48 protein-coding genes and 1 pseudogene (1 of these 49 only partly in view) are annotated in these 47,865 nt (G+C 66.4%); 28 read left to right on the plus strand and 21 right to left on the minus strand.

Features of this window, described 5'->3' with window-relative positions:
• Both HNO81_RS10620 and HNO81_RS10625 read right to left on the minus strand, forming a co-directional pair.
• Nucleotides 1–686, minus strand: partial view of a carbon-nitrogen hydrolase family protein gene (locus HNO81_RS10620; protein WP_175318097.1) — the 5' portion only. 109 nt of this gene lie to the left of the window's left edge; the window shows 686 of its 795 coding nt (coding positions 1–686); it begins with the start codon at nucleotides 684–686; its stop codon lies beyond the left edge, outside the window.
• On the minus strand, nucleotides 686–922 hold the full coding sequence (locus HNO81_RS10625) for a DUF2630 family protein (RefSeq protein WP_175318098.1): 237 nt from the start codon (nucleotides 920–922) through the stop codon (nucleotides 686–688). The genes HNO81_RS10620 and HNO81_RS10625 overlap by 1 nt, the downstream gene beginning before the upstream one ends.
• A gap of 85 nt (nucleotides 923–1,007) precedes the next feature.
• Between HNO81_RS10625 and HNO81_RS10630 the strand changes: the two genes are divergently transcribed.
• Complete coding sequence (locus tag HNO81_RS10630; protein WP_175318099.1) at nucleotides 1,008–1,406, plus strand: hypothetical protein; 399 nt, start codon at nucleotides 1,008–1,010, stop codon at nucleotides 1,404–1,406.
• 15 nt (nucleotides 1,407–1,421) lie between these two features.
• On the opposite strand, the gene HNO81_RS10635 is transcribed toward HNO81_RS10630, so the two are convergent.
• From HNO81_RS10635 to HNO81_RS10650, 4 genes are all read right to left on the minus strand, one after another.
• Nucleotides 1,422–1,754, minus strand: coding sequence for a DUF202 domain-containing protein (locus HNO81_RS10635; RefSeq protein ID WP_175318100.1), 333 nt, complete (start codon nucleotides 1,752–1,754; stop codon nucleotides 1,422–1,424).
• A 4-nt stretch (nucleotides 1,755–1,758) separates the two neighbouring features.
• The gene (locus tag HNO81_RS10640) at nucleotides 1,759–2,109 is read right to left on the minus strand and encodes a YidH family protein (protein WP_175318143.1); all 351 of its coding nucleotides are present in this window, start codon (nucleotides 2,107–2,109) and stop codon (nucleotides 1,759–1,761) included.
• A 91-nt stretch (nucleotides 2,110–2,200) separates the two neighbouring features.
• The gene (gene lhgO, locus HNO81_RS10645; RefSeq protein ID WP_175318101.1) at nucleotides 2,201–3,403 is read right to left on the minus strand and encodes an L-2-hydroxyglutarate oxidase; all 1,203 of its coding nucleotides are present in this window, start codon (nucleotides 3,401–3,403) and stop codon (nucleotides 2,201–2,203) included.
• A 46-nt stretch (nucleotides 3,404–3,449) separates the two neighbouring features.
• Nucleotides 3,450–3,788 carry a YnfA family protein gene (locus HNO81_RS10650; protein WP_175318102.1) on the minus strand — a complete coding sequence of 113 codons (339 nt, stop codon included), beginning with the start codon at nucleotides 3,786–3,788 and terminating at the stop codon, nucleotides 3,450–3,452.
• 75 nt (nucleotides 3,789–3,863) lie between these two features.
• Here HNO81_RS10650 and HNO81_RS10655 point away from each other — a divergent pair, with 75 nt between their 5' ends.
• From HNO81_RS10655 to HNO81_RS10665, 3 genes are all read left to right on the plus strand, one after another.
• The gene (locus HNO81_RS10655) at nucleotides 3,864–4,889 is read left to right on the plus strand and encodes an LLM class flavin-dependent oxidoreductase (RefSeq protein ID WP_175318103.1); all 1,026 of its coding nucleotides are present in this window, start codon (nucleotides 3,864–3,866) and stop codon (nucleotides 4,887–4,889) included.
• A 143-nt stretch (nucleotides 4,890–5,032) separates the two neighbouring features.
• Complete coding sequence (locus tag HNO81_RS10660) at nucleotides 5,033–6,130, plus strand: ferredoxin reductase (protein ID WP_175318104.1); 1,098 nt, start codon at nucleotides 5,033–5,035, stop codon at nucleotides 6,128–6,130.
• A 13-nt stretch (nucleotides 6,131–6,143) separates the two neighbouring features.
• Nucleotides 6,144–7,328 carry an acyl-CoA desaturase gene (locus HNO81_RS10665; protein WP_175318105.1) on the plus strand — a complete coding sequence of 395 codons (1,185 nt, stop codon included), beginning with the start codon at nucleotides 6,144–6,146 and terminating at the stop codon, nucleotides 7,326–7,328.
• 57 nt (nucleotides 7,329–7,385) lie between these two features.
• On the opposite strand, the gene HNO81_RS10670 is transcribed toward HNO81_RS10665, so the two are convergent.
• Nucleotides 7,386–8,441, minus strand: a complete 1,056-nt coding sequence (locus tag HNO81_RS10670) for a cation diffusion facilitator family transporter (RefSeq protein WP_371818224.1) — start codon at nucleotides 8,439–8,441, stop codon at nucleotides 7,386–7,388.
• Nucleotides 8,438–8,815: a metalloregulator ArsR/SmtB family transcription factor gene (locus HNO81_RS10675; RefSeq protein ID WP_175318106.1), complete on the minus strand. Its 378-nt coding sequence runs from the start codon at nucleotides 8,813–8,815 to the stop codon at nucleotides 8,438–8,440. The genes HNO81_RS10670 and HNO81_RS10675 overlap by 4 nt, the downstream gene beginning before the upstream one ends.
• A 157-nt stretch (nucleotides 8,816–8,972) precedes the next feature.
• Here HNO81_RS10675 and HNO81_RS10680 point away from each other — a divergent pair, with 157 nt between their 5' ends.
• Entirely contained in the window at nucleotides 8,973–9,809 is an 837-nt protein-coding gene (locus HNO81_RS10680; RefSeq protein WP_175318107.1) for an alpha/beta fold hydrolase, read from the plus strand.
• 78 nt (nucleotides 9,810–9,887) lie between these two features.
• Here HNO81_RS10680 and HNO81_RS10685 read toward each other — a convergent pair whose 3' ends face one another.
• Nucleotides 9,888–10,301, minus strand: coding sequence for a response regulator transcription factor (locus HNO81_RS10685; RefSeq protein WP_175318108.1), 414 nt, complete (start codon nucleotides 10,299–10,301; stop codon nucleotides 9,888–9,890).
• Nucleotides 10,302–10,368: 67 nt separating this feature from the next.
• A complete protein-coding gene (locus HNO81_RS10690) occupies nucleotides 10,369–11,112 on the minus strand; it encodes a GAF and ANTAR domain-containing protein (protein ID WP_175318145.1) in 744 nt (247 codons plus the stop codon).
• A gap of 288 nt (nucleotides 11,113–11,400) precedes the next feature.
• Between HNO81_RS10690 and HNO81_RS10695 the strand changes: the two genes are divergently transcribed.
• The 3 genes from HNO81_RS10695 to HNO81_RS10705 all read left to right on the plus strand — a co-directional run bounded on the left by HNO81_RS10695 (nucleotide 11,401) and on the right by HNO81_RS10705 (nucleotide 13,910).
• Nucleotides 11,401–11,994 (plus strand): adenylate kinase, encoded by a 594-nt coding sequence (locus tag HNO81_RS10695; protein WP_175318109.1) that lies wholly within the window; start codon nucleotides 11,401–11,403, stop codon nucleotides 11,992–11,994.
• Between the two features lie 45 nt (nucleotides 11,995–12,039).
• On the plus strand, nucleotides 12,040–12,909 hold the full coding sequence (locus HNO81_RS10700; protein ID WP_175318110.1) for an NAD(P)-dependent oxidoreductase: 870 nt from the start codon (nucleotides 12,040–12,042) through the stop codon (nucleotides 12,907–12,909).
• A 251-nt stretch (nucleotides 12,910–13,160) separates the two neighbouring features.
• Nucleotides 13,161–13,910 (plus strand): phosphatase PAP2 family protein, encoded by a 750-nt coding sequence (locus tag HNO81_RS10705; protein WP_254703414.1) that lies wholly within the window; start codon nucleotides 13,161–13,163, stop codon nucleotides 13,908–13,910.
• A 29-nt stretch (nucleotides 13,911–13,939) separates the two neighbouring features.
• Here HNO81_RS10705 and HNO81_RS10710 read toward each other — a convergent pair whose 3' ends face one another.
• The gene (locus HNO81_RS10710) at nucleotides 13,940–14,257 is read right to left on the minus strand and encodes a MerR family transcriptional regulator (protein ID WP_175318112.1); all 318 of its coding nucleotides are present in this window, start codon (nucleotides 14,255–14,257) and stop codon (nucleotides 13,940–13,942) included.
• Between the two features lie 139 nt (nucleotides 14,258–14,396).
• Here HNO81_RS10710 and HNO81_RS10715 point away from each other — a divergent pair, with 139 nt between their 5' ends.
• The 4 genes from HNO81_RS10715 to HNO81_RS10730 all read left to right on the plus strand — a co-directional run bounded on the left by HNO81_RS10715 (nucleotide 14,397) and on the right by HNO81_RS10730 (nucleotide 17,366).
• Nucleotides 14,397–14,822: an Hsp20/alpha crystallin family protein gene (locus HNO81_RS10715; protein ID WP_175318146.1), complete on the plus strand. Its 426-nt coding sequence runs from the start codon at nucleotides 14,397–14,399 to the stop codon at nucleotides 14,820–14,822.
• 59 nt (nucleotides 14,823–14,881) lie between these two features.
• Entirely contained in the window at nucleotides 14,882–15,259 is a 378-nt protein-coding gene (locus HNO81_RS10720) for a J domain-containing protein (RefSeq protein WP_175318113.1), read from the plus strand.
• Between the two features lie 54 nt (nucleotides 15,260–15,313).
• Nucleotides 15,314–15,691 (plus strand): hypothetical protein, encoded by a 378-nt coding sequence (locus HNO81_RS10725; protein WP_175318114.1) that lies wholly within the window; start codon nucleotides 15,314–15,316, stop codon nucleotides 15,689–15,691.
• A 97-nt stretch (nucleotides 15,692–15,788) separates the two neighbouring features.
• Nucleotides 15,789–17,366 carry a glycoside hydrolase family 1 protein gene (locus tag HNO81_RS10730; protein ID WP_175318115.1) on the plus strand — a complete coding sequence of 526 codons (1,578 nt, stop codon included), beginning with the start codon at nucleotides 15,789–15,791 and terminating at the stop codon, nucleotides 17,364–17,366.
• On the opposite strand, the gene HNO81_RS10735 is transcribed toward HNO81_RS10730, so the two are convergent.
• Nucleotides 17,355–18,467 (minus strand): App1 family protein, encoded by a 1,113-nt coding sequence (locus HNO81_RS10735; protein ID WP_254703415.1) that lies wholly within the window; start codon nucleotides 18,465–18,467, stop codon nucleotides 17,355–17,357. The two genes, HNO81_RS10730 and HNO81_RS10735, sit on opposite strands and share 12 nt — an antisense overlap.
• Nucleotides 18,468–18,499: 32 nt before the next feature.
• On the minus strand, nucleotides 18,500–19,231 hold the full coding sequence (locus HNO81_RS10740) for a DUF72 domain-containing protein (RefSeq protein WP_175318116.1): 732 nt from the start codon (nucleotides 19,229–19,231) through the stop codon (nucleotides 18,500–18,502).
• Nucleotides 19,232–19,294: 63 nt separating this feature from the next.
• Here HNO81_RS10740 and HNO81_RS10745 point away from each other — a divergent pair, with 63 nt between their 5' ends.
• The 4 genes from HNO81_RS10745 to HNO81_RS10760 all read left to right on the plus strand — a co-directional run bounded on the left by HNO81_RS10745 (nucleotide 19,295) and on the right by HNO81_RS10760 (nucleotide 23,557).
• Entirely contained in the window at nucleotides 19,295–21,103 is a 1,809-nt protein-coding gene (locus HNO81_RS10745; RefSeq protein ID WP_175318117.1) for a glycoside hydrolase family 15 protein, read from the plus strand.
• 110 nt (nucleotides 21,104–21,213) lie between these two features.
• Complete coding sequence (locus tag HNO81_RS10750; RefSeq protein WP_175318147.1) at nucleotides 21,214–21,504, plus strand: hypothetical protein; 291 nt, start codon at nucleotides 21,214–21,216, stop codon at nucleotides 21,502–21,504.
• Nucleotides 21,504–22,217, plus strand: coding sequence for an HAD family hydrolase (locus HNO81_RS10755; RefSeq protein WP_175318118.1), 714 nt, complete (start codon nucleotides 21,504–21,506; stop codon nucleotides 22,215–22,217). Before HNO81_RS10750 ends, HNO81_RS10755 begins: the two co-directional genes overlap by 1 nt.
• 158 nt (nucleotides 22,218–22,375) lie before the next feature.
• Nucleotides 22,376–23,557, plus strand: coding sequence for a zinc-dependent alcohol dehydrogenase (locus tag HNO81_RS10760; protein WP_175318119.1), 1,182 nt, complete (start codon nucleotides 22,376–22,378; stop codon nucleotides 23,555–23,557).
• A gap of 81 nt (nucleotides 23,558–23,638) precedes the next feature.
• On the opposite strand, the gene HNO81_RS10765 is transcribed toward HNO81_RS10760, so the two are convergent.
• Genes HNO81_RS10765 through HNO81_RS10780 form a run of 4 tightly spaced genes read right to left on the minus strand, consistent with a single transcriptional unit; the run spans nucleotide 23,639 to nucleotide 28,824 of the window.
• Nucleotides 23,639–24,451, minus strand: a complete 813-nt coding sequence (locus tag HNO81_RS10765) for a bifunctional allantoicase/(S)-ureidoglycine aminohydrolase (protein WP_175318120.1) — start codon at nucleotides 24,449–24,451, stop codon at nucleotides 23,639–23,641.
• Nucleotides 24,444–25,742, minus strand: coding sequence for an aldolase (locus HNO81_RS10770; protein WP_175318121.1), 1,299 nt, complete (start codon nucleotides 25,740–25,742; stop codon nucleotides 24,444–24,446). The genes HNO81_RS10765 and HNO81_RS10770 overlap by 8 nt, the downstream gene beginning before the upstream one ends.
• A gap of 1 nt (nucleotide 25,743) precedes the next feature.
• Entirely contained in the window at nucleotides 25,744–27,342 is a 1,599-nt protein-coding gene (aceB, locus tag HNO81_RS10775; protein WP_175318122.1) for a malate synthase A, read from the minus strand.
• A 36-nt stretch (nucleotides 27,343–27,378) separates the two neighbouring features.
• Nucleotides 27,379–28,824 carry an NAD-dependent malic enzyme gene (locus tag HNO81_RS10780; protein ID WP_175318123.1) on the minus strand — a complete coding sequence of 482 codons (1,446 nt, stop codon included), beginning with the start codon at nucleotides 28,822–28,824 and terminating at the stop codon, nucleotides 27,379–27,381.
• A gap of 220 nt (nucleotides 28,825–29,044) precedes the next feature.
• On the opposite strand from HNO81_RS10780, the gene HNO81_RS10785 reads away from it, so the two are divergent.
• On the plus strand, nucleotides 29,045–29,800 hold the full coding sequence (locus HNO81_RS10785) for an IclR family transcriptional regulator (RefSeq protein ID WP_175318124.1): 756 nt from the start codon (nucleotides 29,045–29,047) through the stop codon (nucleotides 29,798–29,800).
• Between the two features lie 181 nt (nucleotides 29,801–29,981).
• On the opposite strand, the gene HNO81_RS10790 is transcribed toward HNO81_RS10785, so the two are convergent.
• On the minus strand, nucleotides 29,982–31,487 hold the full coding sequence (locus HNO81_RS10790) for a nucleobase:cation symporter-2 family protein (protein WP_175318125.1): 1,506 nt from the start codon (nucleotides 31,485–31,487) through the stop codon (nucleotides 29,982–29,984).
• A 155-nt stretch (nucleotides 31,488–31,642) separates the two neighbouring features.
• Nucleotides 31,643–32,551 (minus strand): factor-independent urate hydroxylase, encoded by a 909-nt coding sequence (gene pucL, locus HNO81_RS10795; protein ID WP_175318126.1) that lies wholly within the window; start codon nucleotides 32,549–32,551, stop codon nucleotides 31,643–31,645.
• A gap of 348 nt (nucleotides 32,552–32,899) precedes the next feature.
• Here pucL and HNO81_RS10800 point away from each other — a divergent pair, with 348 nt between their 5' ends.
• The gene (locus HNO81_RS10800; RefSeq protein ID WP_175318127.1) at nucleotides 32,900–33,106 is read left to right on the plus strand and encodes a hypothetical protein; all 207 of its coding nucleotides are present in this window, start codon (nucleotides 32,900–32,902) and stop codon (nucleotides 33,104–33,106) included.
• A 125-nt stretch (nucleotides 33,107–33,231) separates the two neighbouring features.
• Nucleotides 33,232–34,230 carry a family 16 glycosylhydrolase gene (locus HNO81_RS10805; RefSeq protein WP_175318128.1) on the plus strand — a complete coding sequence of 333 codons (999 nt, stop codon included), beginning with the start codon at nucleotides 33,232–33,234 and terminating at the stop codon, nucleotides 34,228–34,230.
• A gap of 12 nt (nucleotides 34,231–34,242) precedes the next feature.
• Here HNO81_RS10805 and ligD read toward each other — a convergent pair whose 3' ends face one another.
• Nucleotides 34,243–35,487 carry a non-homologous end-joining DNA ligase gene (ligD, locus tag HNO81_RS10810; RefSeq protein WP_175318129.1) on the minus strand — a complete coding sequence of 415 codons (1,245 nt, stop codon included), beginning with the start codon at nucleotides 35,485–35,487 and terminating at the stop codon, nucleotides 34,243–34,245.
• 39 nt (nucleotides 35,488–35,526) lie between these two features.
• On the minus strand, nucleotides 35,527–36,918 hold the full coding sequence (locus HNO81_RS10815) for an 8-oxoguanine deaminase (protein WP_175318130.1): 1,392 nt from the start codon (nucleotides 36,916–36,918) through the stop codon (nucleotides 35,527–35,529).
• Nucleotides 36,919–37,323: 405 nt separating this feature from the next.
• Here HNO81_RS10815 and HNO81_RS10820 point away from each other — a divergent pair, with 405 nt between their 5' ends.
• The 9 genes and pseudogenes from HNO81_RS10820 to HNO81_RS10860 form a co-directional block, all read left to right on the plus strand.
• Entirely contained in the window at nucleotides 37,324–37,818 is a 495-nt protein-coding gene (locus HNO81_RS10820; RefSeq protein WP_175318131.1) for a nucleoside deaminase, read from the plus strand.
• A 14-nt stretch (nucleotides 37,819–37,832) separates the two neighbouring features.
• Nucleotides 37,833–39,374, plus strand: coding sequence for an NCS2 family permease (locus HNO81_RS10825; protein ID WP_175318132.1), 1,542 nt, complete (start codon nucleotides 37,833–37,835; stop codon nucleotides 39,372–39,374).
• Nucleotides 39,375–39,470: 96 nt separating this feature from the next.
• Nucleotides 39,471–40,688 carry an XdhC family protein gene (locus HNO81_RS10830; RefSeq protein ID WP_175318133.1) on the plus strand — a complete coding sequence of 406 codons (1,218 nt, stop codon included), beginning with the start codon at nucleotides 39,471–39,473 and terminating at the stop codon, nucleotides 40,686–40,688.
• Nucleotides 40,679–41,614 (plus strand): xanthine dehydrogenase family protein subunit M, encoded by a 936-nt coding sequence (locus HNO81_RS10835; protein WP_175318134.1) that lies wholly within the window; start codon nucleotides 40,679–40,681, stop codon nucleotides 41,612–41,614. Before HNO81_RS10830 ends, HNO81_RS10835 begins: the two co-directional genes overlap by 10 nt.
• Nucleotides 41,615–41,616: 2 nt before the next feature.
• Nucleotides 41,617–44,451 carry a molybdopterin-dependent oxidoreductase gene (locus HNO81_RS10840; RefSeq protein ID WP_175318135.1) on the plus strand — a complete coding sequence of 945 codons (2,835 nt, stop codon included), beginning with the start codon at nucleotides 41,617–41,619 and terminating at the stop codon, nucleotides 44,449–44,451.
• Nucleotides 44,452–44,472: 21 nt separating this feature from the next.
• Nucleotides 44,473–45,834 (plus strand): LssY C-terminal domain-containing protein, encoded by a 1,362-nt coding sequence (locus tag HNO81_RS10845; protein ID WP_175318136.1) that lies wholly within the window; start codon nucleotides 44,473–44,475, stop codon nucleotides 45,832–45,834.
• Nucleotides 45,835–45,898: 64 nt separating this feature from the next.
• Nucleotides 45,899–46,879 carry an aldo/keto reductase gene (locus HNO81_RS10850; protein WP_175318137.1) on the plus strand — a complete coding sequence of 327 codons (981 nt, stop codon included), beginning with the start codon at nucleotides 45,899–45,901 and terminating at the stop codon, nucleotides 46,877–46,879.
• 23 nt (nucleotides 46,880–46,902) lie between these two features.
• Nucleotides 46,903–47,550 (plus strand): uracil-DNA glycosylase, encoded by a 648-nt coding sequence (locus HNO81_RS10855; RefSeq protein ID WP_175318138.1) that lies wholly within the window; start codon nucleotides 46,903–46,905, stop codon nucleotides 47,548–47,550.
• A 50-nt stretch (nucleotides 47,551–47,600) separates the two neighbouring features.
• Nucleotides 47,601–47,865, plus strand: a pseudogene (locus HNO81_RS10860) (endonuclease); the annotation flags it as partial.

Genomic DNA, 47,865 nt, shown 5'->3' on the forward strand with positions numbered 1-47,865 from the left:
ACCGCCTTTCCCAGGGGGGTGATCACGGCGCTGTGTCCGATGCCGGTGGGTGCCGTCCCCGCCGGGCCCGCGCCCGTTGTTTCGGGGTCGCCCTGCCCGCAGGCAACCACGAACGTTGTGCTGTCCAGGGCCCGGGCGCGCACCAGCAGGTCCCACTGTTCCGCCTTGCCCTCACCGGCACCCCAGGACGCGCACAGGATGTTCACCTGTGCGCCCGCATTGGCGTTTGCCGTGAACAGGCCCGGAAAGCGCACGTCGTAACACGTGGCCAGGCCAAACACGGTCCCCTCCAGTTCGAAGGTCACCGGCGCTTCCCCGGCGTCCACCGTCCGGGACTCCAGGAAACCAAAGGCATCGAAGAGATGGATCTTGTCGTAGGACGCCTCCACCCCGGGCCCGGTGACCAGGAGGGTGTTGCGGACGCGGCCGTCTGTTCCCGGCGTGAACATGCCGGCCACAACGGCGATCCCCAGCTCCTTGGCGATCCTTCGGACCTCGCTGGCCCACGGGCCGTCAAGGGGCTCGGCGATGTCCGTCAGGGAATGGCCGAAGGCGCGCATGGTCGCCTCGGGAAAGACCACCAGCTGCGCCCCGGCGTTCCTGGCCTGGGCGGCATAGTCCCACACCAGTTCAAGGTTGGCGGCGGTGTCGGCGCTGCTGATGATCTGCGCTACTGCAATACGCATTACTGCCGGTAGCCCTCCACCTCGCTGATGGGGCGGGCCTCGGCGTCGTTCGGGTCCTCACCCGAGTCCTTCTTGGCACGCCGTTGCCGCAACAGGTCCCAGCACTGGTCCAGGCTTTCCTCCACGTACTTGAGCCGCGCCTGGTCCGGTGCCTGGCCGTCCCCAGGGCCCTCGCGCAACGAGTGTTCCTCCTCCACCAAGGCCTGAATGCGCGTCAAAATGTCCTGGTCGTTCATGGTTTCCCCTTACTTTGGTCCGGTCTCCTTCAGCGTACGTACCAGGTGCTGAAGGAGCCAGCCCCCGCGCTGTACCATCAACTTCATGCCCACTGCGCTTGATATGGCAGGTCCCATCCTGGAAGTGCTCACCTGGTTGTGCCTGCCCGCCGGGCTGGGACTGCTTTTCTATACCGGTTTCCTCCGCCGCTTCGTGCATCCCTGGGATGTGGCCGAAGCGGTGGTCTATTCCGATTCCTCTGGCGTGGGGTTCCGCTGGTTCGACCGCAAACACCAGGTGCACAACGCTCCGATGTCCCCCTACGACATCAGGGACCTGGCGCCCGGAGACACGCTGGCTGTTTACTACCACCCCAAACGCCCCACGCAGTGGCAGACCACCATGCCGGAGGAAGCCGGCAGGACGGCCTCGGTCTTGGGCCGCTGCCTGACGGCCGTGGGCTCCGTGGCGCTGCTGGCCGGCTTCGTCCTGCCCATGTTCTAGCCCGCCGGAGCGGTTCTAGCCGGCCAGTACCACCACGATGCCGACGCACCCCAGGGCAACCCCCGCAAACGCGGTCCACAGCACGGCCGGCAGGTCAGCTTCAATGCTTTCGCCTGCCAACCCATGGGACCTGGCCTGGTACCGGCGCCGCTGCGTGAGGTAGATGGCAAGGGCGGCGCCGCCTGAGATCACCGGCAGCATAAGGATGGGCGGACCATAGGTGGGAAGCCAGCGAAGGAAGAAGGCGCTCGCCGTCACCAGCGACAGCATGGTCCGGCCCCAGGCTAGGGCCGTCCGCTCAGGCTGGAGGCCGGGATCGCCGTGGTGGCTGGGGCCGCTGGCTGCCACGGGATCAGCGCCAGAGGATGAAGACCAGGACGACGGCGGCAGCCAGCGCCCCTGCCCCGGCCAGCAGGGGAACGAAGAACGGCAGAGGCAGCGGCGCCTTGGTGCGCATGCTCCGTTCCACCCGAAGCCACCGCATGGCGGCCCCGCCACTGAGCATCATGCCCAGCAGGAGCAGCAGGACGGCCAGGCCCTTCCGGACAGGATCAATGAAAAGGCCGGACGTGAACGCCTCGATGGCAATGCCACCGGCCAGCAGGGCAAGCGACGTCCGGATCCAGGCGAGGAAAGTGCGTTCGTTCGCCAGCGTGAAGCGCGGATCGGGTTCCTCGCCCCCGGGCAGCAGCCGCTCGGCCATTTTGCCCCGCGACGGCGGGACCGTTTGCCTGGGGGGCTGCTCACTGTTGATCACGGGGCCAGTTTAGCCGCGGCCGGTGCGGGCTTGCCCTTCAGGCAGCGTGGCGGAGCGCGGCCTTGGCTGCCAGGTGCTCCCCGATCGGCAGGGCAGCAGTTGCGGCAGGGGAGGGGGCATTCAGGACGTGGACCATTCTGTCTGTCTCAGCCAGCAGGAAATCGTGGAGAAGCGTTCCGTCGCGGCGCACGGCCTGTGCCCGGATGCCCGCCTCATGTGGCAAGAGGTCCGCTGTGGACAGTCCCGGGGCATATTTGCGGCATTCCTGCAGGTAGCTTCCCTTGAACAGTGAGTTGCGGATTTCGCGCACCGCGGTGGCGGCATTGGCCCTGGCCACATGCCACAGTCCGGGGAAGCGCACGTAGCGGGCCACGTCCTTGATGTTCACCGAGAACTTGGGGTAGCCCTCCCGTGCCAGGCCCAGGACGGCATTGGGGCCCACGGTAATGGTGCCGCTGATGGTGGGCGTGAGGTGGACCCCCAGGAAGGGCAGGTCCGGGTCCGGTACGGGGTAGATCAGGTGGGAGACGTAATCCCGCTTGCTGTCCGGCAGCTCGAAATACTCTCCGCGGAAAGGAATGATCTGGACGTCCAGCTTCATCCCGGCCAGTTCCGCCAGGCGGTCCGACTGGAGGCCGGCACACGCCACCAGCCGCCGGCAGGAGTAGGCGGCCTGTCCCGTGGCAACTTCCACCCGGTCTGAATGTTCCACAATGGAACCCACGTGCGCCCCGGTGACCACCCTGCCGCCGGCAGCGGAAATGAGCTCTGCCAGCTTCCGCGCCACTTCCCCGTAGTCCACGATGCCGGTGCTTGGAATGAACAGTGCACCCAGGCCGGAAACGTTGGGCTCCCGCCGGTGGAGCTCCGCCTGGTCCACCCGCTCGCTGTCCAGCCCGTGGATCGCCGCGCGTTCCTCAAGCCGGTCCAGCCGGTCCAGTTCCAGCGCTGAGGTGGCCACCAGGAGCTTGCCCGGCTCTGCGTACCGGATGCCGTGCTCCCGGCAGAACTCCTTGGTCTGTTGCGCCCCGGCCTTGCTGAAGCGGGCCTTGAGGCTATCCGGGGCGTAATAGATCCCGGAATGGATGACGCCGCTGTTGTGGCCGGTCTGGTGTGCGGCCAGCGAGGCCGCGGCCTCCAGCAGGACCAGGGAAGCTCCCGGCTGCTTCAGCAGCAGTTGATAGGCCGTTGCCAGCCCCACAATTCCGCCGCCGATAACGCAGTAGTCCACCCGCTCCACAGGTCCGCCTTTCGTCGTGGCTAGATTCTAGCCACCGCTGCCCGGCTTATCCGCCGCTGCGGGGCGCAAACATGATCACGGCGACACCCACAAGGCACACCAGGGATCCGGTGATGTCCCACCGGTCCGGCCGGAAGCCGTCAAACGCCATGCCCCACGCGAGGGAACCGGCAACGAACACGCCGCCATAGGCCGCCAGGATCCGTCCGAAGTGGGCGTCCGGCTGGAGCGTTGCCACGAAGCCGTAGGCACCCAGTGCGATGACACCCAGCCCGGCCCACCACCAGTCCCGGCCCTCGCGGACTGCCTGCCACACCAGCCACGCGCCCCCGATTTCGGCGGCGGCGGCGAGGACGAACAGCACGATGGTCTTGAAAACAGCCACAGTTTCACCTGGAGTACCCACAGGGCCATCATCGCAGCCGGGAATGAGGCTTGCGGCAGCGGAGTTGGGGAAGGTATGGAGTGCATCGGATTCCTTTCATTCGGCCACTGGGGACCCGGCCAGGGTTCCCGCACCCGGACCGCGGGCGATGCCCTGCTCCAGGGCATCGACCTGGCCGTTGCCGCCGAGGAACTTGGAGTGGACGGCGCCTTCTTCCGCGTGCATCACTTCGCCCGGCAGCAGGCCTCGCCCTTCCCCCTTCTGTCTGCCATCGCTGCCCGCACGAGCCGCATCGAAATAGGTACGGGCGTCATTGACATGCGGTACGAAAACCCGCTCTACATGGCAGAGGAAGCGGCAGCGGCAGACCTGATCAGCGGCGGCAGGCTGCAGCTGGGCATCAGCCGTGGTTCACCCGAGCCGGCGCGGCAGGGTGCCTCCGCTTTCGGCTACGTGCCGGAGGAAGGGGAGACGGATGCCGACATGGCCCGCCGGCACACAGGCGTCTTCCGCCGGGCCATTACCGGTGCGGGCGTCGCCCAGGCAGACCCCCGGTACGCCGGCGGCGCTACGGGACTCCTGCCCGTCCAACCCCAGTCGCCGGGTCTGGCGGACCGGATCTGGTGGGGCGCGGGGACCCGCAAAACCGCTATATGGGCCGCGGAATCAGGGATGAACCTGATGAGTTCCACCCTGCTGACGGAGGACACCGGCGTTCCGTTCCACGAACTCCAAGCGGAACAGATCCAGCTGTTTCGGGAGGCGTGGGCGGCGGCAGGACATGCACGTACCCCGCGGGTGTCGGTCAGCCGCAGCGTCCTTCCCATCGTGGACGAGGAGGACACCTACTACTTCGCCGGGAGCGCTCTCCGGGACAGTCGCGACCAGGTGGGTGTCATCGATGGCCTTACCTCACGGTTCGGCAAGAGCTACGTGGGCGCACCTGACCTCCTGGCGGAGCAGCTTGCAGCCGATACCGCTGTGCAGGCGGCCGACACCCTGCTGTTGACCGTTCCCAACCAGCTGGGCGTGGACTTCAACGCCAAGCTCCTGGGCAATATTGTGCAGTTCGTGGCCCCGGCCCTGGGATGGAGCCGATAGGAGGCTGGGAACCTTTTGCGATACCGAACCGTTATCCTTTAAGTGCGGTGTGGGGGCTTCGCGCCCCAACTACACTGTGACTGCTGAACGGTCATATGACGGAGAGAGAGAAATATGGCTCGCGCCGCCCTAGGCTTTAACGCATGATCCGGCTACGACAGCTGGCCCAAGCGGCTTCGGTACTCACCACCCCCCTAACGCCAGAGGACGTCCTCTCGCTGTTCAACCCTGTCTACTCCGCGAGGCAGCTCAGGGGCGTTGTCACCAAGGTGGTCCAGGAGACCGCCCAGTCGGCAACCATCTTCTTCCGTCCCGGCCGCGGCTGGAAGGCGCACCTTGCCGGCCAGTGGGCCCGCATCGGCGTCGAACTCGATGGCGTGCGCCACTGGCGCTCCTATTCACTGAGTGCCCCTGCCGGCAAGGATCCGGCCATCACGGTCACGGACGTCGGCGCCGTTTCCGGCACCTTGGTGCGCACCACCAAGCCCGGTGACGTCCTGTTCCTGGCTCCGCCGCAGGGTGACTTCGTGCTTCCGGAACATCCCCGCCCCCTGCTCATGGTCACCGCCGGCAGCGGCATCACTCCGGTGATGTCCATGATCCGCACCCTTGTTCCGCGGCGCCCGGATGCCGACGTCGTCCTGGTCCATTCGGCCCGCACGCCCGGCGACAGCCTCTTCCGCGAAGAGCTGGCCGAACTCGCTGACCAGTTCCCCAACTTCCGGCTGGCGCACTGGTACACCGGCGAGCAGGGCCGCATGGACTTCTCCAGCACCCGCGAGCTTGACGAGATCTGCCCCGACTGGAAGGAACGGTCCGCCTACGCCTGCGGCCCGGACAGCTTCCTGGACGACGCCGAGGCGCTGTGGAAGCGCACGGCGCTGACCACCCGCGCCCCCGGGACCGACGTAGCCGTTGCCGGCGACGCCGGCAACCTTATGATCGAACGCTTCAACACCACCTTCAACGCCGGCGTGGGGCACGACGGCGGCCTGGTCACCTTCGAGGCTTCCGACCGGGAGGTGGAAGCCGACGGCGACACCCCCATCCTGGACATCGGCGAAGACGCCGGGGTGCTGATGCCCAGCGGCTGCCGCATGGGCATCTGCCACAGCTGCCTTACGCCACTGCTCGCGGGGCAGGTCCGCGACCTCCGCACCGGGGAAATCCATGGCGAACCCGGCCAACTGATCCAAACGTGTGTTTCGGCAGCCGCCGGACCCGTCAACCTCGAACTCTGAGGAGCAGCACCGTATGACTGTCATCTCACCCACGAAAACCACCACCCCCGCAGGTGCCAACGCCGGCACCTCCCGGACGCGCCCCGGAAAGCTGGCCGAGTCGGGAAGCCCCAGCGTCAGGCCGCCGGCTGCCGCCCACCTCACCGATGAACAGGTGGCGGAGTTGGGCCGTGAGCTCGACGCCATCCGGGACGAGATCCTGGGCAAGCGCGGCGCGGAAGACGCCGCCTACATCCGCCGCATGATCAAGATCCAGCGCGGACTGGAGCTCTCCGGCCGCGCCGCCCTGCTGGTGGGCAAGAACAAGGCTGCCTGGGTCACGGGCACCACGCTTCTGAGCCTGGCCAAGATCCTGGAAAACATGGAACTGGGCCACAACATCCTCCACGGCCAGTGGGACTGGATGCGGGACCCGGACATCCACTCCACCACCTGGGAATGGGACTTCGTGACGCCCTCGCGGTCCTGGCAGCACACTCACAACGACCTCCACCACCGCTGGACCAACGTGGTGGGCAAGGACAACGACGTCGGATACAACCTGCTGCGCATGGACGAGCAGCAGCCGTGGAAGCCCATCAACCTGGCCAACCCGCTGTTCAACGCCATCCTGGCGCCGGTCTTTGAGTGGGGCATCGCCATCTACGACCTTGAGCTCACCGAGTTTAAAGAAGGCACCAAGTCCAAGGAAGCCCTGAACAAGGACCTCAAGGCGCTGGGCAAAAAGGTCGTTACCCAGTTCACCAAGGACTATGCGGCCACGCCCGCACTTGCCATGTTGACCGGATCCGCCAAGCAGGCCCTGTTCGGTACCATCGCAGCCAACGCCATCCGCAACGTCTGGGCCCACGCCGTCATCTTCTGCGGCCACTTCCCGGAAGGCACCGACACCTTCACGGAGGAAATGGTGGAAGGCGAAACCCGCGGCGACTGGTATGTGCGCCAGATGATCGGTTCCGCCAACATCTCCGGTTCCAGGTTCATGCACCTGATGACCGGCAACCTTTCACACCAGATCGAGCACCACCTCTTCCCGGACCTGCCCTCCAACCGCTACGCGGAAGTGGCGCCCAGGGTCCGCGAGATCTGCCAGCGCTACGGCCTGAAGTACACCACGGGCCCGCTGCTGAAGCAGGTCGGTTCATCGTGGGCCAAGGTCTTCAAGCTTGCCCTGCCTGGGAAGACTGCCCAGGCCTAGCCCGCAAATAAACAGAAGTGACCCGGCATTGCCGGGTCACTTCTGCGTTGGCGCCCGCTACCGCCGGGTGCCGGGAGCCAGGAGCATGTGGTCCAGCTTGGGCAGTGCGTGCCGGAGGCGGTGCCTGGCGCGGTCAAGGATCTCTTCCGCATGCGACAACTCCGTGTCCGCCACTTCGATCCGTGCCGATCCCTGGAGCCGGTGGCCGGACCACCGCAGCTGCAGGTTTGCTACCGCGAGGACCCCCGGGGTCTCCTCCAGCGCCGTCTGTGCGCGCGACACCAGGGCTGGTTCGATGCCGTCCATGAGCCGCCGGCCGATGCTCCGCACAGTGCCCCAGAGCAGCACCATGATGGCTGCGGAGATGACCAGGCCAATGATCGGGTCCGCGAGCGGAAAACCGAGCATGACGCCGACGGCGCCAATCACCACGGCCAAGGAGGTGAAACCGTCCGTCCGGGCGTGCACGCCGTCCGCCACCAACGCGGCGGAACCGATCCTGCGTCCCACACGGATGCGGTAGATGGCCACGGCCTCGTTTCCTGCAAATCCGATCAGACCCGCGGCCATGACCCAGCCAAGGTTCTGCAGCGGCTTGGGGTGGATCAGCCGGTCCACGGACTGCCAGCCGGCCACCACGGCGGAAAGGGCCACCACGGCCACGATGAAGAGCCCGGCCAGGTCCTCTGCCCGTCCATAGCCGTAGGTATACCGGCGGTTGGCGGCCCTGCGCCCCAGGATGAAGGCTACCCATAGGGGCACCGCCGTCAAGGCATCGGAGAAGTTGTGGATGGTGTCGGCGAGAAGCGCCACCGAGCCGCTGGACAGGACCACCAGAAACTGAAGCACGGTGGTGGCCAGCAGCACGAACATGCTGATCTTCAGCGCCCGGATGCCCTCGGCGCTGGCCTCCATGGCGTCGTCAATGGAATCGGCCGCATCGTGCGTATGCGGAACAAACAGCTCCGTCAGCCAGCCCTTGAAGCCGGCCTGGTGGTGGTCATGTCCCTCGTGCCCGTGGCTGTGGCCAGAATCGTGCGTGTGCGCTCCGTGCTGTTGCTCTTCGTGGGGCTGGCTGTGCGTATGCGTTGACTCCTGGTGCCGCCCGCTCACGAGGCAGTTCCCTGCGCAGGATGGTTGGTGACGCGGTGATGGGCCGGCTCCCCGCCGAGGGCATGCTCGGCCTGGAAGATGGCATCGGCCACCAGTTGCCGGGCGTGCTCGTTCTCCAGCCGGTAGAGCACCCGGGTCCCGTCCTGCCTCGTGGAGACCATCCGGGCCAGCCGCATTTTTGCGAGGTGCTGGGACACGGCTGCGGGGGACTTGCCTACGACATCGGCCAGGGCGCCCACCGCCATCTCGCCGTCGCGGAGTGCCAGGATGATCCGCACCCTGGTGGCGTCGGCCAGCATGGCGAAGACTTCCACAGCCAATTCCACGTACTGGCTGTCGACGCCCAGCGCGCAAGCATTCGTATCTGCATTCATGCGCATATAGTGTCACAGTTGCAGCGCCTGCGCACTGTGGCGCGTCCCGCCGTCGTCCCCGAAAGAGGCCCGGTCCGGAGCGGACCGCCCTAGAGTGGGGAGCGTTGCATGGCACTCTGCCTGCCGCCTGACCAGTCCCGAAAGGAATTAGTCCCCGATGGCTTTACTCACCGTTGGCACTGAGAACAGCACTGATATCGAGCTTTACTACGAGGACCACGGCTCCGGGCAGCCCGTGGTGCTGATCCACGGCTACCCCCTGGACGGGTCGTCCTGGGAAAAGCAGACGGCGGCCCTCCTGGCCGCCGGCTACCGCGTCATCACGTATGACCGCCGCGGTTTTGGCAAATCCAGCAAGCCCACGGAGGGCTACGATTACGACACCTTCGCCGCGGACCTCAACACCCTGCTGACCGCCCTGGACCTGGACAACGTGGTGCTGGTGGGCTTCTCCATGGGCACCGGTGAGGTGGGCCGCTACCTGGGCACCTACGGTTCCGCGCGCGTGGCCAAGGCGGCGTTCCTCGGATCCCTTGAGCCCTACCTGCTGAAGACCGACGACAATCCCGGCGGCGTCCCGCAGGACGTGTTTGACGGCCTCCTGAAAGCGGTGACCGCTGACCGCTACGCCTTCTTCACCGACTTCTTCAAGAACTTCTACAACTCCGATACCTTCCTGGGTACCCCGCGCCTGAGCCAGGAAGTCATGGACGCGGGCTGGAACCTGGCCGCCGGTGCGGGCGCCACGGCCTCCGTTGCCGCCCAGCCCAGCTGGCTGACCGACTTCCGCCAGGACATCCCCAAGATCGATGTTCCGGCCCTGATCGTGCACGGAACGGCGGACAACATCCTGCCCATCGACTCCACCGGACGCTTGTTCGCAAAGGCACTGCCCAGCGCTGAGTACGTGGAAATCGAGGGTGCCCCGCACGGCCTGCTGTGGACGCACGCGGCAGAAGTCAACGAGGCGCTTCTCGGCTTCCTTTCGAAGTAGGAAGCAAACGCGTCCGACGGCGGCATGGGCCGCCGTCGGACACCCCGCCGGGCTTGGTCCGATGCCCCGCCGGAGGCCCTAGCAGTTGGATTTGCCCGGTATCTGAGGCTCCTGGGGCACGGCATCCGCAGGACACAACTGGGCGGCCAGCGCTTTCAGTTCCTTCGGGTGGAAAGGCTTGGTGAGGTAGGCGGCGGCGCCGGACGCCATCCCGGCCAGGACGTCGTCCTCTTCCGACCGGGCCGTCAGGAACAGCAGCGGCGCGGACGTGAGGGCACGGATGGCGCGGGCCACCACATGCCCGTCCATATCGGGAAGCCCAAGGTCCAGGGTGACCAAGGCAATGGCGGGATCGGCTGCCGCGGCGATGCCCTCCGTGCCCGTGCCCACCGCCTTGACCAGGAACCCGGAACGGGACAGGACCACCGAGACCAGGCCCCTGATATCGTCGTCATCCTCCACGACAAGGCAAACACGCTGTTGCTGATTCATTTAGCCCCCCGGCGAAAAGTTGGCACCAGTCTACTGGTGGGATGGCCCGTTGCTGCAGACCGCCTGCCTACCCGTCGTAATGGGTGCGCGCAGGCCCCTGGCCCAGGGCATTCACCACCGCGGCAGCGACGTCGTGGAGCTTGGTGTTCCGGGTACTGGACGCCGTCTTCAGGATGGCGAAGGCGTCCTGCTGGCTGCACCGGTTCTGGGCCATGATGATGCCCACGGCCATATCGATGACCGTGCGGGATTCCAGTGTGGCGCGAAGGTTTGCCGCCGTTTCGCTGTAATGCGCAAACCGCACTGCCAGGCGGAGCGCCAGCGACGTCTGGCTGACAAAATCCTCGGCGAACTTGAGGATGCGGCCCTCGAACCGGTGGGGCCTGCCGGAGTACAGCAGCAGCGCGGCCTTCGTCTCGCCTTCCAGCCGGAAGGGGAGGGCCGCAACCGACCTGATCCCCTGTGCCACCACCGCCGGGGAGTAATCGGGCCAGCGGCCGTCGCCGGAAAGGTCCGGGGCGTGGACAGTTTCCTGGGCCGTGAATGCCGTCAGGCTGGGAGTCTCGGCGAACGTATGCTCGAGGCGTCCGATCGACTTCGCTTCCCGGCTGCTGCTGGCGATCGTGGCTGTTTTCCGTTGCCGGAGCAGCGTGATGGCGCAGAGCATCTCGTCGCCGGGTTCGGAGAGGTTTCGTGCGGACACCTGCGCCAGTTCATTAAGGAAATCTTCAACGTCGGAACTGTTGAGGACCAGTTCATGCAGGTGCTCGGTGATGGATGTATCGGTTTTTGCTGTTGACTCGCCGGCCACGGTTCTTGGTGCCATTCATTCAGGTCAAAACGAGCCTGCAACACAGCGGCACCCCGCCACGTGGGGGGAAACCGGTGATGGTCGCTGGATCGACGAACTTTCCAACGGCCTGCTGCTAAACCGATAACCAGAGTATATACATCCCGGAACAGGGCTAAACCGCCAACGCTCCAGGGCCGCAATCCGGGTTGCTGGCGCCGGGCAACGTCCACCCGGCACAATGAAGCAGGATCCGGTACCGTCTCCGCCGGCCCGTTGACTGCGGTCCCGCCGCGGAAGGACAGGAACATGACCAGGCTTCTTATCATTGGGCCGCCGGGCTCCGGCAAGGGAACGCAGGCCGAGCACCTGGCGCGCCATTTCAAGGTCCCTGCCGTGTCCACCGGCGAGATCTTCCGGAGCAACGTCAGCCGGAAGACAGACCTGGGAAACCAGGCCGCGCAGTACCTGGACGACGGCCATTTCGTCCCGGACCACCTCACCAATGCGCTGGTGAAAGACCGGCTCCTGGAGGGCGACGTGATGCACGGCTTCCTGCTGGACGGCTACCCGCGCACGGCGCCGCAGGCAACCGAACTCGATGCCATGCTCGCAGCCAGTGGCCATGCTTTGGACGCCGTCATCGAACTGCAGGCGCCGGACGCGGAACTGGAGGAGCGGATGCAGCGCCGCGCCGCGGAACAGGGCCGGACCGACGACACTATCGACGTCTTCCGCCGCCGGCTGGACCTCTACCACCGTCAGACGCATGAAGTAGTCTCGGTGTACGCGGGCCGGGGCATCCTGGTGACCGTCAACGGCAGCGGCGATCCGGGCGGGATCACCGCAGCGGCAATCGCCGCCGTCGAACAGTTCCTCGCAGCCCCGCAACCCCCGTCCTGACCGAAGCAACGCACGGTGAACGCACTCCAACAGAAGGAAACACTGATGAGAATTGCCGTTACAGGCGGAAATGGAAAACTGGGACGGCACGTGGTGCGCCGGCTCACCGGCGACGGCCACCAGGTCCTCACCCTGGACCGCGCGGGCGAGCGAAGCCCGGGGCTGTTGATGGTGGACCTGCGCAACTACGGCCAGGTCGTGGATGCGCTCCTGGGCGTTGATGACCGGCATGACGGGTTCGACGCCGTGGTGCACCTGGGTGCCATTCCCGCCCCGGGCATCCTTCCGGACGCGGCCACGTTCGAAAACAACATGCTCTCCACCTACAACGTCTTCCAGGCCGCACGGCGTGCCGGCATCAAGAACGTGGTGTACGCATCCAGCGAGACCGTGCTGGGGCTGCCGTTCGACACGGACCCGCCCTACATCCCGGTGGACGAGGAATACCCGCCGCGGCCGGAAAGCACTTACTCCCTGGTGAAGACCCTGGAGGAGCAGATGGCCGTGGAAATGACGCGGTGGGACCCGGAGCTGAGCATTACGGGCCTGCGGTTCTCCAACGTCATGGACGAATCCGACTACGCGAAGTTCCCTTCCTTCGATGCCGACGCGACGCTGCGGAAGTGGAACCTGTGGGGCTACATCGACGGCAGGGACGGCGCACAGGCTGTGGTGCGGGCGCTCGAAAATGCACGTCCCGGATTCGAAGCCTTCATCATCGCCAACGCGGACACCGTCATGAGCAGGTCCAGCGCCAGCCTCGCAGCCGAGGTGTTCCCGGGCGTCAAGGTCACCAAGGAACTGGGCGAGCACGAAACGATGCTCTCCATCGACAAGGCGCGCCGGCTCCTGGGCTACGAACCTGAGCACAGCTGGCGGAACCACGCAGCTGCCGGCACCGGTGGCAAGGCGTAATTCCCACCTGCAGTAAACGGGTCCGTACCGGCCGCCGAGACCGGTGCGGACCCGGCCAGGGCACCCCGTTCCCGGCCCCTGCGCTGTGGCGGTTGGCCGGGTGATGGAGGGAATGGCCTGTCATGGGGATAATCTTCAGCCTAGGCATTTTCACGGCACGCGCATGAGCCGTGCATCAACAGGGCGCAGGGACGGGCAGCACATTGGCACAAAAATCAGCAGGGTCCGCAGTCACTCAGGGGAAGTCCGGCATGTGGCGCACGTTCCATGAAAAGTTCGTGGTGGAGGAGCGCTACATCGATCCTTCCGACCGGCGCCGCCTTTACCGCGCGTCGGCCATCCTGGCCGTGGTGGGGCTGGCACTCTTCATCGCCACGCTGATCAGCGTGGTCCAGTCCGGCGGCCTTGCCGCTGCAGACCATCCCGTGCACGACTGGCTGCTGACGACGCGTTCAGCAGCCGCCACCGCCATCATGATTTTCCTCGCCATTTTCTTCGGACCCATCGCCCTGCCCATCATCGTGCTGGTGGTCATCCTGGTGTGGGGATTCGCCGCCAAGCACGCCTGGCGGCCCATCCTGCTGGCATCAGCAATGCTGACGGGTGTGATCGTCTCGCAGATTATCCTCCACATCGTCCAGCGTTCCCGGCCCCCCGTTGACCAGATGCTGTTCGGGGCCGACCAGACTTTTTCCTTCCCTTCCGGGCACGTCCTGGGAGCCTGTGACTTCCTGTTGGTGGGCGCCTACCTGATCTTCTCCCGGCGCCGGAACCCGCGGGCGGCCGTCTTCGGATTCATTGGGGCCGGCATCGGAATCGTCCTCGCCATCGCCAGCCGCCTTTATCTCGGCTACCACTGGCCCACGGACACGATCGCCTCGTTCTCACTGTCACTGCTCATCCTGGGCGGCGTGATCGCGCTGGATACCTGGCGGACGGCAAGAATTCCGGGGGAACGGGTCACGGGCGAGCTGTCCAAGGAAGAGTCCGGCGGGAAGTAGGGCCCCCTACCCCTGCGCATGCGGGGGTGTTACCGGGGCCGTGACCTGGCGCGTTTCAGCGCCTGGTGCAGTTCCACGTTTGCCGCCTCGAGTTCCAGGACCTTGGCAACGCCTGCCAGGTTCAGCCCTTCGTCAAGCAGCTCCCCGATTCTCTGCAGAACCGCGATGTCGTCATCGCTGTACTGGCGGGTGCCGCCGGCAGTACGCGACGGCGTCAGGAGCCCTTTGGTTTCATACATCCTGATGTTCTGCTGCCCGGTTCCCGTCAACTCCGAGGCCACCGAAATGGCATAGAGGGCCCGTGATCCGGAGGGGCGCGCGCCGCGGACCGCACCAGATGCTGCCATGAATACTCCCAAAAACGCTCCGGCGGTGTCTTGCTTCAGTTTCCCACGAGTGCTATAAAAAATCTACATTCACCACCATAGATCAGGTGATGGTTGACAGGCGCAGATCAACACGTGGAAGCCGAAGGAGAGGGAAATGATGTTGATGCGTACGGACCCGTTCCGTGAGCTCGACCGGCTCACGCAGCAGGTCTTTGGAACAACCGCCCGTCCGGCCGTCATGCCCATGGACGCCTGGCAGGAGGACGGCGAGTTCGTGGTGGCGTTCGACCTTCCCGGCGTGAAGGTGGATGCGCTGGACCTGAACGTCGAGCGGAACGTCCTGACGGTGCGGGCAGAGCGGAAGGATCCCGCGCAGCCCACTGTGGAGCTCGTGGCCGCCGAGCGTCCCCGCGGCGTATTCAGCCGCCAGTTGATCCTGGGCGACACCCTGGACACGGCGAAGATCAAAGCCAGCTACGACCAGGGTGTCCTGACCCTGCGGATCCCGGTTGCCGGGCAGGCCAAGCCGCGGAAGATCGAGATCCAGGCCCGGCAGGGCGGCGGGCAGCAGACCAACACCTAGGGTGCTCTTTCACATGCCGCCCATCAGGGGCGGAGGAGTGGGCGGAACAGGAGGCTGCGATGGCAGGCGCCCCAGATTTCTACGCTGTCCTGGGCGTTGGCCGGAAGGCCACCCGGCAGGAAATCAGGCATGCGTACCGGGCCCTGATGCGCAGCCACCATCCGGACATGGACGCAGGCAGGATGGACGGCGGCAACCACGATGGTGGGAGCCGGACCGCCGCGACGGCCCATCCCGGCCGGCGGGAGGACCTCCTGGGCATCATGCAGGCGTTCAACGTGCTGGGCGATCCAGTGCGGCGCGCCGAGTACGACCGGGGGCTGGCCGCCGGATCACCCACCATCGTTCCGGTCCGGCATGGACGCCGCGCCGGAACGGCGGCCGGGCCTGCCCTCCGCGTCACCCCGGTGCGATGGGAAAGCGGGCCCTGGGCCTGAAACAGGGAAAACAAACCACAGCAGTGCCATTCATCCAAGGAGGCGGAGAGCTGCATGAGCGACTGGCGGCGCTACGATTCACACCTTATTCCCGCATTCCATGAGCGCTTCGAGCAGCGCTGGGGTCCGGGAACCGCACCCTTCCTGGACCCCGAGGCGCACGAGCAGCCCCTCCCGCGGGCGCAGTGGCTGAACCCGGACACCGGTGCCGCCCTGGCGGTGGTCCCGGTCTGGACGGCCGACGAAAGCCAGCAGCGGTCTTTCGGGGTGTTCTACCTGCCGCCGGCGGGGGACATCTGGGTCCTGCGCCCGGGCTACACGGGGTATTTGGAACCGTCGGACGGCGACTCGGAACACCTGGTGACCCTGCGCAATGATGCCTTCCGCAAGGCAGTGGCGCATGCCAAGGAATTCCTGTTCGGTTCCCAATAGACGCCGGCGTCCGCTGCGGGGTTGCTGCTCGTCACCGGTCACGTGCTGTGACATTCTGGGACGTACCCAAACACCGTGATCAAAAGGCTGGACCCCAATGCACATCACCGCCAAGGACCTCGCAGCGCTCATCCCTCCGGGGTTCACGCTTGGCGTCGCAACCGCAGCATTCCAGATCGAGGGCGCCCTTGACGAAGACGGCCGGGGACCTTCGGGGTGGGACAGGTTCGCCGCCAAGCCCGGCGCCATCGTTGAGGACCACAGCCCGGTGGTGGCCACGGACCACTACCACCGGATGCCGCAGGACGTGGCACTGCTGAAGCAGCTCGGCGTCGATTCCTACCGGTTCTCCTTCTCCTGGCCGCGCATCCAGCCCAGCGGTTCCGGGCCGGCCAACCCCGCAGGACTGGCGTTCTACGACCGGCTCCTGGATGAGTTGCTGGCCAACGGAATCTCGCCCATGGCCACCATCTACCACTGGGACACGCCCCTGGAGCTGGACGAAGCAGGCGGGTGGATGAACCGGGACACGGCCTACCGGCTGGGGGAGTATGCCGCCATCGTGGCTGAGGCCTTTGGGGACCGGGTGGCCCGGTGGGTCACCGTCAACGAGCCGGCAACCGTGAGCGCCAATGGCTACGCCTTTGGCGTCCACTCGCCGGGTAAGGAGCTCGCACTGGGTGCCTTCCCCACCGTCCACCACCAGTTGCTGGGCCATGGCCTGGCCGTCCAGGCCCTCCGCGCCGCCAAGGTGCCCGGTGAAATCGGAATGACCAACGTCTACTCACCCATGGTGCCCAACTCGATCAACCCGCTGGACAAGATCAGCGCCGGGATCATGGACCTGGGCCAGAACCGGCTCTACGCGGACCCAGTCCTCACGGGCAAGTACCCTGACCTGATCCGTGCCGCCAAGTTCTTCAGCTCCTTTGAGCACCCTGAAGAAGACATGACGATCATTTCCCAGCCCCTGGATTTCTACGGACTCAACTACTACATGCCCACCAAGGTGGCGGCCGGGCCCGGCGGCGGCACCGTGCCCACAAGCATGGCGGAGGCCATGGGCAGCGACCTCAGCGCCACGGGCGGCGGCCCTACGCCCTTCCACGTGGAAGCCTGGCCGGAAGCGGACATCACCGCCTACGGCTGGCCGGTCAAGCCCGAGTACATGGCGGTGGCGCTGAAGGAGATGGCGGACAGGTACCCCAACCTGCCGCCGGTGATCATCACCGAGGGTGGAGCAAGCTTCGAGGACATCATGGTCCGGGACAAGTCGACCAACACGCGGTTCATCCCGGACGAGCGCCGGTTGAAGTACATCTCCGACCACCTTGAATCCGCCCTGCGGGCCACGGCGCCAGGCGGCGTGGCGGAGTCCGTGGACCTGCGCGGCTACTACGTGTGGTCTTTCCTCGACAACTTCGAATGGTCCGCCGGCTACAAGCAGCCTTTCGGCCTGCTGCACGTGGACTTCGAAACGCTGGAGCGCACGCCCAAGGCATCCTACTTCTGGTACCAGGAGCTCATTGAGGAACGGGACCTGGCTGCCGCGGCCGGGGCCACGATCGCCCAGGCCGTGGTTCCGGACCTTCTGGGCGATGACGACCTTTCCGGCAGTGACGAGCTCCCCGGAAGTGATGACGTGTTGGCCGGCCCTGAGCAGTCAGCCCCTTAGCAGGTCCAGCATGGCGAGCTGCCTGGCAATGCCGGCGCCGTCGGGGGCGTAGATCCACGGCACCCGGGACGCGGTGTGGTCGCCGTCCTCCGAGTGGCCGCCGGCGAACACCGACTCGCTGACGGACAGCTGGCGGATGGCGATGGCGGCAACCTTGTCCGGGTTCTCTGCGGCGAAAGCGGAGTAAATGGCCTCGTCATGCTGGCCGTTGTCACCGATCAGCAGCCACCGCATCCCGGGGAATTCCTTGGCCAGCCGCTCGAGGTTGCGGTGCTTGTGGTCCTGGCCGCTGCGGAACCAGCGGTCCTGGGTAAGGCCCCAGTCCGTCAACAGCAGCGGGCCCTGCGGGTACATGTTGCGGGTGAGGAAACGCCCCAGTGTCGGGGCAGCGTTCCAAGGGCCCGTGGAGAGGTAGATGACCGGTGCCTCCGGGTGCTCAACGGTCAGCCGGTCCAGCAGCACGGCCATTCCCGGGGTGGCCGTGCGGGCCCGTTCGCTGAGGACGAAGGTGTTCCACAGCGCCAGGAAGGGCCGGGGCAGGGCAGTCACCATGACGGTGTCGTCGATGTCGGAAACGATGCCGAATTCCACGCCCGGGGCAATCACCTGGATCAGCGCCTCAGCCGGTTCCGTGCCTTCGGCGCGCAGGACCGCCGTGTGCAAGCCAGGGGACAGCTGGACGTCCACCTCGGTGTCGATGAGTCCACCCCGGTCTGCGGTGACGTGGGTGACCACATCGCCGATGGTGATTTCGACGTCGCTGAACTGCAGTGGCACCCCGGTGAAGGCACGCCACCCCCGAATGTTCTGGTTGCCGTTTTTCACTTCGCGTTCGGCTTTGCTCCCCGGCAGCGGTTTCTGGGTCAGCAGGACCCGTCCCAGCACGCGCACCCGGGTGGTGGAGCCGTACCCCTGGTAGGCGATGGTCTGGGGCACGAAGTTCCACCTTTTGGCGAGAACGATCCGGACGTCGTTGACGGCATCGGAGAGCCTGTGTGCCAGGCGGAAGAACTGGCTTCCCGACAGCGCGAACTGGCCGATCTTCTTCTGGCAGGGTGCGTTTGCGGTGTCCTGGGCTGGATTCTGCGGAGCCGTGTCCATGCCCTAACTCTGCCACAGCACGGAAACCGGCATCAGCTGACGCCCAGGATCGCGCGCAGGGTGTCGGCGTTCCGCACGGCGTTCCCGCCGCCGTCGTTGTTGAAGTAGGCGTAGACGTCGATGCCTGCGCCGTCCCACTCACGGATCCGCCCGGCCCACCAGTGCATGTCAGCGTCCGGGTAGGAGCCGCCGTACAGGTGTTCATGGTCCGGCCCGTGGAGCCGCACGTAGGCGAAAGGTGCCGTGGTCCGCAGGATGCAGGGGAGGTTGGCGCCGCTCATGACGCAGTAGGCCGCCTGGTGCCGCTCCAGCAGGGCGAAGACGTCGGGGCTGTCCCAGCTGGAGTGCCTGAACTCCACGGCCATCCTGATCCAGGAGGGAAGTCCTGCCAGGAAGTAGTCCAGCCGTGCGTCGTCGCGCTCGAACTGCGGGGGTAGCTGCACCAGGAGCACGGCACGTTTATCCCCCAGCTCATGCCAGCACCTGGTGATGCGCTCGATCCAGACTTCCGGTGCATAGAGCTTGCGGGCATGGGTCAGCCCGCGGGGCGCCTTCACGGACATGGTGAAACCGGGAGGGAGGCGCCTGTTCCAGCCCGCAAAGGTGGTGTCCCTGGGCCAGCGGTAGAAGCTGGCGTTCAATTCAACCGTCGTAAACCTGGCGACGTAGCACTGGAGCCTGTCCCGGGCGGGCAGCCCGGGCGGGTACAGGACGTTCTCCCAGTGGTCGTAGCTCCAGCCGGAGGTGCCGATGTGGATGGCCATTTCCCTCAGGCTACACCTGCACGTTTCCCTTCCCTTCGGGGCCCTGTGTGGCAGGGTAATGACATGGCGCGAATCGAAGACTATGCGGTAGTTGGCGACCTTCAAACAGGGGCGCTGGTCAGTAAAGAGGGCTCGATCGACTGGCTCTGCCTGCCGCGGTTCGACTCCCCGGCGTGCTTCAACGCGCTGCTGGACACGCCGGATGCCGGGCGCTGGCTGCTGGCGCCGGAGGGCGGAGGGGCATGCACGCGCCGCAGCTACCGCGACGGCACCTTGGTGCTGGACACAGAATGGGAGACGCCGGACGGAACAGTGCGGGTCACCGATTTCATGCCGCCCCGGGACTCCGTGGCGGACATTGTCCGGATCGTGGAGGGCGTGAGCGGAACCGTCAGGATGCGCGGGGAACTGATCCTGCGGTTCGATTACGGGCACATTGTGCCGTGGGTCCGGAAGGACAAGCACGGGCTGCATGCCATCGCAGGCCCGGACGCCGTCTACCTGGTCACACCGGCGCCCCTGCATGGCGAGAACATGCACACCGTCAGCGAATTCACGGTAAGCGCCGGCGAGAAGGTGCCGTTCGTGCTGACCTGGGCCCCAAGCCACGTGGGGCGGCCAGTCAGTGTCGATGCCCAGGACGTCCTTGAGAGCACCTGCGCGTTCTGGCGGGGCTGGTCCTCGCAGTGCACGGTAGAGGGCAAGTACCAGGACGCGGTGGTCCGGTCCCTGGTGACACTTAAGGCGCTGACCTACGCCCCCACGGGCGGCATCGTCGCCGCCGTCACGACGTCCCTGCCGGAGCAGCCGGGAGGCCAGCGGAACTGGGACTACCGCTACTGCTGGCTGCGGGACGCCGCGATGACCCTGCAGGCCCTGCTGGCCGCCGGCTACACGGCAGAGGCAGCCGCCTGGAGGGACTGGCTGCTCCGGGCCGTTGCCGGAGATCCCGCGGACCTGCAGATCATGTACGGGATCCACGGCGAGCGGCGGCTGCCGGAGCTGGAGCTGCCATGGCTGAAAGGCTATGAAAATTCAACGCCGGTCCGGATCGGCAATGCTGCGGCGGAGCAGTTCCAGCTGGACGTCTGGGGTGAGGTCCTCGACTGCCTCGCGCTCACCCGCAATTCGCTGCTGAAGCATACCGATGAGGCATGGGACGTCCAGATTGCCCTGATGGAACACTTGGAGACCATCTGGGACCAGCCGGATAACGGGTTGTGGGAGATGCGCGGCCCGCGCCGCCATTTCACTCACTCCAAACTCATGGCCTGGGTGGCGGCGGACCGGATGGTCAAGGGGGTGCGGGAATCAGGCCTTCCCGGTCCGGTGGAGCGGTGGGAAGCGCTGCGGGAGCAGATCCGCGGCGACATCATGGCCAACGGATTCGACGCCAAGCGCAATACGTTTGTCCAGTCCTACGGGCGGCCGGAGCTGGACGCCAGCCTGCTGCTGATTCCCCGGGTGGGGTTCCTGCCCAACGATGATCCCAAGGTCATCGGCACCATCGAAGCCATCCAGCGGGAGCTGACCCAGGACGGATTCGTGCTCCGCTACAAACCGTCAGAGAGCGACGACGGCCTGCCCGGTGACGAGGGCGTCTTCCTGGCCTGTTCATTCTGGATGGTGGAGGCGCTCCTGGGAGCCGGGCGCCATGAGGAGTCGCGTGAACTTTTCGAGCGGCTGCTGGAACTGCGCAACGACGTGGGACTGCTGAGCGAGGAGTGGGCCGTGAAAGCCGGGCGCCAGTTGGGCAATACGCCGCAGGCATTCAGCCATTTCGCCTTGGTGACCAGCGCCCTGGAGCTCCATCAGGATACGGTTCGGCGCACTGACACCCCGCTGCCGGCTGCTCAGGCTGATACGCGCTGAGGCCCGCCCAAGGTTGGAACTTCTCCTTCAAGTGATAGATAAGTATACTTACTAACACCTCATGGAGTGCTCCCAAGCACAGTGCCGTGATTGATGGAGGAGTGATACCTATGGCCGGATTTTTTGAACTCGTTGATGCCCCTGACGGTGGTTACCGGATCAGGATGATGGATGGGAGCGGAAACCTTATGGCCATCTCCGTCACCTTCCCCACGAAGCGCGCGGCTGTTGCTGGCGTTGCCATGGCGCGGGAAATCGCCGGCACTGGACTGATCCGGGACAAAAGCCTGGATGGTGCCGGGTCTGTGATCCGCGAGCGCGTGCGCCCCGTAGACTCCCCGAAAGAGGAGGCTGTCAGGTTGAAAAAGGCCCCGGGCGTTCGACGGGCGGCAGTAGGCTGATGGCTCTCTCCAGCGCACCCCCTGGCGGACTCCGCCGGGGGGTTCTGTTTGACGTCGACGGAACACTGATCGACTCTTCGTATCTTCACACTGTCTCCTGGTGGAGCGCCTTCCGCCAATACGGCCACGACGTGCCCATGGCGGCCATCCACCAGCTGGTGGGTATGGGCGGGGCCCGGTTGCTGGACAACCTCCTGCCGTCCGGGCGGGACCGTGACGAGGACCAGGACATCATGGCCAGCCACGGTGCGCTGTACGCCTCGCACTGGCCTTCACTCCGTACGCTCAACGGCGCAAGGGACCTGCTGGGCCGGTGCCATGCCGGCGGCCTGGCTGTTGCGTTGGCCTCCTCGGCGCGGGAGCGGGACCTGCAGGTCATGCGCTCGGTGCTGGATGCCGATGCCTTCATTGACGCAGCCACCAGCGCCAATGATGCGAAGGAGAGCAAGCCTGCCCCGGACATCCTGGAGGCGGCCCTGGCTGCCGTGGGTGTCGATGCTGCCGATGCCGTCTACGTGGGTGATGCGGTGTGGGACATGAAGGCTGCCGGTGCGCTGGGTATCCCCGCCATCGGGCTGACCTGCGGCGGTATCCATGAGGCCAAACTCCGCGAAGCTGGTGCTGCGGAGGTCTATGACGATCCTCGCCACCTCCTGGACAATCTGGGCTCCAGTGCCATCGGGCGGCTGCTGGAGTTGCAGCAGAACCCGTAAATCCTGCCGGTGGGTGACATCCTCCGGCGTCGGTTTCCAGATTTAGTCAGTATGCTTACTTTTTACGCTGAAAACAGATAGCGTCGAAGAAAGGGCGTCCCCGGACGTCCTGCCCGCCCCGGGAGAACCCCGGGCAAAACCACAGCGAAAGGGAGACTGTGAAAGCACTGACGTGGCAAGGAAAACGGTCGGTTAGCGTTGAAGAAGTGCCCGATCCCGTCATCCAGGAGCCCACGGACGCGATCGTCCGGATCACCTCCACCGCCATCTGCGGCTCGGACCTGCACCTTTACGAGGTCCTGGGCCCGTACATGCACAAGGGCGACGTCATCGGGCACGAACCCATGGGCATCGTGGAGGAAGTGGGCAGCGGAGTCACCAACCTCCGCAAGGGGGACCGCGTGGTGGTCCCCTTCAACATCTCCTGCGGTTCCTGCTTCATGTGCAAGCAGGGCCTGCAGTCCCAGTGCGAAACCACCCAGGTCAAGGAAAAAGGCTCCGGTGCCGCCCTCTTCGGCTACTCGGAGCTCTACGGTTCCGTTCCCGGTGGCCAGGCCGAGTACCTGCGCGTGCCGCACGCCGACTACGGGCCGGTAAAAGTGGGCAGCGAACTTCCGGACGAGCGCTACCTGTTCCTGTCCGACATCCTCCCCACCGCCTGGCAGGCCGTGGAATATGCGGACGTCCCGCCCGGCGGCACGCTCGCGGTCTTTGGACTGGGGCCGGTGGGCCAGTTCGCCGGACGCATCGGCGTGCACCGCGGTTTCCGGGTGATCGGGATCGACCCCGTCGCTGAACGGCGCGCCATGGCGGAACGGCACGGCGTGGAAACGCTCGATTACAGCAAAACCATCGCGGACGAACTCCGGGAGATGACCGGCGGGCGCGGCCCTGACGCGGTGGTTGACGCCGTCGGCATGGAAGCCCACGGCTCGCCGGTGGCAGGGTTCGCCCACCAGGCCCTGGGCCTGCTGCCGGACAAGCTGGCCCAGAAGGCAATGGAGACCGGCGGCGTTGACCGGCTGGCGGCTCTGCACGCCTCGATTGATGCGGTCCGCCGCGGCGGCACGCTGTCGCTGGGCGGCGTGTACGGCGGCACGGCCAGCCCGATGCCACTGCTCACCATGTTCGACAAGCAGCTCCAGGTGCGCATGGGCCAGTGCAACGTCCGGCGCTGGACCGACGACATCCTTCCCTTCGTGGAGGACGACGCCGATCCGCTGGGCGTGATGGACCTGGTCACCCACCGGTCGGGCCTGGATGGAGCCCCGGCCCTGTACGAGAAGTTCCAGAAAAAGGAAGACGGCTGCATCAAGGTGGTCCTGAACCCGGGCGCCTAAGCTCCACCAACGGCAAAAAGCAGGGGTCGTCACGGATATCCGTAACGGCCCCTGCTGCTGCCCGGACAGGCCGGGGAACTCCTAGGTGAGCTTCACCTGGCGGTTCATGTCCTTGTAGAGCAGGTAGCGGAATTCTCCGGGGCCGCCGGCGTAGCAGGCCTGCGGGCAGAAGGCGCGGAGCCACATGAAGTCACCGGCCTCCACCTCCACCCAGTCGTTGTTCAGCAGGTACATGGCCTTGCCTTCCAGGACGTACAGGCCGTGTTCCATGACGTGCGTCTCGGGGAACGGAATCACGCCGCCCGGCTGGAACGTGACGATGTTGACCTGCATGTCGTGCGCCAGGTCGCTGGAGTCCGTGAAGCGGGTGGTCTTCCACACGTCATTGGTGTCCGGCATGGACGTAGGCTCGACGTCCTTCTCGTTGGTGACGAAGGACTTGGCCTCATACCCCTCCAGCCGCTCGTAGGCCTTGCGGATCCAGTGGTAGGAGACGACGTCGTCCGAGACGTTCTCAACGCCCCATTCCGATCCCGCTGCGAGGTAGGCGTAGCCGCCCTCTTCGAGGTGGTGCAGTTCGCCGTCGAGGGTGAGGTTCAGCTTGCCCTTGGTCACGAAGACCACGCCTTCGACGCCGGACTCGAACTCGGCCTTCGGGGCGCCGCCGCCCGGAGCGATCTCGACGATCAGCTGCGAGAACGTGGTGGCGAAGCCCGAGATGGGGCGGGCAATGATCCAGGAACGGGTGTTCGAAAAGCCCGGCAGGTTGGAGGTGACGATGTCCGTCATCACGCCCTTCGGGATCACCGTGTACGCCTCGGTGACGATGGCGCGCTCGGTGGTGAGGTGCGTCTGGGGCGGCAGTCCGCCGCTGGGGGAGTAGTACTTACCCATGGAACGAATCCTTTGCTGAGGAATTGGAAGTGGTGGCGAGCCGCGGGTGGGCCAGTGCGGTGAGCTGCGGAATCCCGACGCCGGCCAGCGCCAGGACTTCCTCCGCACCCACTGCGCCGCACTGGACGCCTCGAAGGACGAAGGCGGCAAGGGCGCGGGCGGTGGCGGGCTCGTCCATGACGCCGCCCTCGGTCTGTTCGACGTAGTTGCGCAGGCGCGCGGACGCTGCCGGCAGGCCTTGGCGGTAGAAGGCGTAGGTGGCAGCGAACCGGCTGGGCAGCTGGGCCGGGTGCAGGTCCCAGCCCTGGTAGTAGCCGCGTTCCAGGGACCGCCGGACCAGCCGTCCGTGCAGTTGCCAGGCGTTCTCCACGTTGTCGCCCACCGGGATGATGTTGGTGGACCCGTCGGAGAGCCGGATGCCGGTACCGGCGACTGCCAGCTGCATGACCTCCTTGGCGAAGTCGGCCACCGGGTGCTCCATGGACTGGTACTCGGCCGAGATCTGCAGGGAAGCCGAGTAGTCGTAGGTGCCGTAGTGCAGGCCGCTGATCCGGCCGGGGACGGCATGCGGCAGTTGCGCCACCGGGGACGTGCCGTCCGGGCCCAGGATGAGTTGGGGCGTTTCCACCTGGACCTCGAAACGGAGGCGGCCGGCAGGCAGCCCGTGGACTTCCTCGAGCCGGGATACGGCGTAGTCCATGGCCTGGACCTGGGCCACGGTGGTGACCTTGGGCAGCGTCAGGACCAGGCCGTCCGGCAGTTCGCCGGCAGTGGCGAGGCCCGAGACGAACAGGTCCAGGGTCCGCAGCCCGCGGCTCCGGGTGGCTGCCTCGAAGCATTTGAAGCGGATGCCGATGAACGGGGGAGCGGACCCGGCAGCGACTGCCTGGGCTACCGCTGACGCTGCGGCTACCGCGGCGGCGTCCTCGGCGTCGTCGCCCCTGTCCCCGAAGCCGTCCTCGAAGTCCAGGCGCAGGTCCTCAACGGGCTCGGTTTGGAGCTTGGCCTGGACGCGGCCTGCCACGGCGTCGGCCAGCCCGGCGTCCTGGCCCAGCAGCCGTCCCACGTTCCCGAAGCCGCCGTGGGCTTCCGCCGCCGCGGTCGCCTGGGCGCCCCAGTCGGCCGCGAACGACGGCGTGAACCGGTCCGCCGGGACGTACACCGTGTGCACGGGCTGGCGGGAGCCGTCGTCGCCCGGGTAGTTCTGCTCCAGCAGCCGGTCCGTGGCGGCAAGCTGTCCGTCGATGCGTGCCAGGTCCCCCGCGGTCAGCGAAGACTTGGGTGCTCCCATCTCAGCCCACCAGCTCGTAGGCGGGCGTGGTGAGGAAGTCCGTGTAGTCGTCGGAGAGGCAGATGTCCGCGATCAGTTCGCTGGCCGGCTGGTAGTAGCGGCGGAATGCCTCGTCGCCGAATTCGGTGCGGAGCCGCTCGGTTTCCTCGCCAAGCACCCGCTCCACCAGTTCCTTGGTAACGGTGTTGCCCGTGTCCGCCAGGATGGACTTGTTGCGGATCTGCTGCCACACCTGCGAACGGGAGATCTCGGCGGTGGCGGCGTCCTCCATCAGGTTGTGGATGGCCACGGCGCCGTTCCCGGACAGCCAGACGGCCGTGTAGGCAACAGCCACGTAGAGGTTGAGCCGCAGGCCGGCTTCGGTGACCTGGCCGTCGGCGGACTGCACGTCCAGCAACTGCCCGGCGGTGACCGAAACGTCGGGGCGCTGCTTGTCCACCTGGTTGGGCTTGTCGCCGAGCACGGAGTCGAACACTTCGCGGCAGGTGGGGACCAGGTCCGGGTGGGCAACCCAGGAGCCATCGAAGCCGTCGTTTGCCTCGCGGGTCTTGTCCGCGCGGACCTTCTCGAAAGCTGCCTCGGTCACTTCGGGGTGCCTGCGGTTGGGAATAACGGCCGCCATCCCGCCCATGGCGAAGGCGCCGCGCTTGTGGCAGGTCTTGACCAGGAGCTCGGTGTAGGCGCGCATGAAGGGGGCGGTCATCGCCACGGAGGCGCGGTCCGGCAGGACAAATTCCTCGCCGGCATCCCGGAAGTACTTGATGATGCTGAACAGGTAGTCCCAGCGTCCGGCGTTGAGGCCGGACGCGTGGTCGCGCAGTTCGTAAAGGATCTCGTCCATCTCAAAAGCGGCCGGGATGGTCTCGATCAGCACCGTGGCCCGGATGGTGCCTTGGTTCAGGCCCAGGAAGTCCTGCGCGAAAACGAAGACATCGTTCCATAGGCGTGCCTCAAGGTGGCTTTCCATCTTGGGCAGGTAGTAGTACGGGCCCTGGCCGTTGAGGACCAGCTGCTTGGCGATGTGGAAGAAGTGCAGCCCGAAGTCCACCAGGGCGCCCACGGCCGGTTCGCCGTTGACCAGCAGGTGCTTCTCCTGCATGTGCCAGCCGCGGGGGCGGGCCACCACGACGGCGAGCGGCGCGTCGGTGCGCAGGCGGTATTCCTTGCCTTCCTCCGAAGTGAAGCTGAGGGTCCCCTGGGCGGCGTCCCGGAGGTTGAGGATGGCGTCGATGACGTTGGCCCAGGTGGGTGTGCTGGCGTCCTCAAGGTCCGCCAGCCACACCTTGGCGCCGGAGTTCAGGGCATTAATGGCCATCTTCGCCGGCGATGCGGGGCCGGTCATTTCCACCCGGCGGTCCAGCAGGGCCGCCGGTGCCGGCGCAACCTTCCAGTCGCCGCCGCGCACGTCCTTGGTCTCCGGCAGGAAGTCCAGCTTGCCGGTCTCGGCGACGCGCTGCCGCTTGACGGCCCGGGCAGCCAGGAGCTCGTTGCGGGTGCCGGCGAAGCGGTTGTGGAGTTCCTCCACGAATGCCAGGGCCTTCGGCGTGAGGATCTCCTCTGCGCGGTCGATCGGCCGGGGATCTGTGACGGTGATGGCCATTTCTGGTCCTTTCCTTGGGCTGGGAAGTCGGGCGGTTCAGGCGGAGGCGAGTGCCGGCTCCGCTGCGGATTCGGCCGGTTCGGCAGCCGTTGCAACGTTGGAGGTCTGGGCTGCGGCTGCCACGGCGGCCGCGACGTTGGCGGTCACGTGCGGGTCGAAGATGCTGGGAATGATATAGCTGGCATTGAGCTCATTATCATTCACGCGGTCTGCGATTGCTTCCGCCGCGGCCACCAGCATCTCGGGGGTGATGTCGCTGGCGCCCACGTCCAGGAGTCCGCGGAAGAGTCCGGGGAAGGCCAGGACGTTGTTGATCTGGTTGGGGAAGTCGCTGCGGCCGGTGGCCACTACCGCGGCGTGCCGGGACGCGATGACCGGGTCCACCTCCGGGGTGGGGTTGGCCATCGCGAACACAATGGAATCCTTCGCCATGGAGGCCACGTGCTCTTCAGCCAGGATGTTCGGGGCGGAAACGCCGATGAAGACGTCCGCGCCGACCAGGGCTTCGTGCAGGCTGCCGGAGAAACCTTCGGCGTTCGTGTTGTCAGCGATCCAGGTCCGGTGGGGATCGTTGTATGTTTCACCCTTGTGGATGGCGCCCGACCGGCCGGCGGCCACGATGTGCCGGGCGCCCTGCGCCTTGAGCAGCTGGATGATGGCAGAACCGGCGGCACCGACGCCGGACACCACGATCTTCACCTCGTCGATCTTCTTGCCCACTACGCGCAGGGCGTTGACCAGGGCAGCCAGGGTCACGATGGCCGTGCCGTGCTGGTCATCGTGGAACACCGGGATGTCCAGTTCCTCGCGCAGGCGGGCCTCGATCTCGAAGCAGCGCGGGGCGGCGATGTCCTCCAGGTTGACGCCGCCGTAGACCGGTGCCAGGAGCTTGACGGTGCGGATGATCTCCTCCGTGTCCTGGGTGTCCAGGCAGACGGGCCAGGCGTCCACGTTGGCGAACTGCTTGAACAGGGCAGCCTTGCCCTCCATGACCGGCAGGGCTGCGGCGGGGCCGATGTTGCCCAGGCCCAGCACGGCGGACCCGTCCGTGACCACCGCGACGGTGTTGCGCTTGACGGTCAGGTTGCGGGCGGCGGCAGGGTCCTCGGCGATGGCCAGGCAAACGCGGGCGACGCCGGGGGTGTAGGCCCGGGAGAGATCGTCACGGTTGCGCAGCGGCACCTTGGGAACGACCTCGAGCTTGCCGCCCAGGTGCATCAGGAACGTGCGGTCCGAAACGTGCTGGACCGTGACGCCCTCGAGTGCGTTGAGGGCGTCCTTGACGCGTGCGGCGTGGGCGTCGTCGGTGGTGTTGCAGGTGACGTCGACGACGAGGGTCTCGTGGTGGGACTCGGTGACGTCCAGGGCGGTGATGGCCGCGCCGGCTGCTCCAACGGCAGCGGCAAGTTCGCTGGTGGCGCTGAAGCTCGAGGGTGCTTCCACGCGCAGGGTGATCGAATTTCCGGGGCTGGGGTTCGCCATTGAATGTCCTCCTGTTAGGCCGGGTCCGGCATGTGCTCTGATCCGAATGTTTTCGTATTATGGATATTATTATCTACTTTATGGAAACACAACCCCTGACGAATGCGACTGCCACCGGCAACGCAAGGGGACCGGCGGTGCTGTATCTTGGGTGTTCTAAGCAACTCTTTTCACGATGCGGATAAGAGTTGTCGGATTCCGAGCCACAGGAGACAACGGAATGGCAGAAAAAGCGTCCGGCGGGGTGCAATCGGTAGAGCGCGTCTTCGAACTGCTGGAACTCATCACTGATGCCGGTGGCGACGTCACCCTCAGCGAGCTCTCGTCTTCCACCGACCTCCCGCTCCCCACCATCCACCGCCTGCTCCGCACGCTGGTGTCGCTGGGCTACATCCGCCAGCTGCCCAACCGGCGCTACGCCCTTGGCCCCCGGCTCATCCGCTTGGGTGAGGGTGCCAACAAGCAGCTCGGCGCCCTGGCCCAGCCGCAGCTGAAAGTCCTGGTGGACCGTCTGGGGGAGACCGCCAATATGGCCGTCCTGGATTCCGACATGGTGATCTACGTGTCCCAGGTCCCGTCGTTGCACTCCATGCGCATGTTTACCGAGGTTGGCCGGCGCGCCCATACCCACGCCACCGGCGTGGGCAAAGCCATCCTGGCCCAGCTCGACGACGACACGGTGCGGGGCATTGTGGCCCGCGCCGGAATGCCCACCCCCACGCCCAAGAGCATCGGCGACGTTGAAGAGCTCCTGGCCGACCTCAAGCTCATCCGCGAGCGTGGCTACTCCATCGACGAGGAGGAGCAGGAACTGGGCGTCCGCTGCTTCGCCATGGCGGTGCCCAACGCACCGACGCCCGCGGCGATCTCGGTCTCGGGCCCCGTGTCCCGGGTGGACGGAAACTTCGCGGACAAGGCGGTGCCCATCCTCCGCGAAGCGGCCGAGGCCATCTCCCGCGAGCTCAACCGCACCTGACCTTCTGAGGGGCCCACGCCCGCAGGGTACCCTTGCCGAGCTTGCGAGGTTAGGGTGCGGGTGGGGTACGACGACGGCCCGCACCTTTCGCGAAAGGTGCGGGCCGTCGTCGTACCCGCCGGTTCCCCGGCCGTCCAGGCCTAACAAGGGAACCTGCGGGTCTGGACGAATCCGGGCAGGGTCAGTGCTCTGACGCCTGCTGCGCGGACTGCACGGGGACTTCCTTGCCGTCGCAGTCGATGAGCTTGCCGTTTTCGAACCGGTCGCCTTCTGCCAGGCAGTTCAGGTCCTCGGCACGCACCAGGCGCTCGGTTCCGGCGACGAAGACGGACTGGTTGTCCGAGTTTCCGGCCCGAAGGTGATTGAAGAGAAGGTTCAGCAGGATGGCCATGACCGCGGCCGAGCTGATGCCCGAGTGGAAGATGGTGCCGAACCAGGAGGGGAACTGGTCGTAGAACGTCGGGGCGGCGATGGGGATCATGCCGAAGCCGATCGAGGCTGCCACGACGATCAGGTTCATGTTGTTCTTGTAATCCACCTTGGACAGGGTCCGGATGCCGCTGGCTGCCACCGTTCCGAAGAGGACCACGCCGGCGCCGCCCAGGACGGGGGTGGGCACGGCTGCGACCACACGCCCCAGCACGGGCAGCAGGCCAAGGACCACCAGGATCACGCCGCCGGCGCTGACCACGAACCGGCTCTTCACGCCCGTAATGGCCACCAGGCCGACGTTCTGTGCGAACGCGCTCTGGGTGAAGGAGTTGAAGAGCGGGGAGACGGCGCTGGAGAGCATATCTGCGCGCAGGCCGTTGCCGATCCGCTTGGAGTCCACTTTGGTGCCCACGATCTCGCCCACGGCGATGATGTCCGCGGAGGTCTCGGTAAGGGTCACCAGGATGACGATCAGCATGGAGATGATGGCTGCGAGTTCGAACGTGGGCGGCCCAAAGGCGAACGGGGTGGGGAAGGCGACGATTTCGCCCTGGCCTGCCTTGGAGAAATCGGCCATGCCGAAGACCACCGCGATCAGCGTGCCGAGGACCATGGCCAGCAGGATCGACAGGCGGGAAATCGCTGCGCTGCCCACTTTGCTCAAGAGCAGGACGATGCCCATGGTGGCCGCTGCCAGCCCGATGTTCGCCACGCTGCCGTAGTTCGGCGCCTTGTTGTTGCCGCCCATGGCCCAGTTGGCCGCCACCGGCATCAGCGTCAGGCCGATGGTGGTGATCACGGTGCCGGTCACCACCGGCGGGAAGAAGCGGATGATCTTCGAGAACAGCGGCGTGATCAGCAGGCCGATCAGGGAGGCCGCGATGACGGAACCAAAGACAGCCTGGATGCCGCCGCCGCCGTGGACGATTGCCACCATGGTGGAGACTCCGGCAAAGGAGACGCCCTGGACCAGGGGCAACTGGGAGCCGAAGAACGGGATGCCGACGGTCTGCAGGATGGTGGCGAGGCCACCGACGAACAGGCAGGCGGCGATGAGCAGGCCAATGTCCTGCGAGTTCATTCCTGCGGCTGCGCCGATGATCAGGGGCGGGGCGATGATGCCGCCGTACATGGTGAGGACGTGCTGGAAGCCGTAGGCAAACATGCTTCCGATGGGGAGCCGCTGGTCCTCGGGGCGGGCGGGCCGTGCGCTTTTTCCAGCGGCTGCGGCGGCCAGTTTCTTCTTGGTGTTCATGGCAGACTTTCTTGGTTCATGGCAGACGTCATCGTCTGGCTAACTGGTGTCTGGCTAACGGGTGAAGCTCAAGATGGGGCGTTGAAGCTCAAAATGGGGTGCTGCGGCGGGCCCAACCGTCGTGGATTGGGCCCGCCGCCCCTGCGAGTTGTGGTTTAGCAGAATCCGGCGATGCCGGACCAGGCTGCCGGCGCTGCGGCTGCGTCGTCGCGCTGGACGGTGGCCTCGATCAGGCCGTACGGCCGGTCGGCCGCAAAGAAGACCTCGTTGGGGTTGTCCAGGCCGAACGGCGAGAGGTCAACGAGGAAGTGGTGCTTGTTGGGCATGGAGAACTTGATCTCGTCAATTTCGCTGTGTGCCTCAAGCACCTTGGTGCCCATGTCGAACAGCGTCTGCTGCAGGGCGTGGGAATACTTCTCCGTGAAGCCTTCGAGCAGGAGGCCCTTGACGTCGTCGTAGCTCTTGTTGAAGTCGAGGGTGCTGAAGTCGGTGCCGGTCTTGAAGCGCCAGCGGGCGGAAACGTCCGTGGCCAGGATGCGGTCGGTGGTTTCCGGAAGGGTGGTGTAACGGTCCCGGGGATAGCCGACGAAGCCTGACTGCGTGGACTTCAGGACGGTCAGGTCCTTGAGTCCGGAGATCAGGTGGCTGGTGGCGCCGTCCCGGACCAGGACGGCGGTGCGGACTTCCTGGCCGTTGCGGACGAACGAGTGGTCGTGTTCGCTGCCGTGGGCCTGGATCCGGTTCCAGGCGTAGGACTCGGCTGCCCAGCGTCCCCCGGTGACCCAATCGAAGCTGGAGGTGAAGTGCTCCCCGAGGCGCAGGAGGAACGCTTCCGGTGAGCCGATGCCGTCGCGGGCAAAGGCGTAAATGGTGTTCTTCTGGGTGTCCGTGGCCACCACGTGGGCATTGTCGCCCTCCAGGTGGGCCGCGCTGAAGTCGCCGCGCAGCTGCGAGGTGACGTTCAGGTCTTCGATCTCGTGGCGGTTTGTATCCCGGGTGATCTTGACGACGCGGACTTCGGCTTTGCCGTACTGGTTTTCGCCGAGAATGATCTTGCTGCTCATGGTCTTTTCCCAATCTCCGGTAAGTGGAACCAAGGTTCCATCACTGAAATTAAGCGCGCGTTTCAAGCGCGTTTCCGGTGGTGCCGACCCAACAAAAAAGAGCCGGCATCCATTGATGCCAGCTCATTACGACCCTGCCTGCTGCTCCCAGGTTACGTGACGTGCGCCACGAGTTGCCTAACAGCGTACCCCTCCTTTGCGGTGGTGTACATCACAGGACCTAAATTTCATTTGTGACCGCGCGGGCTGTTTGCGGGAGGCGCCGGGACCCTTGACCGCTCCTCGCCGGCAGCCTAGTCTTTTCACATAGCAAAAATTGCTTTCCATAATATGAAAAAGGAGGTTCCGATGTACCAGCAGGAAAACCAGGCCCTGGCCGCCGTCCCGTCCACCGGTGCCGCGGCGCAGGACTTCTACCTTCCGCTCGGGGGAGGAATAGATCCTGATCTCTACGTTCCCGAGGACCGCCTCCACGCCACCGGCCGCATATCCCGGTGGATTCAGTCCTTGCGTACCCCGGCAGGGAAAGTGCGTAAAAGCGGTTCCCAAAGCTGAGTAGTAGCTACTCGGGACGGGCGGGGGCGATTCTTTTAGCCTTGCAGGACAGGTAGCCGGCCCTGGGGGGTGCACGCTCCGTCCATGGCCTGGCCATCGTCGTGATGCGCGAGGGAAGGACAACGATGCCACAAGCCACAGCCCGCTTGCTGCAGGTCCTGTGCTGTGTGCTGGTCGTTGCCGGGCTCTCGGGCAGCGCCATCCGACTGCAGGGCCCGCCGGAAGACTCTGCGCCCGGACAGGAGGCCTCGGTGTCCGGGTCCGCCCCGACGCAAGGTACGGAGATTCCGGACTCCACCGGTGGTGCAGCCGCCGGGCAACCGGCCGGCCCCGGCGGGGCAGACTCACCGGCAGCCCAGCCCCCGGCAGCCGTGGAACCGGACAAGCCCGGGGAAGCTGCGGCTGATGGGCCGGTGAGTGAGAGTCCGGCCCAGGGCGCCCCGGTGGTGGCCAGCAGGAGCGTCGGCCCACTCGGCCCTCCAGGGCAGTGGTCGCTGGTGCTTGATGAGGAGTTCGACACCCTCAACACCAGCCTGTGGACTCCCTACTGGTTCCGTGACTGCCATCCAGGTTCTACCAAGAACGGGGTCAAGACCTGCTCCAGCAACGTCAAGGTGGAGAACGGAAACGCTGTGCTGCAGCTGTCCGATTCCGAATCGGGCGCGTTGCTGTCCACCAATCCCAAGGACGCCGTGCCCGGCCATGTGGGCTTCCAGTACACCACCGGCTACGTTGAGGCCCGGATCTACTTTCCGGGAACCTGCTCGGAAGGCATCTACAACTGGCCTGCCTGGTGGACCACGGGCCAAAAGTATCCCGCTACCGGCGAGATCGATATCGCTGAGCCACTGCAGGGGACCATGACCACGGTCTATCATTCACCGGAGAACCACCCCGCCAAATACTTCACCGGGTGTTATGCCGGGGGCTACCACACCTACGGGGTGCACCGGAAGGCCGGCGTCAACGACATCTATTTCGACGGACGGCTCGAGTTTTCCTATCCCACCAGCGACGGCAATGCGCCGCACTACCTCCTCCTGAACGTCGGCATCTGGGCGGACCAGAAGACCCTGGGGCCGGCCGGAGCCGTCAAGGTGGACTGGGTGCGGGCCTGGCAGTAGCCACCCACCGCGTCAGGAGCCGGTCCGTCCCGGCCACTGCTTGCCCGCCCAGGGATCGTAGTCGGCGATGAGTTCTTCCTGCGGGGGCCGCCCGGATTCGGGAACATGCTGCAGGTTCACCCGTACCCGGTACCACAGCGAGCTTGAGCCACGCATCCCGTCCACCAGGATGTCGGCAGGCTGGAGGGCTTCGACGACGGCGGCGTGCCGGGACTTCCACTCATCGAGCGCTGCCAGCGCTTCCGGCTTTGTCCTGGTGCGCGCAACCTCGATCAGCGGCATGATCGATTGCCGGCGGCCGGATCCGTTGCCGCTGCGCGGAGCCTTCTCCGCCGGTCCCAATTCCCTGGCCAGCGCCAGCAGCCCGTCCAGGGATCCAACAGCTTCGTCGATGCCGGCGTGCGGGTCGCCTATTTCCGCGTACCGCCCGAGCATGGTGGGAACAGTGAACTGCCCCGGGCGGGCGGTGCGCATCTCCTCCCACGTGAGCGGGGCGGAGACCCGGGCATCCGGCAGCGGCCGGACGGAGTAGGCAGACGCGACCGTGCGGTCCTTGGCGTTCTGGTTGAAGTCCACGAAGACGCTCTCGCCGCGTTCCTCCTTCCACCAGCGTGCCGTGGCAAGGCCTGGAGCCCGGTTTTCGACTTCCCGCGCCAGGGTCTCCGCAGCCAATCGGACATCGCGGTAGGACCATTCCGGGGCGATGCGGACCAGGATGTGCAGGCCACGCGACCCGCTGGTCTTGGGCCACCCCACCAGGCCCACATCCTCCAGAACCTCCTGTGCCACGTATGCGGTGTCCACGATCTGCGACCACTCCACCCCCGGCATGGGATCCAGGTCCACCCGCAGTTCGTCCGGATGTTCGAGATCCCCCGCGCGCACCGGATGCGGGTTCAGGTCCAGGCAGCCAAGGTTGATGACCCAGGCCAGTCCGGCGGCATTGCGGATCACGGCTTCCTCTGCGGAGGTTCCGGAGGCGTAGTGCAAAGTGGTGGTGTCGATGAAGGGCGGGTGGTTTTCCGGGACGCGCTTTTGGAAGAACGGCTCGGCATCGATGCCCTTGGGGAACCGCTTCAGCACCATGGGCCGGCCGCCGGCTCCCCGCAGGGCACCATCGGCCACCGCAAGGTAGTAGCGCACCAGGTCCAGCTTGGTCAGGCCCGGCTCCGGGAACACCACCTTGTCCGGACTGGAGATCCGGACCTCGAATCCATCGATGTCGAGGACCTCGGGCGGCGTCTTTGACGGAGTCATGCCGCCACGCTAGCAGCGGCCCGGGCCGGTGTCAGCCGTTCAGCGGCCCCCGTTGACCAGGCGGCGTGCCGCTGCTGAGTGGCCGGCGATTAGCCCGGCGATGTCCAGTCCCGGAATCTGTCCGTCCACCACCCGCCACTGCCCGCCCACCATCACCCGGTCCGCGCGGTCGGCGGCGCAGAGCAGGAGGGCGGCAATGGGGTCGTGGCTGCCGGAGAAGCGCAGGTCATCCAGCGTGAACAGGGCGAGGTCCGCCTGCATGCCGGGGGCCAGTTGCCCCAGCCCGGGACGGCCCAGGACTGCGGCCGAGCCCCGGGTGGCCCAGCCCAGCGCCCGCTCCACCGGCACGTCGGCGCCGTACCTAAGCCGTTGCAGGTAGAGGGCCTGCCGGGCTTCGAGGATCATGTTGGAGGCATCGTTCGACGCCGAGCCGTCCACTCCCAGCCCTACCGGGACACCCGCGGCTTCCAGTTCCAGGACGCGCGCCGTACCCGAGGCCAGCCGCATGTTGGAGGTGGGACAGTGGGCGACGGCGGTTCCGGCCGCGCCGAGGCGCGTGATCTCGTCATCGCTGAAGTGGATGCCGTGGCCCAGCCAGGTGCGGTCCGTCAGCCAGCCCACGCTGTCCAGGTAGTCCACCGTCCGCAATCCGAACATCTCGCGGCAGAAATCTTCCTCGTCCAGGGTCTCTGCCAGGTGCGTGTGCAGCCTGACGTCCAACCGTTCAGCGAGGGCGGCGCTTTCGGCCATGATCTCCTTGGTCACCGAGAACGGCGAGCAGGGTGCCAGCGCAATCTGGATTGCCGCGTCGCTGCCGCGCTCGTGGTACTGCCCGACCAGGCGTTCGCTGTCTGCCAGCACCACCTCCGGATCCTGCACGGTGGACTGTGGCGGCAGGCCGCCGTCGTCCGTTCCGAGTGTCATGGAGCCGCGGGTCAAGGTGGCGCGCATGCCCAGCCGGCGCACTGCCGCCACCTCGATGTCGATGGCGTCCTCGAGTCCGGCCGGAAAGAGGTAGTGGTGGTCCGCAGCAGTGGTGCAGCCGGACAGCAGCAGCTCGGCAAGGGCCACCGTAGCGGCCAGTTCCAGGTCTTTCGGGGTCAGCCGCGCCCACACCGGGTACAGGTTCTGCAGCCACGGGAAGAGTGGGGCGTTGGCCACCGGACCCCACGCGCGCGTCAGGGTTTGGTAGAAGTGGTGGTGCGTGTTGATCAGCCCGGGCATGAGGACGTGGTTGCCGGCGTCGAATGTCTCCGTCCAGGGTGCGGAGGGCTGCCGGCCGGCGGCCACGACTTCGGTGATGACGCCGTCGCTGACCACTATGCCGCCGGAGGCGTCCAGGGAGTTTGCGGTGAAGGCTGCCAGCGGGTTCCGGATCCAGAGCCGGTTGCTGGATGCTGCGGGTGCGGGTGCGGGGGAGGGGGTGGTCACGGGCCGTCCTTGTCTGTGCGGAATGTGTGCGGTACATCCAGCTCAGTGAGGCCCTGTCTGCTGATCCAGGTTCCGGGTGCCATGGGCTGCCCGGCTGCCACCAGAGTAAGGAAGTCCCCAGTGCATCGTCAATGCTCCTGTTTGTGACTGCGGGCCGGGCGCGGGGGCAGTGAAAAGCCCGAAACATGGATTTCACATGGCGAAATTAAATTTCCAGAAAACTATGGCGTGGCCCACAACCGGGTGCTAATCTCGATTCTGCCAAAGGCGGGCGCCCGAACCCGGGAAGCTATCTACCAGGCGCAACTTAACCTTCACAGCACATGCTGAAGCCTGGTAACCGTTCGCACCTGGTTTTACTGGTCCTGCGCGGCAACAGGCTTCCCGGCAAAAGGAAGTCGCATCATGAGTACCACCGTCACGGCCGAACAGTTCCTGGCCCGCTCCATCAGGCTGGCAACGGCCAACGTCCTTAACAGCGGAGGCCCGTTCGGCGCCATGATCGTCACGGCGGACGGGCAGGCGTTCGATGGCGTCAACCGCGTCACCGCGGACAACGATCCCACCGCCCACGCTGAAGTCACCGCCATCCGCACCGCCTGCCGCGAACTGGGGACCTTCGACCTCAGCGGCGCCACCCTCTACACCAGTTGCGAACCGTGCCCCATGTGCCTGGCCTCCGCACTCTGGGCCCGTGTAAGCCGGGTCATTTACGCTGCGGACCGCCACGATGCCGCTTCCGTTGGCTTCGATGACGCCCTGTTCTACGAATACTTCGATAACCAGGACAGGGACTCCCTGATGCCGGTTTCCAAGCTGGCGCTGGGCGATCCCCAGGCACCCGCCCCGCTGGAGCCGTTCAACACCTGGAACACGCTCGAATCCAGGATCGACTACTAGGCCCGGCGGCTTCAATGACCATCCTGGACCATTCCCACGAGGAGCATTCGGCTCCAAACACCAGTACCTCACGGCGCTCGCCGCGCACCCCGTCAGCCGCAACGGGCACGCCCGCGCCCCCGGCGCCGGAATCCTTCCTGGACCGCTTCTTCCAGATCACGCGGCGCGGTTCCACCATTGCCCGTGAATTCCGCGGCGGCCTGGTCACCTTTTTCACCATGGCGTACATCGTCATCCTGAACCCCCTCATCCTGGGCGGCTTCAGCGCGGACAACGCTCCCACCGACGTCGCCGGCGGCTGGCTTTCCGCAGCCCAGGTAGGCGCCGTCACCGGCCTCACCGCCGGCGTCATGACCATCCTCTTCGGCCTGATCGCCAACCTGCCGTTCGGGCTGGCCGCCGGGCTGGGCATCAACTCCTTCCTGGCCGTCTCGGTGATCCAGGAGGTCACCTGGCCCGAGGCCATGGGACTGGTGGTCATCAACGGCGTCCTGATTGTCCTCTTCGGCGTCACCGGCGCCCGGACAGCCATCTTCCGGGCCGTCCCCAAGGAACTGAAGGCCGCCATCACCGTGGGCATCGGCCTGTTCATCGCCTTTATTGGCTTTGTGGACTCCGGCTTCGTCCGGCCCACCGCGGGCGGTCCGCCCGTCCAGCTGGGCGACGGCGGCTCCATCACCTCGGTGCCCACGCTCGTGTTCGTGGTCGGGCTCCTGGCCATGGGCATCCTGGTGGCACGAAAAGTCCAAGGCGGACTCCTGATAGGAATCGTCGGTACCACCGTGCTGGCCGCCGTCGTGGAAGCCATCATGAAAATCGGTCCCGCCAGCGCCACCAACCCCGGCGGCTGGCACCTGAACACCCCAGTCCTGTCCGGCCAGCTGGTGTCGGCCCCGGACCTGGGCCTGGTGGGCCAGTTCGACCTGTTCGGTTCGTTCGCCAGGATCGGCGGACTCGCGGCCACCATGCTGGTCTTCACGCTCGTCTTCACCAACTTCTTCGACGCCATGGGCACCATGACCGGCCTGGCCAAAAGCGCCGGCGTTGCCCACAAAGACGGCACCTTTCCGCGGCTGAAAGCGGCCTTCATCGTCGAAGGCTTCGGTGCCGTGGCGGGCGGGGCCACCTCCGGTTCCTCCAACACCGTCTACATCGACTCGGCCGCCGGCATCGGCGAAGGCGCCCGCACCGGCCTGGCCTCGGTGGTCACCGGCGTGCTGTTCCTCGGCTCGATGTTCCTCACCCCGCTCACCAGCGTGGTGCCGCTCGAGGTGGCTGCAGCGGCCCTGGTGGTGGTGGGCGCCATGATGATGGCCCAGATCCGCGAGATCAAGTTCACCAAGTTCACCGTGGCCCTCCCTGCCTTCCTCACCATCGTCACCATGCCGCTGAGCTACTCGATTGCCAACGGCATCGGGGTGGGCTTCGTCAGCTGGGCCGTGATCGGGGCTGCGTCCGGCAAGGCGAAGAAGATCCATCCGCTGATGTGGGTGGTGAGCGCCGGGTTCCTGGTGTACTTCGCCCGCGGACCCATCAACGCCCTGCTGGGCGGCTGAACCTGCCCCTTCCTTCCGGGGGCCGGGCCAACCCTTGGCCCGGCCCCCGGAAGGACCGACAATTGACACCACCGCCGCGGAAGAAGGAGCGACGCCATGCTTGACCTGATCACTTCGCTCGGCCCCTGGGTGCCCCGGCTCGCATCCCGGGAGTTCGCCGTGGCCACCATCGTGGCGGCTTCCGGGTCTGTGCCGCGGCCCGTGGGGACGTCCATGCTGGTCAGTGGTTCCGGCGAGGTGCTGGGGAGCCTGTCCGGCGGTTGCGTGGAAGGCGCCGTGGTGGCGCTCGCCCTGGACGCGATGGACGACGGCGTCCCGCGCCACGGGAATTTCGGTTTCAGCGCCGCCGACGCCTTCGCTGCCGGACTCACCTGCGGAGGAGAGCTGGCCGTCCAAGTCCAGCCGGTGCCGGCGGCCGTGTCCGGCGAAGCGGCGCACCCGCTCCGGGCCGCGCTGCTGCAGCTCGCCGCCCAGCACCCGGACCACCCCGTGGCGCTGGTGCGGGTGCTGGGCGCTTCGCCGGGCGCCGCCGTCGTCCTGTCTGATCCAGGTGATTTCCGCCTGGCTGCCTCGCCCGAACTGGCACGCCTGCACGGGGAACCGGCACTGCAGGTGGAATCGTTGGTACGCAGCGGCGGTGCCGGGCTGGTCCGGCTCTTACAGCCGGGCGAGTGCGCTCCGGCCAGGACCGGCGACACGCAACCTGCCGGGGAGCCGGCCATCCTGGTGGAATCCCGGCTGGCCCCGCCGCGCATGCTGGTATTTGGCGCCAACGACTTCGGCGCCGCACTGATCCCCGCAGCCAAGCTGCTGGGCTACCACGTGACCCTCGTTGATGCCCGGCCAGCCTTCGCGTCCCAGCCACGGTTCACGGCCGCGGACCAGGTGGTCACCGACTGGCCGCACCGCTACCTGGCAGCGGAAGCAGCCGCGGGCCGGACGGACAGCCGCACCGTGGCCGCCGTCCTCACCCACGACCCCAAGTTCGATATCCCCCTTCTGGAGGCCGCACTGGCCCTGGACCTCGCCTACGTGGGTGCCATGGGGTCCCGCCGGAGCCACCTCCAACGGGTTGACCAGCTGCTCGACGCGGGCGTTCCGCCGGAGCGTGTCGCCCAGCTCCACTCACCCATCGGCCTTGACCTGGGGGCGGTCACTCCGGCCGAGGTGGCGGTATCCGTCACCGCGGAACTGATCGCCGCCCGCAACCGCACAGCCAGCTGCATGCCGTTGCGGGAAACGTCCGGCACCATCCATCCCGCGCCTGTACCGGCGCCCACAGACTTCGATAAGCAGGAGATCGCATGGATATGAACACCATCGAGGCGGTGGTCCGCACCGCCGACCCCGCGCAGTGGCGCGACGGCGACGCCTGGCTTGCCGGCGGAACGGTCCTCTTCTCCTACGGCAGCTACGCGTTTGGCCCGCAGCCGCTCAAACGGCTGCTGGACCTCGGCAACGCCGGCTGGACGCCCATCACCGTCACAGCAGACGGGATTGAGCTTGCCGCCACGTGCACAATCGCGCAGCTGTACGCCCTGCCCGGTTCCCCGGACGTGTCCGGCCGTACCTGGCCCGGGCTGGACCTGGTCCGCGCATGCTGCGATTCGTTCGTGGCGTCCTTCAAGATATGGAACATGTCCACCGTGGGCGGGAACCTCTGCACCTCGCTGCCCGCCGGGCCGGTCATCTCGCTCTGTGCCGGCCTGGACGGCACAGCCACCATCCTCACGCCCGGGGGCGGTACCCGGACGGTGCCTGTGGCGGAGTTCGTCACCGGCGATGCGAAAAACTGCCTGGCACCCGGCGAGCTGCTCCGCAGCGTCCACCTGCCGGCGTCGGCCCTTTCCGCCCGGGTGGCGTTCCGGCGCCTGTCCCTGAGCAACCTGGGCCGGTCCGGGGTGCTGCTCATCGGCAGGCTCGACGGCGGAACCTCCCTCACCCTGACCGTCACCGCCGCCACCAAGCGGCCGGTGCAGCTGCGCTTCGACACGCTCCCGGAAGCGGACCGGCTGGACGCCGCCCTGGACGACACCATCCCCGCGGAGCTCTACCACGACGATATCCACGGGCTCCCTGGCTGGCGCCGGGACATGACCTACCGGCTGGCCGAAGAAATCCGGGCCGAACTGGCGGCGCCCGGCGGGGCACCCGATATCCCTGTCTCCGGCGACTTCTGGCCGCCCCGGGCCGGACACACATCGGCCACCGGACCCACCGCACCTTCGAAAGGGGCCTGACCATGGCCATCGACATCAACGGCAGCCCCGCCGGCGCGGACCCGCGCCCGGGCCAGTGCCTGCGCACGTTCCTGCGGGAGCAGGGCAACACCGGCGTCAAAAAGGGCTGCGACGGCGGCGATTGCGGTGCCTGCACCGTGCACGTGGACGGCACTCCGGTCCACAGCTGCATCTACCCGGCCGTTCGCGCCGAGGGGCACTCGGTCACCACCATCGAGGGACTGGCAGCCGTCACCGGCGTCCCGGATGGGGTGCTGCACCCGGTCCAGGAGCAGTTCATGGAACGCCAGGGCTTCCAGTGCGGCTTCTGCACCGCGGGCATGGTCATGACCGCGGCGACATTCGATGCGGACCAAAAGGAGAACCTGCCCCGCAACCTGAAAGGCAACCTCTGCCGGTGCACCGGGTACCGCGCCATCGCCGACGCGGTCTGCGGGGACGCCGGCCACCCGGACCCCGCCGGCCGGGGCTCCGGGATCGCCGGGGAGGGTCAGCCCGACCCCGAACCCGGCCGGTTGGGCGACGACGTTCCGGCCCCGGCCAGCCGGGCCGTGGTCACGGGCGCTGCCCGCTACACCCTGGACCTCCCGAGCGACCAGCAGCAGGCACTGCTGCACCTGAAGATCCTGCGCTCGCCGCACGCCCACGCCCGGGTGGTGTCCATTAACACGGACGCAGCCCTGAACGTACCGGGGGTGGTAGCCGTCTTCACCCACGAGGACGCACCGGAGCAGCTGTTCTCCACCGCCCAGCACGAACTCTTCACTGACGACCCCGATGACACCCGCGTGCTCGATGACGTGGTGCGCTTCATCGGACAGCGCGTTGCCGCCGTCGTTGCCGACTCGGTGGGCGCCGCGGAAGCCGGAGTCCGGGCGCTGAAGGTTGAATATGAGGAACTGCCCGCCGTCTTTTCCCCACAGGAGGCCCTGCGCCCCGGCGCGCCGTTGGTCCATGGGGACAAGGACGGCAGCGCGTCCCGCATTGCCCGGCCGGACGGCAACGTGGTGGCGGAGCTGCACTCGGAGCTGGGGAGCGTGGCCAGCGGTTTCGCTGCCGCAGATTTCATTCATGAACAGACCTACCAGACCCAGCGGGTGCAGCATGTGGCGCTGGAAACGCACGCGGCCATTGCTTCGGTGGATGACGAGGGCCGTCTGCAGGTCCGCACGTCCAGCCAGGTCCCGTTCCTGGTCCGCCGCACACTGTGCAGGGTATTTGGCCTGCCGGAAGACAAGGTGCATGTGGTGGCCGGCCGCGTCGGCGGTGGATTCGGCGGCAAGCAGGAAGTCCTCACCGAGGACCTCGTAGCGCTCGCGGCCCTGAAACTGAAGCGGCCCGTCCAGTTGGAGCTGACCCGCACCGAGCAGTTCGCCGCCACCACCACACGGCATCCCTTCACCATCAAGCTGAAAGCCGGAGCCAGCAGGGAGGGGCGGCTGACCGCACTCGAGCTGGATGTGGTGACGAATACCGGCGCGTACGGCAACCACGGACCGGGCGTCATGTTCCACGGCTGCGGCGAATCCCTGGCCGTGTACAACTGTGCCAACAAGAAAGTGGACGCGCATTCGGTGTACACCAACACCGTGCCGGCCGGGGCGTTCCGCGGGTACGGGCTGAGCCAGATGATCTTCGCCATCGAGTCCGCCATGGACGAGCTCGCTGCCGGGATCGGTATGGATCCGCTGGAATTCCGCCGGCTGAACATGGTCCGCGAAGGGGATCACATGCTCTCCACCCAGCCGGACCCGGAGGAGGACGTCCACTACGGCAGCTACGGCCTGAACCAGTGCCTTGACCTGGTCCGGGACGCCCTGGACCGTGGCAAGGCCCGGTACCGGGAGGCCGGCCTGGACGATCAGGGCCCGGACTGGATGGTGGGTGAAGGCGCCGCCCTGTCAATGATCGACACCGTCCCGCCGCGCGGCCACTTTGCCCACTCCCACGTCCGGCTCCTGCCGGACGGAACGTACCAGGCCGACGTCGGAACCGCCGAGTTCGGCAACGGCACCACCACTGTGCACGCCCAGCTCGCCGCCACGGCGCTGTCCACGGAGGCGTCCAGGGTGGCGGTGCGGCAGTCCGACACCGACCTGGTGGAGCACGATACCGGTGCGTTCGGTTCCGCCGGCACCGTGGTTGCGGGGAAGGCGACCCTGGCGGCAGCGGAAGAGCTGGCTGTCCGGATCCGTGCCTTCGCCGCAGGGATCAGGCAGACGCAGGCGTCGGCCTGCGTCCTCGACGGCGATGCCGTGGTGGTGGACGGCACTCCCGTGGCACTGGCTGAACTGGCGCAGGCCGCTGCGGATGCCGGCGTCGAACTTGCTGCCGAGGGGCGCTGGGGCGGTACGCCGCGGTCCGTCGCGTTCAATGTGCATGGCTTCCGGGTGGCGGTGAACCGCGCCACCGGCGAGCTGAGGATCCTGCAAAGCGTTCAGGCTGCGGACGCCGGAGTGGTGGTCAATCCGCGCCAGTGCCGGGGACAGATTGAGGGCGGGATTGCCCAGGCGCTGGGTGCCACGCTGTATGAGGAAGTGGTGGTGGACGACGCCGGGAAGGTCACCACTGACATCCTGCGGCAGTATCACATTCCTACGTTCGCGGACGTGCCGCGCAGCGAGGTGTACTTCGCGGACACCAATGACAAGATGGGGCCGCTGGGGGCCAAATCCATGAGCGAAAGCCCATTCAATCCGGTGGCTCCGGCGCTGGCCAACGCCATCCGGCACGCGACGGGAGTGCGGTTCGCGTCCCTGCCGATCGCGCGTGACCGGATTTACCTGGGCCTGAAGGACGCTGGGCTGGTACCGGTGAAGGAGGTCGTTACCCGCTGATGCCGGTGTAGCCTGTGCCCCATGACTGGCTCTGCGGCGGTGGATGAAGACGGGAGTACGGCTGGTACCAGCCCGGCCCGGGCGGGCGAAGCCGCCGCCGAGACCGTGGTGGACCGGCTGTTCTTCACCTTCAGCGGCCTGAGCTGCATCTGGTTTGCGGTGGTGCTCCTGCAGTCCAGCCTGGAATGGGGCCACATCTGGTTTCTGGCGGTGTTCTGGGCGGCCCTGGCCTATCTGGTGCTGCCCCGCCTGCACCGCATCCTTACCCGGATCTACCTGCCGGACTATTTCATCGGCCGGTCGCGCACCAGCGACGGGTTGCTGGGGGACCCGGTCAACGTTGCCGTCCTGGGCAGTGGCGGGCAGATCCATGCCGTCATGGGAAAGGCCAAGTGGACGCTCGCCGATCCGGTCACTGCCGCATCCAGCCGCCGGATCATTACCTCGACTTTGACCCGCCGCAGCTACGACGAAGCGCCTGTGAGCCCGTTGTTCCTGTTTGGCCGGCAGCAGGATTTCGCCTATCAGCAGGAAGTGGACGGCAACCCGGGGAAGCGGCACCACATCAGGTTCTGGAAGGCGCCCCCGGGATGGCTGCTGCCCGGAGGGATCCCAGTGGACTGGCTGGCGGCCGGAACCTACGACCGCGCCGTGGGCCTTTCGCTGTTTACGCTGCAGGTCACGCATAAAATCGCGGCGGGCATCGATGCTGAACGGGACTATGTGGTGGAGTCCATCCGCTCCGCTGCGCCTGAGGCCCGGGTCAGGATCATCAAGGATTTTTCCACCGGATACCACTCCCGGAACGGGGGCGGGGACAGCATCATCACCGATGGCGACCTGCCCATCGTGGACCTCACCGGCGTTCCGGCCCCGGACTTCGCGCCCGCCATACTGCAGGACCCGCGTGCCACACGCCCGTTGCCCACGTTGTTCGGCGCTGTCCTGGTTGCCTGCAGGGGCTTCGCGGCCCTGTTCCTGACCTTCGCCCTGGCAGTAGCCGCAACCGATGGGTCCCTGGCCGGGCCGCTCCTGGGTACCACGCCCACGCCTGATGTTTCAGCGGCGCTGGCTCCAGCCGCCGTCGTGATGGGGCTCTTCGCCCTCACCGAATTCCTCCTTGCCTGGTTCATCTCCCGTGGCGGGAACCGGGCCCGCGTAACTGCCATGACCCTCGGCGCCCTGTCCATCACTGCCCAGTTCATCGCCACCCTTTCGGGTGGCCCGGCCATCACTTTGGCCACCACACTGGTCAGCTTTTCGCTGGACATCCTGCTGATCCTTGCCCTGTCCAGCGAACGTGCCCGGATGTTTGCCCGGAGCCGGTCCGGAAGCCTCAGGCGCTCTGTGGATCCGGGCCCGCTGCCTTCGCCGGCCGCATAAAGCCCCCGGGCAACTCACCTCGGCCAATTCACCCTGCCATGGACGCACGCAATATAGTCGGGGGATGGAACAGCGGATTTTAGGCAAGACCGGACGGAATGTGTCCATCGTGGGGCTCGGCACCTGGCAGCTCGGCGCGGACTGGGGCAACGTTGACCCGGCACAGGCGCAGGCCATCCTGGCGGCTTCCGTAGAGGCGGGAGTCACCTTTTTTGATACCGCTGACGTCTACGGTGACGGACGCAGCGAACAGGCCATCGGGAAGTTCCTCGCTGACAACCCCGGCGCCGGCGTTACCGTTGCCACCAAGATGGGCCGCCGTATGGAACAGCGGCCGGAAAACTACACCCTGGCCAACTTCCGCCAGTGGGTGGACCGTTCCAGGAAGAACCTCGGCACGGACACGCTGGACCTTGTCCAGCTCCACTGCCCGCCCACGCCCGTGTACAGCACCAATGAGGTCTACGACGCGCTGGACACCCTGGTGTCCGAAGGGGCCATCCGCAACTACGGCGTATCCGTGGAGCGGACCGACGAAGCCCTGGAAGCCATCCGCCACGACGGAACCGCCTCAGTCCAGATCATCCTGAACGCCTTCCGGCTAAAGCCCCTGGATGAGGTGCTGCCGGCCGCCAAAGCTGCAGGCGTGGGCATCATCGCCCGCGTTCCGCTGGCATCGGGCCTGCTGTCCGGCAAGTATTCAAAGGACACCGCGTTCGCAGAGAATGACCACCGGAATTACAACCGCAAGGGCGAGGCCTTCGACGTCGGGGAAACCTTCTCCGGCGTGGATTACGAGCTGGGCCTGAAGGCCGTGGCGGAGTTCGAACAACTGGTACCCGAGGGCGCAACCACCGCACAGGCAGCCATCGCCTGGATCGCCGCGCAGGATGGAGTCACCAGCGTGATTCCAGGCGCCCGCAACGTGGAACAGGCCCGTGCCAACGCTGCCGCTGCCGGTGTCAGCATCGGTAAAGAGTTCGACGACGGCGTCCGCTGGATCTACGACCACTACTTCCGCGAAGCCATCCACCGGCGCTGGTAGCCGGTACCCCCGGGAGCACGCCGGTGACTGATTCCGTTCACGGTTTCGTTGAGCGGCTTGCCGCCGTGGAGCTGGGGCCTTCCTGCACCAACTTCTTCGACCAAACGGTTCCCGGGAATGCGGTTCGCCGGCAGAACCTGGAGCTGTACCTGGAGGAGATGCTGGAACGGCGGCCGAAGGTGCTGCTGGTGGGGGAGGCGCCCGGCTTCAGGGGCATGCGGATCACCGGGGTGCCCTTCACCAACAGGGTCATCCTGGGAGGGTCCGCCAACAGCTTCGGGCTCTTCGGCCCCGGCAAGGGCTACGTGCTGCCGCCCGACGCTGCAGGGGTAGCCGCCGAGCCAACCGCCACCGTGCTCTGGCAAGTCCTGGAAGAAGTGGAGTTCCTGCCGCTGCTGTGGAGTGCTTTTCCCTGGCACACCCACAAGCCGGGGCAGCTGTTGTCCAACCGCACGCCCAGGCCGTCCGAAACCAAGCTCGGCACGCCTTTCTGGCAGGAACTGGCGGAGCTGTTCGGAGTCACCTCCATTGTCGCGGTGGGCAACGTCGCCCAGCACAGCCTGCAGCGCAGTGGCCTGTCCGCGCCAAAAATCCGGCACCCGGCCCATGGAGGGCGGTCCGGCTTCAAACAGGGTCTTGAGCAGTTGTTGGAAAATGGGATGCAGGACTGAACTGACGTCTTCACGGCCAGAATGTCGTACCCCCTTGTCATGATTGTTTTATGGGAAAGGCAGCGGTAACCAGGGCTTATTCGGACATCCGTGCTGCCCTTGCTGTGCTGGTTGCTGAGGTTGATGGTGCCGGGGTGGAGCCGTTTTCCGGTGCTGACCCTCTGGCTGGTTTGTTGGATGGTTGCCTGGAGATTCTGGCGGGTTGCCGTGAGGTGGAAGCCGGGATTGCAGCGGTGAAGGCGAAGGCCGCGGTAGCGTACGCGGAGAGCGCCCATGGTGTTGCGGGGCCGGGCGTGCCGGTTGGGGTGCAGGAGA

Origin of the sequence: Pseudarthrobacter sp. C4D7, from assembly GCF_013359725.1 — a bacterium.
GTDB lineage: Bacteria > Actinomycetota > Actinomycetes > Actinomycetales > Micrococcaceae > Arthrobacter.

Bases quoted from the DNA above. Each gene is read 5' to 3' on its own strand.
- HNO81_RS10805 (WP_175318128.1), top strand. From the start codon at position 33,232: ATGCCACAAGCCACAGCCCGCTTGCTGCAGGTCCTGTGCTGTGTGCTG.
- HNO81_RS10730 (WP_175318115.1), top strand. From the start codon at position 15,789: ATGCACATCACCGCCAAGGACCTCGCAGCGCTCATCCCTCCGGGGTTC.
- HNO81_RS10780 (WP_175318123.1), bottom strand. From the start codon at position 28,824: ATGGCGAACCCCAGCCCCGGAAATTCGATCACCCTGCGCGTGGAAGCA.
- HNO81_RS10720 (WP_175318113.1), top strand. From the start codon at position 14,882: ATGGCAGGCGCCCCAGATTTCTACGCTGTCCTGGGCGTTGGCCGGAAG.
- HNO81_RS10740 (WP_175318116.1), bottom strand. From the start codon at position 19,231: ATGGCCATCCACATCGGCACCTCCGGCTGGAGCTACGACCACTGGGAG.
- aceB (WP_175318122.1), bottom strand. From the start codon at position 27,342: ATGGCCATCACCGTCACAGATCCCCGGCCGATCGACCGCGCAGAGGAG.
- HNO81_RS10745 (WP_175318117.1), top strand. From the start codon at position 19,295: ATGGCGCGAATCGAAGACTATGCGGTAGTTGGCGACCTTCAAACAGGG.
- HNO81_RS10695 (WP_175318109.1), top strand. From the start codon at position 11,401: ATGACCAGGCTTCTTATCATTGGGCCGCCGGGCTCCGGCAAGGGAACG.
- HNO81_RS10825 (WP_175318132.1), top strand. From the start codon at position 37,833: ATGACCATCCTGGACCATTCCCACGAGGAGCATTCGGCTCCAAACACC.
- HNO81_RS10725 (WP_175318114.1), top strand. From the start codon at position 15,314: ATGAGCGACTGGCGGCGCTACGATTCACACCTTATTCCCGCATTCCAT.
- HNO81_RS10680 (WP_175318107.1), top strand. From the start codon at position 8,973: ATGGCTTTACTCACCGTTGGCACTGAGAACAGCACTGATATCGAGCTT.
- HNO81_RS10820 (WP_175318131.1), top strand. From the start codon at position 37,324: ATGAGTACCACCGTCACGGCCGAACAGTTCCTGGCCCGCTCCATCAGG.
- HNO81_RS10625 (WP_175318098.1), bottom strand. From the start codon at position 922: ATGAACGACCAGGACATTTTGACGCGCATTCAGGCCTTGGTGGAGGAG.
- HNO81_RS10685 (WP_175318108.1), bottom strand. From the start codon at position 10,301: ATGAATCAGCAACAGCGTGTTTGCCTTGTCGTGGAGGATGACGACGAT.
- HNO81_RS10830 (WP_175318133.1), top strand. From the start codon at position 39,471: ATGCTTGACCTGATCACTTCGCTCGGCCCCTGGGTGCCCCGGCTCGCA.
- HNO81_RS10630 (WP_175318099.1), top strand. From the start codon at position 1,008: ATGCCCACTGCGCTTGATATGGCAGGTCCCATCCTGGAAGTGCTCACC.
- HNO81_RS10800 (WP_175318127.1), top strand. From the start codon at position 32,900: ATGTACCAGCAGGAAAACCAGGCCCTGGCCGCCGTCCCGTCCACCGGT.
- HNO81_RS10835 (WP_175318134.1), top strand. From the start codon at position 40,679: ATGGATATGAACACCATCGAGGCGGTGGTCCGCACCGCCGACCCCGCG.
- HNO81_RS10655 (WP_175318103.1), top strand. From the start codon at position 3,864: ATGGAGTGCATCGGATTCCTTTCATTCGGCCACTGGGGACCCGGCCAG.
- HNO81_RS10845 (WP_175318136.1), top strand. From the start codon at position 44,473: ATGACTGGCTCTGCGGCGGTGGATGAAGACGGGAGTACGGCTGGTACC.
- HNO81_RS10785 (WP_175318124.1), top strand. From the start codon at position 29,045: ATGGCAGAAAAAGCGTCCGGCGGGGTGCAATCGGTAGAGCGCGTCTTC.
- HNO81_RS10640 (WP_175318143.1), bottom strand. From the start codon at position 2,109: ATGGCCGAGCGGCTGCTGCCCGGGGGCGAGGAACCCGATCCGCGCTTC.
- HNO81_RS10790 (WP_175318125.1), bottom strand. From the start codon at position 31,487: ATGAACACCAAGAAGAAACTGGCCGCCGCAGCCGCTGGAAAAAGCGCA.
- HNO81_RS10755 (WP_175318118.1), top strand. From the start codon at position 21,504: ATGGCTCTCTCCAGCGCACCCCCTGGCGGACTCCGCCGGGGGGTTCTG.
- HNO81_RS10675 (WP_175318106.1), bottom strand. From the start codon at position 8,815: ATGAATGCAGATACGAATGCTTGCGCGCTGGGCGTCGACAGCCAGTAC.
- HNO81_RS10715 (WP_175318146.1), top strand. From the start codon at position 14,397: ATGTTGATGCGTACGGACCCGTTCCGTGAGCTCGACCGGCTCACGCAG.
- ligD (WP_175318129.1), bottom strand. From the start codon at position 35,487: ATGACTCCGTCAAAGACGCCGCCCGAGGTCCTCGACATCGATGGATTC.
- HNO81_RS10750 (WP_175318147.1), top strand. From the start codon at position 21,214: ATGGCCGGATTTTTTGAACTCGTTGATGCCCCTGACGGTGGTTACCGG.
- HNO81_RS10665 (WP_175318105.1), top strand. From the start codon at position 6,144: ATGACTGTCATCTCACCCACGAAAACCACCACCCCCGCAGGTGCCAAC.
- HNO81_RS10850 (WP_175318137.1), top strand. From the start codon at position 45,899: ATGGAACAGCGGATTTTAGGCAAGACCGGACGGAATGTGTCCATCGTG.
- HNO81_RS10735 (WP_254703415.1), bottom strand. From the start codon at position 18,467: ATGGACACGGCTCCGCAGAATCCAGCCCAGGACACCGCAAACGCACCC.
- pucL (WP_175318126.1), bottom strand. From the start codon at position 32,551: ATGAGCAGCAAGATCATTCTCGGCGAAAACCAGTACGGCAAAGCCGAA.
- HNO81_RS10840 (WP_175318135.1), top strand. From the start codon at position 41,617: ATGGCCATCGACATCAACGGCAGCCCCGCCGGCGCGGACCCGCGCCCG.
- HNO81_RS10765 (WP_175318120.1), bottom strand. From the start codon at position 24,451: ATGGGTAAGTACTACTCCCCCAGCGGCGGACTGCCGCCCCAGACGCAC.
- HNO81_RS10705 (WP_254703414.1), top strand. From the start codon at position 13,161: ATGTGGCGCACGTTCCATGAAAAGTTCGTGGTGGAGGAGCGCTACATC.
- HNO81_RS10770 (WP_175318121.1), bottom strand. From the start codon at position 25,742: ATGGGAGCACCCAAGTCTTCGCTGACCGCGGGGGACCTGGCACGCATC.
- HNO81_RS10700 (WP_175318110.1), top strand. From the start codon at position 12,040: ATGAGAATTGCCGTTACAGGCGGAAATGGAAAACTGGGACGGCACGTG.
- HNO81_RS10660 (WP_175318104.1), top strand. From the start codon at position 5,033: ATGATCCGGCTACGACAGCTGGCCCAAGCGGCTTCGGTACTCACCACC.
- HNO81_RS10710 (WP_175318112.1), bottom strand. From the start codon at position 14,257: ATGGCAGCATCTGGTGCGGTCCGCGGCGCGCGCCCCTCCGGATCACGG.